The sequence below is a fragment of the Ensifer sp. 22460 genome, assembly GCF_052044935.1.
Taxonomy (GTDB): Bacteria; Pseudomonadota; Alphaproteobacteria; order Rhizobiales; family Rhizobiaceae; genus Ensifer.
Map to the genome: position 1 here is coordinate 110212 of NZ_JBQENZ010000009.1, position 55322 is coordinate 165533.

The 55322-nt window shown below is 63.1% G+C and carries 57 protein-coding genes (1 of these 57 running past the window's edge); 39 read left to right on the top strand and 18 right to left on the bottom strand.

Annotated features, from left to right (window positions below; genetic code table 11):
- Positions 1-126: 126 nt before the first annotated feature.
- Complete coding sequence (locus ACTJKM_RS13680) at positions 127-729, bottom strand: hypothetical protein (RefSeq protein ID WP_058325710.1); 603 nt, start codon at positions 727-729, stop codon at positions 127-129.
- A gap of 156 nt (positions 730-885) precedes the next feature.
- On the opposite strand from ACTJKM_RS13680, the gene ppa reads away from it, so the two are divergent.
- Positions 886-1419 (top strand): inorganic diphosphatase, encoded by a 534-nt coding sequence (gene ppa, locus ACTJKM_RS13685; protein ID WP_057254979.1) that lies wholly within the window; start codon positions 886-888, stop codon positions 1417-1419.
- Positions 1420-1421: 2 nt separating this feature from the next.
- Here the strand turns inward: ppa and ACTJKM_RS13690 are convergent, their stop codons facing one another.
- A complete protein-coding gene (locus tag ACTJKM_RS13690) occupies positions 1422-1739 on the bottom strand; it encodes a DUF167 domain-containing protein (RefSeq protein ID WP_058321715.1) in 318 nt (105 codons plus the stop codon).
- Positions 1740-1741: 2 nt separating this feature from the next.
- On the bottom strand, positions 1742-2035 hold the full coding sequence (locus ACTJKM_RS13695) for a YggT family protein (protein WP_093233116.1): 294 nt from the start codon (positions 2033-2035) through the stop codon (positions 1742-1744).
- A 134-nt stretch (positions 2036-2169) separates the two neighbouring features.
- Between ACTJKM_RS13695 and ACTJKM_RS13700 the strand changes: the two genes are divergently transcribed.
- Positions 2170-3411 (top strand): MFS transporter, encoded by a 1242-nt coding sequence (locus ACTJKM_RS13700; protein ID WP_058325708.1) that lies wholly within the window; start codon positions 2170-2172, stop codon positions 3409-3411.
- A 33-nt stretch (positions 3412-3444) separates the two neighbouring features.
- Here the strand turns inward: ACTJKM_RS13700 and ACTJKM_RS13705 are convergent, their stop codons facing one another.
- From ACTJKM_RS13705 to hemC, 6 genes are all read right to left on the bottom strand, one after another.
- Positions 3445-4185 carry a glutamine amidotransferase gene (locus ACTJKM_RS13705; RefSeq protein WP_058321716.1) on the bottom strand — a complete coding sequence of 247 codons (741 nt, stop codon included), beginning with the start codon at positions 4183-4185 and terminating at the stop codon, positions 3445-3447.
- A 1-nt stretch (position 4186) separates the two neighbouring features.
- Complete coding sequence (locus ACTJKM_RS13710) at positions 4187-4669, bottom strand: TerB family tellurite resistance protein (RefSeq protein WP_440660482.1); 483 nt, start codon at positions 4667-4669, stop codon at positions 4187-4189.
- 26 nt (positions 4670-4695) lie between these two features.
- Positions 4696-6333, bottom strand: a complete 1638-nt coding sequence (locus tag ACTJKM_RS13715; RefSeq protein WP_440660484.1) for a heme biosynthesis protein HemY — start codon at positions 6331-6333, stop codon at positions 4696-4698.
- Positions 6334-6455: 122 nt separating this feature from the next.
- On the bottom strand, positions 6456-7724 hold the full coding sequence (locus tag ACTJKM_RS13720; RefSeq protein WP_440660486.1) for a COG4223 family protein: 1269 nt from the start codon (positions 7722-7724) through the stop codon (positions 6456-6458).
- 156 nt (positions 7725-7880) lie between these two features.
- Positions 7881-8594 carry a uroporphyrinogen-III synthase gene (locus tag ACTJKM_RS13725; protein ID WP_440660488.1) on the bottom strand — a complete coding sequence of 238 codons (714 nt, stop codon included), beginning with the start codon at positions 8592-8594 and terminating at the stop codon, positions 7881-7883.
- A gap of 4 nt (positions 8595-8598) precedes the next feature.
- Complete coding sequence (gene hemC / locus ACTJKM_RS13730; protein ID WP_112995688.1) at positions 8599-9528, bottom strand: hydroxymethylbilane synthase; 930 nt, start codon at positions 9526-9528, stop codon at positions 8599-8601.
- A 74-nt stretch (positions 9529-9602) separates the two neighbouring features.
- Here hemC and tsaD point away from each other — a divergent pair, with 74 nt between their 5' ends.
- The 6 genes from tsaD (at position 9603) to ACTJKM_RS13760 (ending at position 13737) form a co-directional block, all read left to right on the top strand.
- The gene (tsaD, locus tag ACTJKM_RS13735; RefSeq protein ID WP_440660490.1) at positions 9603-10697 is read left to right on the top strand and encodes a tRNA (adenosine(37)-N6)-threonylcarbamoyltransferase complex transferase subunit TsaD; all 1095 of its coding nucleotides are present in this window, start codon (positions 9603-9605) and stop codon (positions 10695-10697) included.
- Between the two features lie 44 nt (positions 10698-10741).
- Entirely contained in the window at positions 10742-11743 is a 1002-nt protein-coding gene (locus tag ACTJKM_RS13740; RefSeq protein WP_058325703.1) for an NAD(P)H-dependent glycerol-3-phosphate dehydrogenase, read from the top strand.
- Positions 11744-11821: 78 nt separating this feature from the next.
- The gene (locus ACTJKM_RS13745; RefSeq protein ID WP_058325702.1) at positions 11822-12115 is read left to right on the top strand and encodes a YciI-like protein; all 294 of its coding nucleotides are present in this window, start codon (positions 11822-11824) and stop codon (positions 12113-12115) included.
- Positions 12116-12121: 6 nt separating this feature from the next.
- Positions 12122-12553, top strand: coding sequence for an EVE domain-containing protein (locus ACTJKM_RS13750; protein WP_058325701.1), 432 nt, complete (start codon positions 12122-12124; stop codon positions 12551-12553).
- Positions 12554-12614: 61 nt separating this feature from the next.
- Positions 12615-13280, top strand: a complete 666-nt coding sequence (locus tag ACTJKM_RS13755) for a class I SAM-dependent methyltransferase (protein WP_057254993.1) — start codon at positions 12615-12617, stop codon at positions 13278-13280.
- A 49-nt stretch (positions 13281-13329) separates the two neighbouring features.
- Positions 13330-13737 carry a DUF1761 domain-containing protein gene (locus ACTJKM_RS13760; protein ID WP_440660492.1) on the top strand — a complete coding sequence of 136 codons (408 nt, stop codon included), beginning with the start codon at positions 13330-13332 and terminating at the stop codon, positions 13735-13737.
- Between the two features lie 29 nt (positions 13738-13766).
- On the opposite strand, the gene ACTJKM_RS13765 is transcribed toward ACTJKM_RS13760, so the two are convergent.
- Positions 13767-14600, bottom strand: coding sequence for a hypothetical protein (locus tag ACTJKM_RS13765; protein ID WP_440660493.1), 834 nt, complete (start codon positions 14598-14600; stop codon positions 13767-13769).
- Between the two features lie 305 nt (positions 14601-14905).
- Between ACTJKM_RS13765 and sdhC the strand changes: the two genes are divergently transcribed.
- The 17 genes from sdhC to lpdA all read left to right on the top strand — a co-directional run bounded on the left by sdhC (position 14906) and on the right by lpdA (position 32528).
- Positions 14906-15298: a succinate dehydrogenase, cytochrome b556 subunit gene (sdhC, locus tag ACTJKM_RS13770; RefSeq protein ID WP_058325697.1), complete on the top strand. Its 393-nt coding sequence runs from the start codon at positions 14906-14908 to the stop codon at positions 15296-15298.
- Positions 15299-15312: 14 nt separating this feature from the next.
- On the top strand, positions 15313-15693 hold the full coding sequence (gene sdhD, locus ACTJKM_RS13775) for a succinate dehydrogenase, hydrophobic membrane anchor protein (RefSeq protein WP_440660495.1): 381 nt from the start codon (positions 15313-15315) through the stop codon (positions 15691-15693).
- Positions 15694-15700: 7 nt separating this feature from the next.
- Complete coding sequence (sdhA, locus tag ACTJKM_RS13780; RefSeq protein WP_057254997.1) at positions 15701-17542, top strand: succinate dehydrogenase flavoprotein subunit; 1842 nt, start codon at positions 15701-15703, stop codon at positions 17540-17542.
- A gap of 18 nt (positions 17543-17560) precedes the next feature.
- A complete protein-coding gene (locus tag ACTJKM_RS13785; RefSeq protein ID WP_057254998.1) occupies positions 17561-18340 on the top strand; it encodes a succinate dehydrogenase iron-sulfur subunit in 780 nt (259 codons plus the stop codon).
- Positions 18341-18644: 304 nt separating this feature from the next.
- Entirely contained in the window at positions 18645-19193 is a 549-nt protein-coding gene (locus ACTJKM_RS13790) for a protease inhibitor Inh/omp19 family protein (RefSeq protein ID WP_057254999.1), read from the top strand.
- A 59-nt stretch (positions 19194-19252) separates the two neighbouring features.
- Positions 19253-20407: a cell division protein ZapE gene (gene zapE, locus ACTJKM_RS13795; protein ID WP_057255000.1), complete on the top strand. Its 1155-nt coding sequence runs from the start codon at positions 19253-19255 to the stop codon at positions 20405-20407.
- 183 nt (positions 20408-20590) lie between these two features.
- On the top strand, positions 20591-21556 hold the full coding sequence (gene mdh / locus ACTJKM_RS13800; protein ID WP_057255001.1) for a malate dehydrogenase: 966 nt from the start codon (positions 20591-20593) through the stop codon (positions 21554-21556).
- Positions 21557-21669: 113 nt separating this feature from the next.
- Positions 21670-22863 (top strand): ADP-forming succinate--CoA ligase subunit beta, encoded by a 1194-nt coding sequence (sucC, locus tag ACTJKM_RS13805; RefSeq protein WP_057255002.1) that lies wholly within the window; start codon positions 21670-21672, stop codon positions 22861-22863.
- A gap of 17 nt (positions 22864-22880) precedes the next feature.
- Positions 22881-23783, top strand: coding sequence for a succinate--CoA ligase subunit alpha (sucD, locus tag ACTJKM_RS13810; RefSeq protein WP_058321727.1), 903 nt, complete (start codon positions 22881-22883; stop codon positions 23781-23783).
- Between the two features lie 244 nt (positions 23784-24027).
- Positions 24028-27024 carry a 2-oxoglutarate dehydrogenase E1 component gene (locus ACTJKM_RS13815; RefSeq protein ID WP_113398397.1) on the top strand — a complete coding sequence of 999 codons (2997 nt, stop codon included), beginning with the start codon at positions 24028-24030 and terminating at the stop codon, positions 27022-27024.
- A gap of 56 nt (positions 27025-27080) precedes the next feature.
- The gene (gene odhB / locus ACTJKM_RS13820) at positions 27081-28313 is read left to right on the top strand and encodes a 2-oxoglutarate dehydrogenase complex dihydrolipoyllysine-residue succinyltransferase (protein ID WP_057255005.1); all 1233 of its coding nucleotides are present in this window, start codon (positions 27081-27083) and stop codon (positions 28311-28313) included.
- Between the two features lie 64 nt (positions 28314-28377).
- Complete coding sequence (locus tag ACTJKM_RS13825; RefSeq protein ID WP_057255006.1) at positions 28378-28767, top strand: MAPEG family protein; 390 nt, start codon at positions 28378-28380, stop codon at positions 28765-28767.
- Positions 28768-28781: 14 nt separating this feature from the next.
- Entirely contained in the window at positions 28782-29207 is a 426-nt protein-coding gene (locus ACTJKM_RS13830) for a VOC family protein (RefSeq protein WP_058321729.1), read from the top strand.
- Positions 29204-29845, top strand: a complete 642-nt coding sequence (locus ACTJKM_RS13835; RefSeq protein WP_093233128.1) for a LysE family translocator — start codon at positions 29204-29206, stop codon at positions 29843-29845. Before ACTJKM_RS13830 ends, ACTJKM_RS13835 begins: the two co-directional genes overlap by 4 nt.
- A 2-nt stretch (positions 29846-29847) precedes the next feature.
- Entirely contained in the window at positions 29848-30348 is a 501-nt protein-coding gene (locus ACTJKM_RS13840) for a hypothetical protein (protein WP_093233129.1), read from the top strand.
- A complete protein-coding gene (locus ACTJKM_RS13845) occupies positions 30345-31097 on the top strand; it encodes an SDR family oxidoreductase (RefSeq protein WP_440660498.1) in 753 nt (250 codons plus the stop codon). The genes ACTJKM_RS13840 and ACTJKM_RS13845 overlap by 4 nt, the downstream gene beginning before the upstream one ends.
- Positions 31098-31121: 24 nt before the next feature.
- A complete protein-coding gene (gene lpdA / locus ACTJKM_RS13850; RefSeq protein ID WP_440660499.1) occupies positions 31122-32528 on the top strand; it encodes a dihydrolipoyl dehydrogenase in 1407 nt (468 codons plus the stop codon).
- Between the two features lie 150 nt (positions 32529-32678).
- Here lpdA and ACTJKM_RS13855 read toward each other — a convergent pair whose 3' ends face one another.
- Complete coding sequence (locus ACTJKM_RS13855) at positions 32679-33173, bottom strand: acyl-CoA thioesterase (RefSeq protein WP_057255010.1); 495 nt, start codon at positions 33171-33173, stop codon at positions 32679-32681.
- A 213-nt stretch (positions 33174-33386) separates the two neighbouring features.
- Between ACTJKM_RS13855 and ACTJKM_RS13860 the strand changes: the two genes are divergently transcribed.
- Entirely contained in the window at positions 33387-33875 is a 489-nt protein-coding gene (locus tag ACTJKM_RS13860) for a DUF2867 domain-containing protein (protein WP_057255011.1), read from the top strand.
- A 27-nt stretch (positions 33876-33902) separates the two neighbouring features.
- Here the strand turns inward: ACTJKM_RS13860 and ACTJKM_RS13865 are convergent, their stop codons facing one another.
- Both ACTJKM_RS13865 and ACTJKM_RS13870 read right to left on the bottom strand, forming a co-directional pair.
- Positions 33903-34991 (bottom strand): TraB/GumN family protein, encoded by a 1089-nt coding sequence (locus ACTJKM_RS13865; protein ID WP_057255012.1) that lies wholly within the window; start codon positions 34989-34991, stop codon positions 33903-33905.
- A 99-nt stretch (positions 34992-35090) separates the two neighbouring features.
- The gene (locus ACTJKM_RS13870; RefSeq protein ID WP_440660500.1) at positions 35091-36026 is read right to left on the bottom strand and encodes a tyrosine recombinase XerC; all 936 of its coding nucleotides are present in this window, start codon (positions 36024-36026) and stop codon (positions 35091-35093) included.
- 134 nt (positions 36027-36160) lie between these two features.
- Here ACTJKM_RS13870 and ACTJKM_RS13875 point away from each other — a divergent pair, with 134 nt between their 5' ends.
- Positions 36161-37084, top strand: a complete 924-nt coding sequence (locus ACTJKM_RS13875; RefSeq protein ID WP_058321735.1) for a GNAT family N-acetyltransferase — start codon at positions 36161-36163, stop codon at positions 37082-37084.
- A 63-nt stretch (positions 37085-37147) separates the two neighbouring features.
- Positions 37148-38281, top strand: a complete 1134-nt coding sequence (locus ACTJKM_RS13880) for an AAA family ATPase (RefSeq protein WP_440660502.1) — start codon at positions 37148-37150, stop codon at positions 38279-38281.
- Between the two features lie 51 nt (positions 38282-38332).
- Here ACTJKM_RS13880 and fsa read toward each other — a convergent pair whose 3' ends face one another.
- Positions 38333-38986 carry a fructose-6-phosphate aldolase gene (gene fsa / locus ACTJKM_RS13885; RefSeq protein ID WP_057255016.1) on the bottom strand — a complete coding sequence of 218 codons (654 nt, stop codon included), beginning with the start codon at positions 38984-38986 and terminating at the stop codon, positions 38333-38335.
- Positions 38987-39163: 177 nt separating this feature from the next.
- Between fsa and ACTJKM_RS13890 the strand changes: the two genes are divergently transcribed.
- From ACTJKM_RS13890 to ACTJKM_RS13925, 8 genes are all read left to right on the top strand, one after another.
- The gene (locus ACTJKM_RS13890; protein ID WP_440660504.1) at positions 39164-41380 is read left to right on the top strand and encodes a primosomal protein N'; all 2217 of its coding nucleotides are present in this window, start codon (positions 39164-39166) and stop codon (positions 41378-41380) included.
- A 138-nt stretch (positions 41381-41518) separates the two neighbouring features.
- On the top strand, positions 41519-41905 hold the full coding sequence (locus ACTJKM_RS13895) for an AGROH133_08824 family phage infection protein (protein WP_057255018.1): 387 nt from the start codon (positions 41519-41521) through the stop codon (positions 41903-41905).
- 262 nt (positions 41906-42167) lie between these two features.
- Positions 42168-42728 (top strand): F0F1 ATP synthase subunit delta, encoded by a 561-nt coding sequence (locus ACTJKM_RS13900; RefSeq protein ID WP_440660505.1) that lies wholly within the window; start codon positions 42168-42170, stop codon positions 42726-42728.
- Entirely contained in the window at positions 42728-44257 is a 1530-nt protein-coding gene (atpA, locus tag ACTJKM_RS13905; RefSeq protein WP_057255020.1) for a F0F1 ATP synthase subunit alpha, read from the top strand. The genes ACTJKM_RS13900 and atpA overlap by 1 nt, the downstream gene beginning before the upstream one ends.
- 27 nt (positions 44258-44284) lie before the next feature.
- Positions 44285-45166 (top strand): F0F1 ATP synthase subunit gamma, encoded by an 882-nt coding sequence (locus ACTJKM_RS13910; protein ID WP_057255021.1) that lies wholly within the window; start codon positions 44285-44287, stop codon positions 45164-45166.
- A gap of 24 nt (positions 45167-45190) precedes the next feature.
- The gene (gene atpD / locus ACTJKM_RS13915) at positions 45191-46708 is read left to right on the top strand and encodes a F0F1 ATP synthase subunit beta (RefSeq protein WP_093233134.1); all 1518 of its coding nucleotides are present in this window, start codon (positions 45191-45193) and stop codon (positions 46706-46708) included.
- A 119-nt stretch (positions 46709-46827) separates the two neighbouring features.
- A complete protein-coding gene (locus ACTJKM_RS13920) occupies positions 46828-47229 on the top strand; it encodes a F0F1 ATP synthase subunit epsilon (RefSeq protein ID WP_057255102.1) in 402 nt (133 codons plus the stop codon).
- Positions 47230-47483: 254 nt separating this feature from the next.
- Positions 47484-48911, top strand: a complete 1428-nt coding sequence (locus ACTJKM_RS13925) for a mannose-1-phosphate guanylyltransferase/mannose-6-phosphate isomerase (RefSeq protein ID WP_440660507.1) — start codon at positions 47484-47486, stop codon at positions 48909-48911.
- 173 nt (positions 48912-49084) lie between these two features.
- Here ACTJKM_RS13925 and ACTJKM_RS13930 read toward each other — a convergent pair whose 3' ends face one another.
- On the bottom strand, positions 49085-50188 hold the full coding sequence (locus ACTJKM_RS13930; RefSeq protein ID WP_057255024.1) for a saccharopine dehydrogenase family protein: 1104 nt from the start codon (positions 50186-50188) through the stop codon (positions 49085-49087).
- A gap of 125 nt (positions 50189-50313) precedes the next feature.
- Here ACTJKM_RS13930 and ACTJKM_RS13935 point away from each other — a divergent pair, with 125 nt between their 5' ends.
- Positions 50314-50745, top strand: coding sequence for an Lrp/AsnC family transcriptional regulator (locus tag ACTJKM_RS13935; RefSeq protein WP_057255025.1), 432 nt, complete (start codon positions 50314-50316; stop codon positions 50743-50745).
- A gap of 36 nt (positions 50746-50781) precedes the next feature.
- Here the strand turns inward: ACTJKM_RS13935 and ACTJKM_RS13940 are convergent, their stop codons facing one another.
- Positions 50782-51708, bottom strand: a complete 927-nt coding sequence (locus ACTJKM_RS13940) for a DUF6030 family protein (protein ID WP_440660509.1) — start codon at positions 51706-51708, stop codon at positions 50782-50784.
- Between the two features lie 277 nt (positions 51709-51985).
- On the opposite strand from ACTJKM_RS13940, the gene ACTJKM_RS13945 reads away from it, so the two are divergent.
- Together ACTJKM_RS13945 and ACTJKM_RS13950 are read left to right on the top strand one after the other, a co-directional pair.
- Positions 51986-52891, top strand: a complete 906-nt coding sequence (locus ACTJKM_RS13945) for an aminoglycoside phosphotransferase family protein (RefSeq protein WP_440660511.1) — start codon at positions 51986-51988, stop codon at positions 52889-52891.
- Between the two features lie 330 nt (positions 52892-53221).
- Positions 53222-53971 carry a F0F1 ATP synthase subunit A gene (locus tag ACTJKM_RS13950; protein WP_110878784.1) on the top strand — a complete coding sequence of 250 codons (750 nt, stop codon included), beginning with the start codon at positions 53222-53224 and terminating at the stop codon, positions 53969-53971.
- A gap of 39 nt (positions 53972-54010) precedes the next feature.
- On the opposite strand, the gene ACTJKM_RS13955 is transcribed toward ACTJKM_RS13950, so the two are convergent.
- A complete protein-coding gene (locus tag ACTJKM_RS13955; RefSeq protein WP_058321744.1) occupies positions 54011-54859 on the bottom strand; it encodes a metal ABC transporter permease in 849 nt (282 codons plus the stop codon).
- Positions 54856-55322, bottom strand: the 3' portion of a protein-coding gene (locus ACTJKM_RS13960) for a metal ABC transporter permease (RefSeq protein WP_057255029.1). Its footprint extends 394 nt past the window's final position; 467 of the gene's 861 nt are visible here — the last part of the coding sequence; the start codon falls outside the window, past its right edge; it ends in the stop codon at positions 54856-54858. Before ACTJKM_RS13960 ends, ACTJKM_RS13955 begins: the two co-directional genes overlap by 4 nt.

Consider the following 55322-nt stretch of genomic DNA (forward strand, 5'->3'; position numbering starts at 1 on the left):
CCCGCTCTCAAGTGGAATCACTGGAGGCGGAAAGATGCTCTAGAATCAAAGTGCTAGAGCATCCTTTGTGCGTTCATTTGAACGAACGGCGCTCTAGGCTTTCCCGCTTCCGGTTGAGATCAGCCGCTATTCCGGCAGTTCGTTGCGTGGTGCGCTTGCCTTGTCGCCTTGCGTGCCATGGTAGACCGCCTTGTCGACGCCACAGCGGAAGGTCGGCGCCACCTCGTCGGCGATCTTGCGCGCGAGTGCGTTGGGATCGGGATTGGTGAGCGCATCGACATAGCCGGCGACGCAGCCCTTGCCGTCGTCCTTCTGGGCTACCGTGGAGACGACGAGAACCTGCCCTTCAAGCGCCGGTGCCGATGCTCCCGTCGCCGGGTCGGGGTTCTCGATGAACCAGCGCAGGATCGTCGCGACCGGGGTGCCGCCTTTGGCGATGCGCCATTCCACCGTGGCGCCGGCGTGGTTGAAGGGGATGAAGGTTTCGAACGCCTCGTTGCGGTAGCGCTCGTTGAGGTGACCGAAGGAGAAGCTCTGGCGGATATCCATCTCCTTGAAATGAGCCGGATAATCGCCATGGCCCGGGCAGGTCATCAGGGAGTACCTGCCCGGCTCCTCTTTAATCGTCTTGCACTTTTCGCGGCTGACGTTGACATAGACGCTCTCATTGGCCACCGCGGGTGCGGCGGACAACAGGACCAGCGACAGGCATGCAACCTTTCCGTTCATCGTGATCTCCCTCGAACGAGATTTTGACGATCATGGGGGTCGTTCGGTGATGACAAAACGACCGGTTGAATCTGCATTTCGGACGAAAGTTATGTTGCATCGCGGCATGTTTCCCTTTATCCGACGGGCAAACTCAACTGACCCTGGAGTAGATCCATGCGCATCGACGCGATTTCCATCGGAAAGAATCCACCAGAAGATGTCAACGTCATCGTTGAAGTTCCCGTCGGCGGCCATCCGATCAAGTACGAGATGGACAAGGAAGCCGGCACGCTGGTCGTCGACCGCTTCCTCTACACGCCGATGACTTATCCGGGCAATTACGGCTTCGTGCCGCACACGCTCTCGGACGACGGCGATCCGATCGACGTTCTAATCTGCAACACCCGCCCGCTCGTTCCGGGCTGCGTCATCAACGTCCGCCCGATCGGCGTGATGATGATGGAAGACAATTCCGGACAGGACGAAAAGATCATCGCGGTTCCGTCGGCTCACCTGACGCAGCGCTACGACAAGGTGCACGAATACACCGACCTGCCGGAAATCACGCTCAAGCAGATCGAGCACTTCTTCGAGCACTACAAGGATCTGGAGCCCGGCAAGTGGGTGAAGATTTTTGGTTGGAAGGATGCTTCCGTCGCAAGGCAGCTGATCAAGGAAGCCGTCGAGCGCGCCAAGGGCGCCAAGTAAGTTTACTTACCGACCAGCTCTGCAAGTCGCTCTATCAAATCCTCCGGGTCGCCATCGATCCGGAGGATTTTTTTGCGCTGCGTTTCGCCTGAGATGAGGGAAAGCTTGCTCTTGGCAAGCCCGAGCTTCTTCGAAAGAAAGGCAATCAGCGCCTGGTTGGCCTTGCCTTTTTCCGGAACCGCGCTGACGCGCACTTTCAAATGTTCTTCCCCGTCGGCAGCCGCTTCCAAGCCATCAATGGCATCGCGGCCGCCGTTCGGCGTCAAGCGTACCGTCAGGCGAACGTGGTCGCCATGCGCGGTGAAGGCCGGGTTGGCCATCGTCAGCCAAGCAGCGCCTGCGCGACCGTCGTGTTCAGGAAGAGCTGGATGAAATAGAGGATCACCAGCACCACCAGCGGCGACAGATCCACGCCGCCCATGTCGGGCAGAACGCGGCGGATCGGGCGATAGAGCGGCTCCGTCAGCTGATAGAGCGAGCGGCCGATCATGTTGATCGCCTGGTTGTTCACGTTGATGACGTTGAACGCGTAGAGCCAGGAAAAGATGGCCGACGCGATAACCAGAAACCACGCGATGTTGATGATGAAGTTCAAGGTGCCGATGACAGCAAGCATGCCGGTCTCCAAATCGTTATTGACAGACATGTAGACATTGAGACCTAAACGAGCAAGTACGCCGGTTTATCGGGCGCGATCATGTTTAACATGGGACCGCACGATAACCGAGCCTCAGCAGGAGCCCCTTCCGCATGTCCGCCGTTCATGCCTCGCATCGTTTTGCCGCCTTTCGGCATGTCGGCTATCGCCGCTATTTCTTCTCGCGCTTCCTGGCGTACTTCGCGATCCAGATCATTTCGGTCGCCGTCGGCTGGCAGATCTATGACCTTACGCGTGACCCGTTCGATCTCGGCCTGATCGGCCTCTTCCAGTTTCTGCCGTCACTGGTGCTGATCCTCGTCACTGGCGCGGCTGCGGACCGCTACAACCGGCGCATGATCATGGGGATCTGCATGGTCATCAGCACGCTCTGCGCGACGGCATTGCTGCTGCTGACGGTATCCGGATTGTTTTCGCCCTGGCCGGTCTATGCAATCCTAGTCGTCTTCGGCATCGAACGCGCCTTCCTGGCGCCCGCGTCCCAGTCACTGGCGCCCAACCTTGTGCCGCCCGAAGACCTACCCAATGCGATCGCCTGGAATTCCACGTCCTGGCAGACGGCGATGATCGTCGGCCCCGTTGCCGGCGGCTTGATCTATGCGCTCGGCGCCGTCGTTCCCTATGCCGTCGGCGTCTGCTTCTTCCTGGCATCCGCGCTCATGGTCTTTGCCATCCCGAGGCCCGCGACCCGCACGCAAGCCTCCGCCCAGAGCTGGGAGACGATCACCGCCGGTTTCCGCTACATCAAGGCCGAAAAGGTGGTTCTGGGCGCGATATCGCTCGATCTCTTCGCGGTCCTGCTCGGCGGTGCGGTGGCGCTGATGCCGGTCTTTGCCCGCGACATCCTCGATCTCGGTCCCTGGGGTCTCGGCCTCTTGCGCGCCGCTCCGGGTATCGGTGCCGTCAGTATGGCGGTCTGGCTCGCGGCGCATCCGATCCGCCACCGTGCCGGTTTCTACATGTTCACCGGTGTCGCACTCTTCGGGCTCGGTACCGTTGTCTTCGGTCTTTCGGCGACGCCCTGGATATCGATCGCCGCGCTCATCGTCATGGGCGCTGCCGATATGATCTCGGTTTATGTGCGCGAAATCCTGATCACGCTCTGGACGCCGGACGAGCTGCGCGGCCGGGTCAACGCCGTCAACATGGTGTTCATCGGCGCGTCGAACGAGCTTGGCGAGTTCCGTGCCGGCATGATGGCATCCGGCTTCGGCGCCGTCTTTGCGGTGGTCTTCGGCGGCATGGGCACGCTGCTCGTGTCCGGGCTCTGGGCGCTCGGCTTCCCGCAACTGCGCAAGATCGACACGCTCGACGTGCCCGACCACCACAAGTAAGGGCGCACGCCCCAGGGGGGCTCCTATGGGGTCTTACGGTCTTCCTGGAATTGCTTCCGGCCGCTCATCGCGCAGGAAGATCAGTTCTAGGAAGTTTTCCATCCAGGTGCGCAGTGGACCGTCATGCTGCATGCGGCCATCGAGATGCGCCTTGCCCACCTGGGCACCGGGCATCTCGAAGCGGTGCGCGCCGTGCACGACCCAGCGGTGCATCATCGCGCGTGTCAGCTCGCCGTGGAACTGAATGCCCCAGGCATTGTCGCCATAGCGGAAGGCTTGGTTGGGGTAGGTGTTACCGGTTGCGAGCAGCTCGGCTCCGGCAGGCAGGTCGAAACCCTCGCGGTGGAAATGGTAAACCATATCAGGCCAATCCATCAGCGCCTTGCCGGCATCGGTTGCGATCAGCGGATACCAGCCGATCTCGGTCATGCCCTCGTGATGCGGCGCCACGGAGCCGCCGAGATTGCGCGCCAGCATCTGCGCGCCGAGGCAGATGCCGAGATAGGGCTTGTTCTCCTTGAGCGGCACGGACAGCCAGTCGATCTCGCGGCGGACAAACTCTTCCTCGTCATTGGCGCTCATCGGACCGCCAAAAATGATCGTGCCGCTATGATGCTCCAGGGTCGGCGGCAGGTCATCGCCAAGGGCCGGCCGGCGGATGTCGAGCCGAAAGCCCTTCTGCTCCAGAATCTGGCCGACACGGCCGGCACTCGACCGCTCCTGATGCAGGATGATCAAGACTGGTTTTCGCGCGCTTGTGTCCGGCATCGGCATTTCAGGTTTCCTGTTGCGGCTCGGCGTCCTCGACGGTGTCGCTTCTCGCTGCGGCCTCCTGCCGCTGCAACACCCGGTCGCGCCCGGAGACGGCGAGCAGATCGGCGATGCGCCAGATCACGTGGTCTTCCATTTCGCTGCGTTTGCCGTCGGCATAGACGATATCCCAGAGCATGCCGACGAGTTCGATGCGCTGTTCCTCCGAGAGGTGGCGCTTGAGCTCGGCGGTGAACTGGTAGTAATCGATCGCCTCGCTTTCGGCAGTCTTGCCCGCTTCGATCAGCGCGGCAAGCGAGGCATCGTCGAGCTTGTAGTGTTGCTTGATGACCGATCGCATCTTGCGCCGTTCGGACGCAAGGATGCGGCCGTCGGCTTCCATGACCTGGAAACAGAGGGCGATGACCGCCACGCGTGGATCTGCGTGCTCTATCCGCGTCGCCGGGCCGGTCAGGCCGTCGAGAAACGTCCGTAAGCGTTCAAACATGTATTCTGCCACAGCCCCTTGAGAGTTCAGAACAGTCGGAAACTAGCCTTTTCCGGCGCCTTCTCGCCGGTAGCTGGATCGCGCACGCCGGGATCATCCGGCGGACGGCCGAAGAAGGGATCAGGCATGTGCTCGCCGTTGGTAACCTCTTCCTTCTCCGTCTTCTTGACCGGAGTCTTGTCGGCGATCGGCTCGGACGGTTTGCGCTCCGTGACCTTGATCGGTTGCGGTTCCCGTTCGGCCTCGAGGATGACGGGCGCTTCGCTGCGGCGGGCTACGGGGGCCGGTTCATGCGCACGCGGCTCCGCGGCCACCGGCGGCAGACTGCGGATCGCTTCGTCGGCATTCGATTGGTCGTGGTCGACGGTCGCCGAAAGCGTATGCGGCGGCGCTTTCCATTCGAACGCATCGAGTCGTCCGCTGACGGGCGAGACCGGCAGCCAGGTCGGCGACGTCACGCCGTCGGCAGTCCAGGCCGGATCCCGTGGGCTGCGCAGGGCCTGCGCCATCCAGTGGCGGATGCGGCCCTCGTCGCCGGTGTCGGCTTCTTCTATGTCGGCGAGCAACAGGAAGACGCTCTCGGTCGGATCGAGCCTGGCGGCGGCTTCCGCCTTGGTGCGGGCCAGAAGCAGTTCGCGCGCTTCGAGCGCGGCCTCGGCGACAGCTGCCATCGCCACGGCATTGTTGGGCCTGAGGGCTTCAAGTTTGCGCGCCCGCTTCAACCGGTCGACGGCGGTGTCGCCGCCGCGGGCACGCACGTAAAGCCGCGCCACGTCCGGGTGAGGCTCGTGCTTCCAGTTTTTCTCCAGGATCGAGGTCCCCTTGCGCAGGTTGTCCTCGCGAAACAGCGCCTTGGCGGCCGTCAGCGCCGCCGGCACCAGATGTTCGTCGAGCTTCAGTGCGGCAAGCGCATCGTCGCGGGCACCCTTCAAGTCGCCGTCGAGCTTTGTGATCGCCCGGGCGGTCAAGAGCACCGCCCTCTTACGGTCGGCCTCCTTGCGTTCGACCACATGGGCGGCGCGGCTCTTGTCGAGAAGACGCAGAGCATCGTCCCACTGTCCGGCCTGGCTCTGGCTGTCGAGCGTCGCGAGAGCCGCCCAGGGCAGATGCGGTGCTTTCTCGGCGGCGCGTTCGGCATATTGCCGGGCCGCCTCGTGGGCACCGAGGCGCTTGGCTTCGAGGTAGAGGCCGCGAAGCCCGAGTTCGCGGGTCTCCGGATCGTCGGCCATCAGCTCGAACTTGCGGCGCGCGTCATCGTACTTGCCTTCGATGAGGGCGGTTTGCGCTTCGAGCAGGTGGATCAGCGGCTCCTGGTCGGCGCTGATCAATCCGCGGGTGCGGGCGGTCATCTTGCGGGCAAGATTGGCATCGCCCGCGCCGGCAGCGATCAGGCCGGTCGAAAGCGCCTGGTAGCCACGGTCGCGCTTGCGGGCGCGGAAATAACGGGTGACGGTGTGAGGCGAGAGCCAGATGGTGCGTACCAGCCAGACGGCGATCAGCACGGCTGCGATCAGCGAGATCAGGAGCGATGCGGCGCGCATCAGGCTCATCTCGATGAGCTGACCTTGCCAGACGAGCGAAAGTTCACCCGGTCGGTCCGCGAGCCACGCGAAGCCGAGGCCGAGACCAAGCACGATCAGGATGAAAATCAGAATGCGGATCATATCTGGTTCCCTCAGATCACGATGATTTTGGGTCGCCGACCCAAAGTCATAAACGTGATCGTTTTCCATAAGTTAGAGCGGGATGCGGGCGGAAAACCGCATACACTTTTCCTCATCCCGCTCTAGCCCTCTGTGCCCGGCTTTGCCATCGTCGCGGCGACGGCGGCATCGATCGCGGCTTCGACACGCAGACGCTGGTCGAGCTTGGCCTTGAAGGCCTCGCCCGCCGGTTTGGCGGCATCCGGCAGGCCATCCCACTCCAGGGCAGCGCCCTTGAGATCGCCATTGTTCAGCTTGTCCTCGATGCGGGCAATGACGGCTTCGGGCGTTTCACCCTCGACGCTGCCGACAGGGCGTACGCGAATGCCGGACATGGCGCTGGACACCAGCCGGTCGAAGATGCCCTCGTTCGGATCGGGTTGATTGAGGGCGTCGAGCATGGCGTCGGCCGTCTTCGGGAACTCGCGCCGCAGATCGGAGCGGGTCGGCACGCCGGCCTGAGCGTCCTGGGCCAGAGCGGCGACGGCCTGTTCGTCCGGTGCGATGCTGCGCAGCGCGTCGAGTTCGGCGAGGAAGGGGCCGCCGCGATCGATTGCCGACTTCAGCGCGGTGACCGCGACCGCCTTGGCCATCTGGATGTCGTTGACCGGCTCGTTGAGCTTCTGCTCGGCGGATTCGATGCGGCTCGTCAGTTCCGCCTTCTCCGTTGTCGCCGTCTGTTGGGCGTCGGCGAGTGTCGTCTTCAGCCCTGCTAGTTCCTTGGTAAGGTTGTCGATCTCCGCCTTCAGCGTTTCGACCTCGGCACTCGGCGCGCCGTTCGTGCCCGGTTGGGCGGCTGATTGTTCGAGGGCGGCGATGCGGCCTTCGAGCGCCGTGTTGTCGACGACTGCGGCGGTCGTGGGCAGTGCTGCGACCTGATCGCGCAGTGCCTGCAGTTCGCTGGAGATGTTCTGCTCGACGCCACGCTCAGGGCCAAGTCCGGGGACGATGCCGGCATATTGCAGGCCGCCAAAGCCTAGCAGCGTCACAAGGCCACCGAGGATACCGGCGGCGAGCGCGCCGGAGTTCGACACCGGTTTCTGTCGAGGGGCCGGTTCCGTCTCCTGTGCCGCGTGCGGCGGTTCTTCGGCGAAGACGGCTGCGGCCGCGTCGGCACGCTGCTCCTCGATCTCTTCTTCCAGGCGCGATCCAGCGGCGCTGTCGTCGCTGCTGTCTGTTGCCGTCTCATCCGCCTTGGCGTCGCTTGCCGGGCTTTCGCTTGCCACGTCCGTCACCGTCTCGCGGGTTGTTTCGGCCTCAGTCGGTTCCGCAACGGTTTTTTCCGCTTCGAGGTCGATCGTCAGCGGTTCCTTCTCGGACTTCGAGCGGCGCGGCGGGTTTTCCGATACCATGGTGACCTCTTACCGTTGGTTCCTGTCGGCTCTTCTCTCAAACCTAGTCAGCCCGAACGGTGAGGGAAAGCCCCTCCGTTTCGATTTTGACTGAATCGGCCCTGGAGTGACGTGGAATGCGGGCGGAAAACCGCCAACATTTTTCTTCATCCCATTTTAGATCAAACTAAAAAGGTTTTCTTCGTCGGGCTTAGCGGCGATCTGCGCCATGACGTTGCTTGGCAGCGCCTCGGCGACGGCAGCGCTCAGGCAGAGATAGCGCGGGCTGAAGGACGCAGCGTCCAAACTGGCCTCCAGCAGCAATGCCGCCAGGCGTCGAGCCGTCTCCCGGGAATAGAGCAGAACGGCGTCGGGCCGATCGGTTCGCGCGAGATCTTTCAGCGCACCGGGCGGCTGCACGGTCGGTTCCATGCGATAGCATTCGACCGTCCTATACTCGACGCCATGTTGCCGGAGCGTGCTTTCGAGGCCGTCGGAGCGCGGAGAGCCGGTCAGGTAGAGGAGGGGCTGTTTCGGCAAAGTGCCGACGGCCGAAACAATCAGCCCGGCCAGCGCTTTGCCGGTGCCATCGCCGATGCGGAGATCGGTGAAGCCAAGTTCTCGTGCTGCCTGCGCAGTCGCCTCGCCGACGCAGAAGCACGGGTTTTTCAGATGCTTTTCCAATTTGCCGCCCAGTGTCGCGAGGACCCGAACCGCTTCGGCGCTGGTCAGGACAATGGCTGCAAACGGTATGTCTAGCGCTGCTTCGGCAACGGCGGCGAGATGCATGGCCTGCATCAACGGCAGGAGGATCGGCTGGTGGCCGGCAGCCTCCAGCCGACGCGCCGTCGCCTCGGCGGCGGGAAGCGGCCGGGTGACGAGCACGCGCATCGGCTCAGGTCCAGCTTGCAAAGAAGCCCGGGCCGGCCTTGGCGCGGATTTCCTCGCCCGCCTTTTTGCCGAGCGCTTCGGCGTCGGTGGCCTTGCCTTCGATCGTGACGCGATGATGGGTCTGGCCATCGGGCGTGAGGATCATGCCGGAAAAACTGAGATGGGTGCCATCCGAGGTGGCGAGGCCGGCGATCGGCGTGCGGCAGGAACCGTCGAGCGTCGCAAGGAAACCGCGCTCGCAGGTAACCGCCTCATGGGTGCGCGGATCGTCGACGGCGGCGAGCAGGTCGTTGATGCGGCTGTCGCCGACCCGGCTTTCGATGCAGATCGCGCCTTGCGCCGGGGCCGGCGGGAAATCGGCCGGGTCCAGCAGTTCGGTTGGAACGTCGGTCATGCCGAGCCGCTTCAGCCCGGCATAGGCGAGCAGCGTTGCATCGACCTGGCCCTCGGCGAGTTTTCTCAGCCGCGTTTCCACCTGGCCGCGATAGGTGATGACGTGGAGATCCGGCCGCAGCCGGCGGATCAGCGCCTGGCGGCGCAGCGACGAGGAACCGACAGTGGCGCCTTCAGGCAGTTCCATCAGTTTCGGTGCCGTGCGGCCGATGAAGGCGTCGCGAATGTCCTCGCGCGGCAGGAAGGCGGAAAGACAGAGCCCGTCCGGCAGCTTCGTCGGCATGTCCTTGGACGAATGCACGGCGAAATCGAGTTCGCCCGACAGCAATTGCTGCTCGATCTCTTCGGTGAACAGACCCTTGCCGCCGATCTCGGCGAGCGAGCGGTCGGTGATCCGGTCGCCCTTGGTCGAGAGAATGACGACCTCGAACATTTCCGGCGCCAGACCATGCGCCGCTGCGAGCCGGTCGCGCGTTTCATGGGCTTGTGCAAGCGCCAGCGGGCTGCCGCGCGTGCCGATCCGGAAAGGTTTTGTTTGCATCAAAGGCTATCCATTGTTACCGGAGTTCCGTGTACCCACCTTTCGGTGCGACCGCAATCTTTGAGTATACTCTGATGTCTCCGCCCCTGCGCATCCTCGGCATAGAAACAAGCTGCGACGAAACCGCCGCTTCCGTTATTTTGCGCGATTCCGACGGCAAGGGCCACATTCTCGGCGACGTCGTTCTGAGCCAGCTGGAAGAGCATAGCGCCTATGGCGGCGTGGTTCCGGAGATCGCCGCGCGCGCCCATGTGGAAGCGCTCGACACGCTGATCGAGGAGGCGCTGCTGCGCGCCGGCGTCACGCTTGCCGACATCGATGCGATCGCTGCGACAAGTGGTCCCGGTCTGATCGGCGGCCTGATCGTCGGGCTGATGACTGGCAAGGCGATCGCGCGCGCGACCGGCAAGCCGCTCTACGCCGTCAACCATCTCGAAGGCCACGCGCTGACGGCGCGGCTGACGGACGGACTTTCCTTTCCCTATCTGATGCTGCTCGTTTCCGGCGGCCATACGCAGCTTATCCTCGTCAAGGGCGTCGGCGAATACGAACGCTGGGGCACGACGATCGACGACGCGCTTGGCGAGGCCTTCGACAAGACGGCAAAGCTGCTCGGTCTTCCCTATCCGGGTGGTCCGGCGGTCGAGCGTGCGGCGCTCGCCGGCAATCCTCAGCGTTTCGATTTTCCGCGGCCGCTCGTCGGTGACGCTCGCCTCGATTTCTCATTTTCGGGGCTGAAAACGGCGGTGCGCCAGGCGGCGCAATCGCTGGAGCCGGTGACGGAGCAGGACATCGCCGATATCTGCGCTTCCTTCCAGCGTGCGATCTCGCGCACGCTCAAGGATCGCGTCGGGCGCGGGCTGAAGCGCTTCAAGGCGGAGCATGCCGGCGTGGTGCGCCCGGCCCTGGTGGTCGCCGGCGGCGTTGCCGCCAACCAGGTGCTGCGTTCGACGCTGCAGACCCTGTGCGCTCAATCCGGTTTCGACTTTATCGCGCCGCCGCTTTCGCTCTGCACTGACAATGCCGCGATGATCGCCTGGGCCGGTGCGGAGCGCCTGGCGGCGGGCATGGTGGCCGATGGCCTCGACGTTGCGCCGCGCTCGCGCTGGCCGCTCGACGCCCAAGCGCAGGCACTGCTCGGCTCCGGCAAACGCGGCGCCAAGGCATGAGGGGCTCAGCCAGGGCCATGATGCCAGAATGTGACGGATAGAGAATGAACGACAAATCCAAGACCGGGCCGAAGATCGTGGTGGTTGGTGCGGGTGCCTTCGGCACCGCGCTCGCCGCAGTTGCGGCGTCCGCCGAGGGCAGCGACGTGACGCTGCTCGCCCGCCGTCAGGAGATTGCTGAAGCTTGCCGCAATACCGGCCGCAACGAGGATGCTCTGCCGGGCATCGATCTGCCGCCGGCGCTGAAACATACGGCGGATGTCTCCGTTCTCGCCGAAGCCGAAGTCGTGCTGTTCGCCATGCCGTCCCAGGCGCACCGTGATGCGGCGCGGCAATATGGCCCGCAGATCAATGCCGCCGCCACGATCGTCACCTGTGCCAAGGGTATGGAGCAAGCGACCGGCCGGTTGCTGACCGACGTTCTGGCGGAGGAATTGCCCGGCCGTTCGATCGGCGTGCTCTCGGGTCCCGGTTTTGCCGCCGATATCGCCAAGGGCCTGCCGACTGCGATGGTAATCGCTGCGGCCGATGCCCAAACGGCGACGATGCTGGCAGAGGTGCTTTCAGGCCCGACCTTCCGGCTCTACCCGTCGCAGGATCGCATCGGGGTGCAGCTCGGCGGCGCGCTCAAGAACGTGCTGGCGATTGCCTGCGGCATCGTCGAGGGCGCGGGTCTCGGCGATTCCGCCCGCGCAGCGCTGATCTCGCGCGGCCTTGCCGAGATGTCGCGCTTCATTGCCGCCGAGGGTGGTGAGGCCGACACGGTGCGCGGCCTCTCGGGTCTCGGCGATCTCGTGTTGACGGCCACCAGCCACCAGTCGCGCAATCTGCGCTTCGGCATCGCGCTCGGCCGAAACGGCCGCGCCGATGGGGGCAAGGGCGAGCTGGTCGAAGGCGCCTTTGCCGCGTCGGTCGCCGCGCGCGTCGCCCATGATCTCGGCGTCGAGATGCCGATCACCGAAGCGGTGGCGGCGATTATCGACGGCAAGCTCGATGTCCGCACCGCACTCGAACAATTGATGACACGCCCGATCACCCAGGAATAATCCGGTAGCGGGGTGCGCAAAAGTGTAAAGCGGTTTTCCGCTCGCATCCCGCGCCAAACGACAACTTCAGGAGGAAGCATGCTCTTCGCACTTCATTGCACCGACAAACCCGGCGCGCTGCAGCTTCGGCTCGATACCCGCCCCGATCATGTCGCCTATCTCAACGATCTCAACGCCAAGGGCATTCTAAAGATCGCGGGCCCGTTCCTGGGTGACGACGGCAAGCCGACCGGCAGCCTGGTGATCGTCAAGGCCGAGACCATCGCAGAAGCCCGCGCCATTGCCGAAGCGGATCCCTATGCCAAGGCGGGCCTCTTCTCCGATGTCGAGATCAAGGCCTTCAACTGGGTCTTCAACAATCCGGAGGCCTGAGACGCGATGGCGCATTGGCTCTACAAATCCGAACCGGTCAAGTGGTCCTGGCAGATGCAGAAGGATGCAGGCGCCAAGGGCACCGAATGGACCGGCGTGCGCAACTATCTGGCGCGCAACAACATGCGGGCGATGCAGATCGGCGACAAAGGCTTCTTCTACCACTCGAACGAGGGTCTGGAGATCGTCGGCATTACCGAGGTCTGCGCGCTTTCGCATCCGGATTCGACTGCCGAGGGTGACGCCCGCTGGGATTGCGTCGATATCCGCGCTGTCACCGACATGCCGCGTCCGGTGACATTGAAAGAGATCAAGGACAATCCGAAGCTCGCCAAGATGTCGCTCGTCACTTCCATGCGCCTGTCGGTGCAGCCGGTGACCGAGGACGAATGGATCGAGGTCTGCCGCATGGGCGGGCTCGACAATCCTCCGCGGTAATCTTGTTTTTCCGCCTATCCTGAAACCGCTTTCGCCTTTCGGATAGGCTCGGAGAGTTTTCGTGAAGACCGATCCGGAAAGTTTCATCCTCGCCAATACCGGCGTGCTTTCGCCGCCTCACGTGCCGGAGGTGCGCCTGCATCTGGCAACCGAGGCGCATGAGCTCTGGCTGAAGACCGAGGAGGAATTGCAGGAAATCGGCCTGCCGCCGCCGTTCTGGGCCTTTGCCTGGGCCGGCGGGCAGGGGCTTGCCCGCTACATCCTTGATCATCCCGAGACGGTGCGCGGCAGGCAGGTCGTCGACTTCGCCTCCGGTTCGGGCTTGGTAGCAATCGCCGCGATGAAGGCGGGGGCGGCATCGGTTCTTGCCGCCGATATCGATCCCTGGGCGAAAACGGCGGTCCGGCTCAATGCCGAACTCAACGGCGTCGCCCTTTCCTATACGGACGAGGACGTGACCGGTCGCGAACTTGGGGCCGATGTCTACCTCGCCGGCGACGTCTTCTACGACAAGGCTTTTGCCGACCGGCTGAAACCGTGGTTTTCGGATCTGACGGCGAAAGGGGCGACAGTGATCGTCGGCGACCCCGGCCGTTCCTATTGCCCGCGCGAGATGATGACGGCCCTTGCCACCTACGAGGTTCCCGTAACCCGCGCGCTGGAGGACAGCGAGGTCAAGTGCACGACGGTCTGGCGCTTCGGGGGCACTGCGAACACGGACAGTTGACAGCTCAAAGGCCTTCGATTCCAATCCCCGCAAAAACGGGGGAACGAACATGGTATTTGCGGGCATGAACTATCTGGCGGTGCTGATCGCCGCCATTGCGGCCTTCGTCATCGGCGCGATCTACTACGGCGTTCTCGGCAAACCCTGGATTAAGGCGGCGCGCATCGATCCCGCGGCTGCGCAAATGTCGCCGGTTCTCTTTGCCATTTCCTTCGTCTCGGAACTGGTGATGGCGACCATGGTCGCCGGCGTCGTCGGCCACCTCGGGCCGGGCGAGGTCACGCTCGTCAACGGCGTCGTCTCGGCCTTCTTCCTTTGGCTCGGCTTCGTCGCGACGACCCTCATCGTCAACCATCGCTACCAGGGCTTCGGTTGGGACCTGTCGCTGATCGACGGCGGACACTGGCTGCTCGTGCTTCTGGCAATGGGCGCGATCATCGGCGCCATGGGTGTGTGACGGCGCTGATCCGACTGGCAGCGCCGTGACTAACGCCGGATCACACAGACGCCGTGTTCATAGGCGCAGGAGCCGTTCATCGTCTGCGGCGTGACATTGATGATCTTGCCGCGTCTGGTCTGCGGCGGCGATTCGGACTGCCCGTCGTCGGCATAACCATAGTCGCCTTCCTGGTTGAAATAGATGCCGTTGCCGAGATCCACATAGGCGGAAATGCCGCCGACATAGGTGCCGATGCCCGGGATGGTGTCTGGATATTCATCGCCGCCATAGTAGCCCTGGCGATAGTCGCGGCCCTGGCCACCGGACGTCCAGATCTCGCGGCCGGCCCTGTCGCGAACCCATCCGCCGCCGCTTCCCCAGTGCTCGGCATAGCGGCCGGGATATGGGCGATACTGCGGGAGGCGAACATGCCGCGTGCGTGTCTCGACTTCCGGCAGTCCATTGGCGATGCGTGGGCGACCATCGTGGCGGCGGCCTCCGGACGTCCAGATGTCGTTGCCTGCCCTGTCACGAACCCATCCGCCGCGATGCTCCCAGCGCCCGGTGTAGGGGCCGGGATAGGGGCGATATCGGGGAAGGCGAACGTGCCGGGTGCGGGTGTTCACGTCCGGCAGACCATTGTTGGCCATCCAGTCGCGACGGTGCATGCGATTGCGGTTCCAGCCGTTCCGGTAGCCCATGCCGCCGAACTCGTAGCGCGGACCGGGGCGACCTTGATACATTCGGACATGGTTGGTTCGCGTCTGAACGCCGCGTGCTCCGCCCCAGTCGCGGGCCTCCAAGGGGATGCAGGTGGTGGCGATGACCAGGCCGGCGAGCGCTAGCACTTTGGTCGCATGGATTGCCTTGAACAGAGTCATTCTGTTCGCCCTCCGGATGACGCTTAACAATTGGTTAAGATCACTCTCGCCCACTTTCGCGGGAAAGTCACGGAATTGCTTGGCTTTTTGCGGCTATCGTTAACGGATGCGCATGTCTCCGGCAGGCTGGAAAATGGCGCAATTCGTCTAATCGATTAAATTGATTTTGCACCGCAAACACACTTGTCGTTAAGCATTATGGTGATTAAAGGTCCGAATGACTGAATTGCGCACAATCAGGTGCGATACCGGACTAAATTCGTCCAGTTTTTTGGGCGAAAATCCGGGCATTCCGTGAGGTTCCGATGACGAATGTCACAAGAAGCCGGCCACTCTCGCCGCATCTTCAAATCTATAAGCCGATCCCGACGATGGTCATGTCCATTGTGCACCGCATCACCGGCGGCGCGCTCTACTTCGGCACCATCCTCGTTGCCTGGTGGCTGATCGCTACCGCGTCGGGTGCGGCCTACTACGACTGGGTCAGCTGGCTGTTCGGCACGCTGATCGGCAAGCTGGTGCTCTTTGGTTACACTTGGGCGCTGGTGCACCATATGCTCGGGGGCTTGCGCCACTTTGCCTGGGATCTCGGGTACGGTTACGAGAAGCACTTCGCCACCAAGATGGCCAAGGCGACGATCATCGGTTCGGTGGCTCTGACGCTGCTGATCTGGGTTGTCGGCTATCTCGTCCGCTAAGAGGAAAGACACCCATGGATATGCGCACACCTCTCGGCAAAGTCCGCGGCCTCGGTTCGGCCAAGGAAGGCACCGATCACTTCTGGCGCCAGCGCCTGACGGCGGTCGCCAACGTTCCGCTGTTGATCTTCTTCGTCCTCTTCCTCGTTCGCTACGCCGGTGCGCCCCACGCGGACGTCGTCGCCGCGCTTGCGAACCCCTTCATCGCCGTCGTCATGGCTCTTGTCGTGCTCTCGGGCCTCATCCACATGCGGCTCGGCATGCAGGTGATCGTCGAAGACTACGTGCATGGCGAAGGCATGAAGATCGTCCTTCTCATGCTCAATACATTTTTCACGATCGCGGTTGGTGGGCTCTGTCTCTTCGCCATCCTGAAGATCGCTTTTGCAGGGTAATTTCGCCATGGCATCGAACAGTTCACCCGCTGCAAACGGCAAGGCCTATGAATATGTCGATCACGCCTTCGACGTCGTCGTCGTCGGCGCCGGCGGCGCCGGTCTGCGTGCCACCCTCGGCATGGCAGAGCAGGGTCTGAAGACCGCCTGCATCACCAAGGTCTTCCCGACCCGCTCGCACACGGTTGCCGCCCAGGGCGGCATCGCTGCCTCGCTGCAGAACATGACGCCGGACAGCTGGCAGTGGCACCTCTACGACACCGTCAAGGGTTCCGATTGGCTCGGCGACGTCGACGCCATGCAGTATCTCGCCATGGAAGCGCCGAAGGCGGTCTATGAGCTCGAGCACTACGGCGTGCCTTTCTCGCGCAATGCCGAAGGCAAGATCTACCAGCGGCCCTTCGGCGGCCACATGCAGAACTACGGCGAAGGCCCGCCGGTTCAGCGCACCTGTGCTGCTGCCGACCGTACCGGCCACGCGATCCTGCACACGCTCTATGGCCAGTCGCTCAAGAACAATGCCGAGTTCTTCATCGAGTATTTCGCGCTCGACCTGATCATGTCGGATGACGGCCGCTGCACCGGCGTCGTCGCCTGGAACCTCGACGACGGTACGATCCATCGCTTTTCCGCCAAGATGGTGGTGCTGGCGACCGGCGGCTACGGCCGCGCCTATTTCTCGGCGACCTCTGCGCACACCTGCACTGGTGACGGCGGTGGTATGATCGCGCGCGCCGGCCTGCCGCTGCAGGACATGGAATTCGTCCAGTTCCACCCGACCGGCATCTACGGCGCGGGCTGCCTGATCACCGAAGGCGCACGCGGCGAAGGCGGTTACCTCGTCAACTCCGAAGGCGAGCGCTTCATGGAGCGCTACGCGCCCTCGGCCAAGGACCTTGCCTCGCGTGACGTCGTATCGCGCTGCATGACGATGGAAATCCGCGAAGGCCGCGGCGTCGGCAAGAACAAGGACCACATCTTCCTGCACCTCGACCACCTGGATCCGGCGGTCCTGCACGAGCGCCTGCCGGGCATCTCGGAATCGGCGAAGATCTTTGCCGGCGTCGATGTGACGCGCGAGCCGATCCCGGTTCTGCCGACGGTGCACTACAACATGGGCGGCGTGCCGACCAACTACTGGGGCGAAGTCCTGAACGCCGATGCCCAAAACCCGGAGCGCATCGCGCCCGGCCTGATGGCCGTCGGCGAAGCCGGCTGCGCCTCGGTGCACGGTGCCAACCGTCTCGGTTCCAACTCGCTGATCGACCTCGTGGTCTTCGGCCGCGCCGCTGCCATCCGCGCCGGCCAGGTGATCGACCGCAACGAGGCGGTGCCGGAGCTCAACAAGGCCGCCTGCGACCGGATCATGGACCGCTTCGACCGCCTGCGTAACGCCAATGGCAGCACGCCGACGGCGGTGCTGCGCGAAAAGATGCAGCGCGCCATGCAGGAAGACGCGGCCGTGTTCCGCACCCAGGAATCGCTGGAATCGGGCTGCAAGCGCATCTCGGCGATCTGGAAGGAGCTGCCTGATATCAAGGTCACCGACCGCTCGATGATCTGGAACTCCGACCTCGTCGAGACGCTGGAACTCGAAAACCTCATGGCCAACGCCATCACGACGATCTACGGCGCCGAAGCGCGCAAGGAGAGCCGTGGGTCGCACGCCCGCGAGGACTTCACCGAAGGCGCTCTCGGCGGCCGCGACGACGTCAACTGGCGCAAGCACACGCTTGCCTGGGTCAACGAAGCCGGCGACGTCAAGCTCGACTACCGCCCCGTTCATACCGACCTGATTGCCGACGGCATCGATCCCAAGAAGATCGAGCCGAAGGCGCGCGTCTACTGATCTTGAGGAATAAGCCACATGGTTGAACTCGCTCTCCCCAAGAACTCGCAGATGACGGAAGGCAAGGTCTGGCCGAAGCCGCAGGGCGCGACCAACGTTCGCGAATACCGCATCTACCGCTGGAACCCGGATGACGGCGCCAATCCGCGCATCGACACCTTCTACATTGATGTCGACGATTGCGGCCCGATGGTGCTCGACGGTCTGCTCTACATCAAGAACAAGATCGACCCGACGCTGACGCTGCGCCGCTCCTGCCGCGAAGGCATCTGCGGCTCCTGCGCCATGAACATCGACGGCACCAACACGCTCGCCTGCACCAAGGGCATGGACGAGGTGAAGGGCACGGTGAAGGTTTATCCGCTGCCGCACATGCCTGTCGTCAAGGACCTTGTGCCGGACCTCACCAACTTCTACGCCCAGCACCGCTCGATCGAGCCCTGGCTGAAGACGGTGTCGCCGACGCCGGCCAAGGAATGGAAGCAGAGCCACGAGGACCGCCTGAAACTCGACGGCCTCTACGAGTGCATTCTGTGCGCCTGCTGCTCGACCTCCTGTCCGAGCTATTGGTGGAACGGCGACCGCTACCTCGGTCCGGCCGTGCTGCTGCAGGCCTATCGCTGGCTGATCGACAGCCGCGACGAAGCGACCGGCGAGCGTCTCGACAATCTCGAGGACCCCTTCCGCCTCTACCGCTGCCACACGATCATGAACTGCGCCCAGGCCTGTCCGAAGGGCCTGAACCCGGCGAAGGCGATCGGCGAAATCAAGAAGATGCTGGTCGAGCGCCGCGTCTGACCGGCCGGATTGGAAACGAAGTTCAGGAGACGGCGAGCCTTGGCTCGCCGTTTTCTTTTTGATGTCATCGGTGAAACGGCGATCGACAATTCGTGATTGTGCCGCGGCGACAGGGGATCGGTGATTGGCAATGTGGCGATAACCGCGCCGAGCATGCGTCTTGCAGCCGGGCTGTCAGGACGTTTCAATCCTGCAACAGGTCGCAAGGAATCGTCGTCGCTTGATTTGTCAGGTGGATTTGCTGTATTTCGGCCTATATTGTCGCGTTGCATCATGGTTCGCGGACACGAACAGGAGTAGGGATATGCGGGTTATTCATGCGGCGGCGGGGCTGGCAGTTGTGCTTGCGCTGACCGGATGCCAAAGAACATCGATGGGCGGTTTCGGTTCCCAGGATGTTTCACCCGCTCCCATCCAGGCCGCACCGGTTCCCTCGGTTTCGTCCAATCAGCTTCCGGCGCCGAGCGGCAACACCTCGCAATTCCCGGCTGCACCGGCGAGCGGCACGGCGATCGCCGGCGGCGGTGTTCAGCAGCCCGGCACGCAGGTCGCCGCGGCTGCAGGAGGCGGGCTCGACGTCACCAAGGAATCGATGGTTGGCAACTGGCGCGTCTCGAGCGCCGGCTCCTCCTGTGACATGTTCCTGACACTCACCAATCTCGGCTCCGGCTCGCGCGGCGGCACCCGTGGCTGCGCCGGTGAGCTGACGACCATGGGCTCCTGGGAAGTGGCCGGCAAGCAGGTGGTTCTGAAGGACCGCAGCGGCAACGCCATCGCCCGTCTCTACAAGACGGCCGACGCCCGGTTCGACGGCTCGACCAATGGCGGCCAGCCGGTCAGCCTCAGCCGCTGACGCTTTTCCAGCCCGGTCTCGCGCCGGGCTTTTGTTTTCCGGCTCCTCTCGGGTGAGACGTGCTCAATCCTGACGACAGTATCTACCGCAAGCTCGAAGCGCTCGTTACGAGTGGCGAGCGTAAGCGCGACCCCGCACAGTTTACGATTGCGCGGCGTTTCGATCATCTTTCCGCAGAGCTGCTCGCCAGCCGCCCGTCGCGCAAGACCAATGCGCTCGGCTGGCTGTTCGCCTCGCGCAAGAAGGACCATCCGCCGGTAAAGGGTCTCTACATCCATGGCGGCGTCGGGCGTGGCAAGACCATGCTGATGGACCTGTTCTTCGATACCGTGCCGATCCAGCGCAAGCGTCGGGCGCATTTCCACGAGTTCATGGCCGATGTGCACGAGCGCATCTACAAGCACCGCCAGAAGCTGAAGAACGGCGAGACGAAACAGGCCGATCCGATCCCGCCCGTCGCCTCGGAGCTTTTCGGCGAGGCCCGGCTGCTCTGCTTCGATGAGTTTTCGGTGACCGATATTGCCGACGCGATGATCCTTGGGCGGCTCTTCGGCGAGCTTTTCGCAAAGGGCTGCGTGCTGATCGCGACGTCGAACGTGGCGCCTGACGATCTCTATCGTGACGGCCTCAATCGCGGCCTGTTCCTGCCCTTCATCGATCTGCTCAAGGCGAATGCCGAGGTCATTTCCTTGGACACGGATACCGACTATCGCCTCACGAAGACGGACGGAAGTCCGGTGTGGCTTTCGCCGCTCGGCCCGGAGGCGGATGCGGCGATGGCGCGCGCCTGGATGCGGGAAACCCGCAACGAGGCTGTTGCTCCGGCCGAAGTGCCGCGCAAGGGCCGCAAGATCCATGTGCCGGCTGCCGCCGGGCAGAGCGCCCGCTTTGCGTTCGCCGATCTCTGCCAGCAGCCACTGGGTGCTGCCGATTATCTGGCAATCCTCGAGCGTTACTCGACGATCTTCGTCGACCACGTGCCGCATCTGGGACCCCATATGCGCAACGAGACCAAGCGCTTCATCCTTCTGGTCGACACGCTCTACGACAATGGCGCCCGATTGTTCGCGTCGGCCGCGGCCGAGCCACAGGATCTCCTGACCCAGAAGAAGGGTACGGAAGGCTTCGAGTTCGACCGCACGGTTTCGCGTCTGATCGAGATGCAAAGCGAGGAATATGCCGCCGAACACCCCGCCAATCGGACCGTTTCGTGACGCGGTTGTGACGGAAAGTCTTACGTTTACGTAAGACTTTTATGATCTAACCGATTGAAATTGCTTCATCCAAAAGTATCGTTTGATATTTTACCATTTGCCGTTTAATGGCTTTCGGCGAAGGTTTGGCGTTTGCCGCGTTTCAGGCCTTGATCATATTGGGATCACAAAGGAAGCACTTTCATGGCTCGCAACAAGATCGCACTTATCGGTTCAGGGATGATTGGTGGCACGCTGGCGCATCTCGCCGGCCTGAAGGAACTGGGCGACATCGTCCTCTTCGACATTGCCGACGGCATCCCCCAGGGCAAGGGTCTCGACATCGGCCAGTCCTCCCCGGTCGAAGGTTTCGACGCGAACCTGACGGGTGCCAGCGACTACGCCGCCATCGAAGGCGCCGATGTCTGCATCGTCACCGCCGGCGTTGCCCGCAAGCCCGGCATGAGCCGCGACGATCTGCTCGGCATCAACCTCAAGGTCATGGAACAGGTCGGCGCCGGCATCAAAAAGTACGCTCCGAACGCCTTCGTCATCTGCATCACTAACCCGCTCGACGCCATGGTCTGGGCGCTGCAGAAGTTCTCGGGCCTGCCGAAGAACAAGGTCGTCGGCATGGCCGGCGTTCTCGACAGCGCGCGCTTCCGCCTGTTCCTTTCCCAGGAATTCAACGTTTCGGTCCAGGACGTCACCGCCTTCGTTCTCGGCGGCCACGGCGACACCATGGTGCCGCTCGCCCGCTACTCGACCGTTGCCGGCATCCCGCTGACCGACCTCGTGCAGATGGGCTGGCTCACCAAGGAGCGCCTCGAAGAAATCGTCCAGCGCACCCGTGACGGCGGCGCTGAAATCGTCGGCCTGCTCAAGACCGGCTCGGCCTACTACGCTCCGGCCGCTTCGGCGATCGAGATGGCGGAAGCCTACCTCAAGGACAAGAAGCGCGTGCTGCCCTGCGCCGCGCATCTGACCGGCCAGTACGGCGTCAAGGACATGTATGTCGGCGTTCCGACGGTCATCGGCGCCGGCGGCGTCGAGCGCATCATCGAGATCGATCTCAACAAGGCCGAGAAGGAAGCGTTCGACAAGTCGGTCGCTTCGGTCGCTGGCCTTTGCGAAGCCTGCATCGGCATTGCGCCGAGCCTGAAGCAGTAATCGCGTCCCGTTGAGCGGATGCTGGCATCCGCTCAACCTCTTTGTTTTTGCCGCATTTGTGCGACGGCAGGTGTTTCACCTGTCTGCAGAATGCTCCAGACAGGAAAAACACCATGAACATTCATGAATATCAGGCCAAGGCTCTCCTGAAGAGCTATGGCGCGCCGGTCGCGGAAGGTGTCGCGATCTTCTCCGCAGAAGAGGCAGAAGCCGCTGCCAAGAAGCTCCCGGGCCCGCTCTACGTGGTCAAGAGCCAGATCCATGCTGGCGGCCGCGGCAAGGGCAAGTTCAAGGAACTTTCCGCCGACGCCAAGGGCGGCGTTCGTCTTGCCTTCTCGATCGATGAAGCCAAGGCTCATGCCAAGGACATGCTCGGCAACACGCTCGTCACTGCGCAGACCGGCCCTGCCGGCAAGCAGGTGAACCGCCTCTATATCGAGGATGGCGCCGACATCGACCGCGAACTCTATCTGTCGCTGCTCGTCGACCGCTCGGTCGGCCAGGTTGCCTTCGTCGTTTCGACCGAAGGCGGCATGGACATCGAGGCTGTTGCGCACGACACGCCGGAAAAGATCGTCAACGTCGCGATCAACCCGGAAGCCGGCGTCACCGCCGCTGATCTCGCCAAGCTCACCTCGGCCCTGAAGCTCGAAGGCGAAGCCAAGGCTGATGCCGAAAAGCTCTTCCCGATCCTCTACAAGGCCTTTGTCGAGAAGGACATGAGCCTGCTCGAGATCAACCCGCTGATCGTCATGAAGAACGGCCGCGTGCGCGTTCTCGACGCCAAGGTCTCGTTCGACGGCAACGCGCTCTTCCGCCACGACGACATCAAGGCACTGCGCGACGAAACCGAAGAAGACGCCAAGGAAATCGAGGCCTCCAAGTGGGACCTCGCCTATGTCGCGCTCGACGGCAACATCGGCTGCATGGTCAACGGCGCCGGCCTTGCGATGGCGACGATGGACATCATCAAGCTCTACGGCAAGGAGCCGGCGAACTTCTGTGACGTCGGCGGCGGCGCCGGCAAGGAGAAGGTTGCGGCAGCCTTCAAGATCATCACCGCCGACCCGAAGGTCGAGGGTATCCTCGTCAACATCTTCGGCGGCATCATGAAGTGCGATGTCATCGCTGAAGGTGTCGTTGCGGCCGTGCAGGAAGTCGGCCTCAAGGTTCCGCTGGTCGTTCGTCTCGAAGGCACGAATGTCGAGCTTGGCAAGAAGATCCTGAACGAATCCGGCCTGGCGATCACCGCCGCCGACGATCTGGATGACGCTGCCAAGAAGATCGTCGCCGCGATCAACGGCTAACTGAAGGACCAGACCTCATGTCGATTCTCGTCAATAAGAACACCAAGGTCCTCGTTCAGGGCCTGACCGGCAAGACCGGCACCTTCCATACCGAACAGGCGCTTGCCTATTACGGCACGCAGATGGTCGGCGGCATTCACCCGAAGAAGGGTGGCGAAACCTGGACCGGCTCCAAGGGCGAAACCCTGCCGATCTTCGCGTCGGTTGCCGAAGGCCGTGAAAAGACCGGTGCGGACGCATCCGTGATCTATGTTCCGCCGGCAGGCGCCGCGGACGCGATCATCGAGGCGATCGATGCGGAAATCCCGTTCATCACCTGCATTACCGAAGGCATCCCGGTTGCCGACATGGTGCGCGTCAAGGCTCGTCTCGACCGCTCCAAGTCGCGCCTGCTCGGCCCGAACTGCCCCGGTATCCTGACGCCGGAAGAATGCAAGATCGGCATCATGCCGGGCTCGATCTTCCGCAAGGGTTCGGTCGGCATCGTTTCGCGCTCCGGTACGTTGACCTATGAAGCCGTGTTCCAGACCTCCAACGAAGGCCTCGGCCAGACGACGGCCGTCGGCATCGGCGGCGACCCGGTCAAGGGCACCGAGTTCATCGACGTGCTGGAGATGTTCCTGGCGGACGAGGCCACGACCTCGATCATCATGATCGGCGAAATCGGCGGCTCGGCCGAAGAGGATGCGGCGCAGTTCCTCATCGACGAAGCCAAGAAGGGCCGCAAGAAGCCGATGGCCGGCTTCATCGCGGGCCGTACCGCGCCGAAGGGCCGCACCATGGGTCACGCCGGCGCCGTCGTTTCCGGCGGCAAGGGCGATGCGGAATCCAAGATCGCTGCGATGGAGCAGGCAGGCATCCGCGTGTCGCCGTCGCCGGCCCGTCTCGGCAAGACGCTCGTCGAAGTCCTCAAGGGCTGATCGCAAGACTTCTGTCCGGGCCGGACCATTCCGGTCCGGACAGCGTGCCTGCCGCGTGTTTCCTTGGCTGATTGAAGATCAGGACATGCGGCAATCTACTGCCACGGCGATCCCGGCGCGTCCCTTTGATGCGCGGCGCCGTAGGAAAGGCCAGGCGCCAACCGCGCCGAACGAACATGAACGACCGGGATACCCGGCAACCCAACTTCAGTCAGGAGGCGGACAGAACAGTCCGCGTGAGACCATGACAAGGCAAGAGGCCAACGAGCAATTCCAGCTCACTTCGTTTCTGGACGGCGCCAACGCCGCCTATATCGAGCAGCTCCAAGCACGCTATGAAACGGACCCGGCGTCCGTCTCGGCCGAATGGCAGGCCTTCTTCAAGGCGCTCGCCGACCGGCCGGAAGATGTGGTGAAGGCAGCCAAGGGCGCCTCCTGGAAAAAGAACAACTGGCCGATCCCGGCCAACGGCGAACTCGTCTCCGCGCTGGACGGCGATTGGGGCACGGTCGAAAAGGTCATCGAGAAGAAGGTCAAGGCGAAGGCTGAGGAAGCAGCCGTCGCCACCGGCACTGCCGTGAGCGAGGCAGATATCCTTCAGGCGACGCGCGATTCCGTCCGCGCCATCATGATGATCCGCGCCTATCGCGCCCGTGGCCACCTGCATGCCAAGCTCGATCCGCTCGGCCTTGCTGCCCCGGTTGAGGACTACAACGAGCTTTCGCCCTCGAACTACGGGTTTGAGGAGAAGGATCTCGACCGCAAGATCTTCATCGACAACGTGCTCGGCCTCGAATACGCGAGCATTCGCGAAATGGTCGAAATCCTCGAGCGCACCTACTGCTCGACGATCGGCGTCGAATTCATGCACATGTCCAACCCGGAAGAGAAGGCCTGGATCCAGGAGCGCATCGAAGGACCGGACAAGGGCGTCGAGTTCACGCCCGAGGGCAAGAAGGCGATCCTCCAGAAGCTGATCGAGTCGGAAGGCTTCGAGCAGTTCATCGACGTCAAGTACAAGGGCACCAAGCGCTTTGGTCTCGACGGTGGCGAATCGCTGATCCCGGCACTCGAGCAGATCATCAAGCGCGGCGGCCAGGAAGGCCTCAAGGAAATCGTGCTCGGCATGGCCCACCGCGGCCGCTTGAACGTGCTGTCTCAGGTGATGGCCAAGCCGCATCGCGCCATCTTCCACGAGTTCAAGGGCGGCTCCTACGCGCCTGACGACGTCGAAGGTTCGGGCGACGTGAAGTACCACCTCGGCGCTTCCTCGGACCGCGAATTCGATGGCAACAAGGTTCACCTGTCGCTGACGGCGAACCCCTCGCACCTCGAAATCGTCAACCCTGTCGTCATGGGCAAGGCCCGTGCCAAGCAGGACCAGATGGCGACCGTGTTTGAAGGCGACATCATTCCGTTGCGCGAACGCTCGAAGGTCATGCCGCTCTTGCTGCATGGCGACGCCGCCTTTGCCGGCCAGGGCGTGATTGCTGAAATCCTCGGCCTTTCCGGCCTGCGCGGCCACCGCGTTGCCGGTACCGTCCATTTCATCATCAACAACCAGATTGGCTTCACCACCAATCCGGCCTTCTCGCGTTCGTCGCCCTATCCGTCCGACGTCGCCAAGATGATCGAGGCGCCGATCTTCCACGTCAACGGCGACGATCCGGAAGCGGTCGTCTACGCGGCCAAGATCGCCACCGAATTCCGGATGAAGTTCCACAAGCCTGTCGTCATCGACATGTTCTGCTACCGCCGCTTCGGCCACAACGAAGGCGACGAGCCTGCGTTCACGCAGCCGAAGATGTACAAGGTCATCCGCGCCCATAAGACCGTCGTCCAGCTCTACTCCGACCGTCTGGTCGCCGAGGGCCTGATGTCCGAAGGCGAAGTCGAGAAGATGAAGGCCGACTGGCGCGCTCACCTCGAGCAGGAGTTCGAGGCTGGCCAGTCCTACAAGCCGAACAAGGCCGACTGGCTGGATGGTGTCTGGTCGGGCTTGCGCTCGGCCGACAACCAGGACGAACAGCGCCGCGGCAAGACCTCGGTGCCGATGAAGCAGCTCAAGGAAGTCGGTCGCAAGATCTCGGAGATCCCGGCCGGTTTCAATGCACACCGCACGATCCAGCGCTTCATGGAAAACCGCGCTCAGATGATCCAGACCGGCGAAGGCGTCGACTGGGCCATGGCCGAGGCACTCGCCTTCGGCACGCTCGTCACCGAAGGCACCAAGATCCGCCTTTCGGGCCAGGATTGCGAACGCGGCACCTTCTCGCAGCGTCATTCCGTGCTCTACGATCAGCAGAGCGAAGAGCGCTACATTCCGCTTGCGAACCTGTCGCCGACCCAGGCCCGCTACGAAGTCATCAACTCGATGCTCTCGGAAGAAGCGGTCCTCGGCTTCGAATACGGTTACTCGCTCGCCCGTCCGAACGCGTTGACGCTTTGGGAAGCCCAGTTCGGCGACTTCGCCAACGGTGCACAGGTCGTCTTCGACCAGTTCATCTCGTCGGGCGAACGCAAGTGGCTGCGCATGTCTGGTCTCGTCTGCCTGCTGCCGCACGGTTATGAGGGCCAGGGTCCGGAGCACTCGTCCGCCCGCCTCGAACGCTTCCTGCAGCTCTGCGCCGAAGACAACATGCAGGTCGCCAACGTCACGACGCCGGCGAACTACTTCCACATCCTGCGCCGGCAGGTGAAGCGCGACTTCCGCAAGCCGCTGGTCCTGATGACGCCGAAGTCGCTGCTGCGCCACAAGCGGGCGGTTTCGAGTCTGTCGGAAATGGCCGGCGAGAGCTCGTTCCACCGCCTGCTGTGGGACGATGCCGAGGTGATCAAGGATGGTCCGATCAAGCTGCAGAAGGACTCGAAGATCCGTCGCGTCGTGCTCTGCTCGGGCAAGGTCTACTACGACCTGCTCGAAGAGCGCGAGAAGCGCGGCATCGACGACGTCTACCTGCTGCGCGTCGAACAGCTCTATCCGTTCCCGGCCAAGGCGCTGATCAACGAGCTCAGCCGCTTCCGCAACGCGGAGATGGTCTGGTGCCAGGAAGAGCCGAAGAACATGGGCGCCTGGTCGTTCATCGACCCCTATCTCGAATGGGTTCTCGCCCATATCGACGCCAAGTATCAGCGCGTGCGCTACACCGGCCGTCCGGCTGCCGCCTCGCCGGCAACGGGCCTGATGTCGAAGCACCAGGCGCAGCTTGCCGCCTTCCTCGAGGACGCGCTGGGGGGCTGACGCTCCCCACGCTCTGAGCCAATAGAAACAGATATCTGATCAACGGAACAAAAATCATGGCAACAGAAATCCGCGTTCCCACCCTCGGCGAATCCGTCAGCGAAGCGACCGTCGGCACCTGGTTCAAGAAGGTCGGCGATGCCATCAAGGCCGATGAGCCCCTGCTCGAACTTGAAACCGACAAGGTGACGATCGAAGTGCCGGCGCCAGCCGCTGGCACGCTTTCCGAAATCGTTGCGCAGGCCGGCGAGACCGTCGGTCTCGGCGCGCTGCTCGGCCAGATCGCTGCCGGCGCTGCTGCTGCCGCTCCGGCGGCTGCTGCCGAAAAGAAGGCCGAGCCGGCCGCTGCCGCTCCGGCTGCCCCGGCTGCCGCTGCAGCACCCGCTGCCTCGTCGATGCCGCCGGCACCGGCTGCCGCGAAGCTGCTCGCCGAAAACAACCTGTCGGCCGATCAGCTCGATGGCTCCGGCAAGCGTGGCCAGGTGCTGAAGGGTGACGTGCTTGCAGCCGTCGCCAAGGGCATCTCGACCCCTGCTGTCGCAGAGCCCGCAAAGGTCCAGGCCCGTGCGCCGTCGACGGCAGAAGATGTCGTGCGCGAAGAGCGCGTCAAGATGACCCGCCTGCGCCAGACGATCGCCAAGCGCCTCAAGGATGCGCAGAACACCGCCGCCATGCTCACCACCTACAACGAGGTGGACATGAGCGCCGTCATGTCGCTGCGCAACAAGTACAAGGACATCTTCGAGAAGAAGCATGGCGTGAAGCTCGGCTTCATGGGCTTTTTCACCAAGGCCGTGACCCACGCGCTGAAGGAAATCCCGGCTGTTAACGCCGAGATCGACGGCACCGACATCATCTACAAGAACTACTGCCACATCGGCGTCGCCGTCGGCACCGACAAGGGCCTTGTCGTTCCGATCGTGCGCGATGCCGACCAGATGTCGATCGCCGAGATCGAGAAGGACATCGGCCGTCTCGGCAAGGCTGCGCGTGATGGCGCGCTGTCGATGGCCGACATGCAGGGCGGTACCTTCACCATCTCCAACGGCGGCGTCTACGGTTCGCTGATGTCCTCGCCGATCCTCAACGCGCCGCAGTCGGGCATTCTCGGCATGCACAAGATCCAGGACCGTCCGGTCGCCATCGGCGGCCAGGTCGTCATCCGCCCGATGATGTACCTCGCGCTCTCGTACGATCACCGCATCGTCGACGGCAAGGAAGCCGTGACCTTCCTCGTCCGCGTCAAGGAAAGCCTCGAGGATCCGGAGCGTCTGGTTCTCGATCTCTAAGAGTTGGGCGGGGGCGATTGCAGCCCCCGCTTCTTTCTGCGCCGCGCTTCTCCGGATCGCATCGATGTCGTTCGAACTGACCTACCTGCTCTGGAGTGCCGTTCTCGCCTTCGCCTATATGATGGCGCAGGCGGGCGCCTATCGCCTGCAGCACGGCGTCATCGAAGCTGATACCAATCGCGACGTCGTGCCGGAGCCCAATGTCTTTACCGGGCGGGCGGGACGGGCGCTGCGCAATTTTCACGAGACCTATCCGGTCTTCATCGCCCTTGCGGTCGTGATAGAATTCTCCGGACGGAGCGGACCGCTCACCCAATGGGGCGTGGGGATCTGGTTCTGGGCAAGAGCCGCCTACCTGCCGATTTATATTGGCGGCCTCGGATTGGTTCGCTCCGCCGTCTGGACCGTTTCGGCGGTCGGGCTCCTGCTGATGATTGCGGGTATTCTGATCTGAACGGAGGAACTCGCATGGCATCCGAACCAAACGTTCCGCCGATCCAGGTGCATCTCTGCGTCAAGGACGGCATGGCGGCGATCGCCTTTTACGAGAAGGCCTTTGGTGCCCAACACACCTTTTGCCAGCTGGCGGAGGATCGCAAGCGCGTGATGCATTCCAATCTCGCGCTCTTCGGCGGCGAGATCATGCTGCACGACGAATTTCCCGAATTCGGCTCGAACGTTCTTTCGCCGAAGACGGTCGGTGGTGCGAGCGTCGCCATCAACATCAATCTGCCTGATGCCGCCGACGTCGATGCAGCCTATGACCGGGCGATCGCCGCCGGGGCATCGACAGTTCTGGAGCCGCAGGATACCTTCTGGCACGCACGTTACGCGCGCATCCAGGATCCCTTCGGCCACGTCTGGGCCTTCAACGCACCGGTCGCACAACCATGAGCCAATATCTCCTAGAACTCGCATCGCTGATGGCGATCTTCGCCTTTGCGATCGTCTCTCCCGGCGCCGATCTGGCCATGGTCATGCGCCAGTCGATCGTGCATGGCCGGCGCCCGGCCATCATCACGTCCTTCGGCATCGGCACCTCGCTGATGTTCCATGTGACTTACACGATCCTCGGTCTGGGGCTGATCATTTCGCAGTCGATCTACCTCTTCAACATCGTCAAATGGTGCGGCGTCGCTTACCTGATCTATATCGGCATCAAGGCGCTCCGTGCCGGCCAGACGGAGATCAAGGTCGAGCGCGCGGAAGGCAATGAGCCGGCCAAGGGCCAGTCGACCGCCAAGGCTTTCGGCCTCGGCTTTGCCGCCAATGCGCTCAATCCGAAGCCGGTATTCTTCTTCCTGTCGATCTTCTCGACCGTCGTCAGCGCCCACACGCCGATCCTCGTCAAGTTCGGCTATGGGCTGGTCATGGCCACCTGCCTGATCCTCTGGTTCGTCGGCGTCAGCCTGTTCATGACGACGCCGCGGATGCGCGCCGCCTTCACCCGCGCCAGCAAGTGGATCGACCGCGCCAGCGGCGTCGTTTTCATTGCGCTCGGCCTCAAGCTCGCGACGGAGAAGGTCGCCTGATCATGGTTTTTGGTCGCCTCGCCTTGATGCTGTTCTACACTGCGCTTACCGCACCGGCGATCGCTGCCGACTGCAAGCAGTCGCACGCGATCTACGCCGATCGTGACGGCGGCTATGAGCTGCGCTTCGAGCCGGTCGGCTCGGCAAGTGCGGCGACCAGCAACCACTTCAAGGTGGCGGTGCTCAAACCCGGGCTTCTGCTCGACGGCGTCGTGATGCCGGCGGGAGAGCCGGAACGCGCCACGGGGCTGATCATGCACAATTGCCCGGAGGGTGACGCGACCGGCGAGGAACTGCGCGCCTGCACGGTATGGCAGGGCGTCGTCTATGCGCTCGACAAGGCCGGTGCGATCAGCGAGATCCCTGGTGAAGCCGAACAGGCGGCCGAGCAGTTGCTGCTTCCCGATTTCGGGCCTTCTCTCAGAGCATCGAGCGCCTGGGGCAAAGGCAAGGCCGAGGCCGACAGCTGGGATTCTTTCACCCTCAAGGGATGCGCCGCATGAGCGCAGGCCCCGTTCTTCTCGTGACAGGCGGTAGCCGCGGTATCGGCGCGGCGGTTTGTGTCGCCGCGGCGAAAGCCGGCTGGCGTGTCGCAGTCAACTTTGCCACGAACCGTGATGCGGCAGATACGGTTGTCGGCGCGATCGAAGCGGCCGGCGGCTCGGCGATTGCGGTTCAGGGCGATGTCGGCTCTGAGGCGGATATCCAGGCGATCTTTGCCGCGGTCGATGCGGCCTTCGGCCGGCTGGATGGCCTCGTCAACAATGCCGGCATCGTCGGACCGACCGCACGGATCGACGAGATGTCGGTCGATCGGCTGGAACGGATGTTCCGCATCAACATCACCGGCTCCATTCGCTGTGCGGCGGAAGCGGTTCGGCGCATGTCCACGCGCTACGGCGGCAAGGGTGGCGCCATCGTCAACATCTCCTCGGCCGCAGCCGTGCTCGGCTCGCCGGCGCAATATGTCGACTACGCCGCCTCGAAGGGTGCGATCGACACCTTCACCATCGGCCTTGCGCGCGAGGTTGCGACCGAGGGCATTCGCGTCAATGCGATCCGTCCCGGCGTCATCGATACCGAGATCCATGCCTCCGGCGGCCTGCCGGACCGGGCGCGCGATCTTGCTCCCACCATTCCCGTTCAGCGACCCGGCACCGCCGAGGAAGTCGCTGACGCGGTTCTCTACCTCCTGTCAGACAAGGCGACTTATGTGACGGGGGCAATTCTCAATGTCAGCGGCGGGCGGTAACCGCCCTGAAGGAAGGATATTTTAATGGCATATGATCTCATCGTTATCGGCAGCGGCCCCGGCGGCTATGTCTGCGCCATCAAGGCGGCTCAGCTTGGCCTGAAGGTGGCCGTCGTCGAGAAGCGCGCCACCTATGGCGGCACCTGCCTCAACATCGGCTGCATCCCGTCCAAGGCGCTGCTGCATGCATCCGAGATGTTCCATCAGGTCGCCCATGGCGTCGATGCGCTCGGCGTCGAAGTCGCAGCACCGAAGCTGAACCTCGAAAAGATGATGGCCCACAAGGACGCGACCGTTAAGTCCAACGTCGAGGGCGTCTCGTTCCTGTTCAAGAAGAACAAGATCGACGGCATCCAGGGCACCGGCAAGGTGCTCGGCCAGGGCAAGGTCTCGGTCACCAACGACAAGGGCGAGGAGCAGATCCTCGAAACCAAGAACATCGTGATCGCCACCGGCTCCGACGTCGCGGGCATTCCGGGCGTTCAGGTCGACATCGACGAGAAGGTGATCATCTCGTCGACCGGCGGCATCGCGCTCGAAAAGGTCCCGGCCAACATGATCGTCGTCGGTGGCGGCGTCATCGGCCTCGAGCTCGGCTCGGTCTGGGCGCGCCTCGGCGCCAAGGTCACGGTCGTCGAATATCTCGATACCATCCTCGGCGGCATGGACGGCGAAGTTGCCAAGCAGTTCCAGCGCATGCTCGCGAAGCAAGGCATGGACTTCAAGCTCGGCGCCAAGGTGACGGGTGTCGTCAAGGACGGCAAGGGCGCCAAGGTGACCTTTGAGCCGGTCAAGGGTGGCGATGCGGTGACGCTCGATGCCGACGTGGTGCTGATCGCGACCGGCCGCAAGCCCTACACCGATGGTCTTGGCCTCGATAAGGCCGGCGTCGTCATGGACCAGCGCGGCCGCGTCGAGATCGACCATCACTACCAGACGAGCGTTACCGGCATCTACGCGATCGGCGACGTCGTGCGCGGCGCGATGCTCGCCCACAAGGCCGAGGACGAAGGCGTTGCCGTTGCTGAAATCCTCGCCGGTCAGGCCGGGCATGTGAATTACGACGTCATCCCGAGCGTCGTCTACACCCAGCCGGAAATCGCCTCCGTCGGCAAGACCGAGGAAGAGCTGAAGGCTGCAGGCGTTGCCTACAAGGTCGGCAAGTTCCCCTTCACAGCCAATGGCCGCGCGCGCGCCATGCTTGCCACCGACGGCTTCGTGAAGATCCTCGCCGACAAGGAAACCGACCGGGTTCTCGGCGGCCACATCGTCGGCTTCGGCGCCGGCGAGATGATCCACGAAATCGCCGTGCTGATGGAGTTCGGCGGTTCGTCGGAAGATCTCGGCCGCACCTGCCACGCGCATCCGACCATGTCGGAAGCGGTCAAGGAAGCGGCTCTTTCGACCTTCTTCAAGCCGATCCACATGTAATGATCCAGCGAGGGGGCTGCAGCAAGCGGCCCCCTTGTTCCAGCCGCGCGCTTTCAACATGCCGGCTGTTGTTGCGGTGCTTTCGCCAGTGCCGCGTCAGCGTTCGCTGACATCCCCCCCGGATATTTCGTGGCGGATGGCGATTATCTCTCACTCTTCAGAAGCAGATCGGAGCGCGTGGAAGCGCTCCTCGAACTCCCGCCTGAGGCTGCGTCGTGCTTCGGCCGCGCGCTGCCGGCGCTTGCGGTCAGCGGTGTCAGTGTTCAGCGGAGGTACGGGCGTCGGCGCGCCGTCGGCGTCGACCGCGACCATCGTGAAGTAACAGGAGTTGGTGTGTCGCCGCTCGCCACTCCTGATGTTCTCGGCCTCGACGCGGATGCCGATTTCCATCGAGGTTCGGCCGGCATTGTTGACCGCGGCACGGAAGGTGACGAGCTCGCCGACATGGATCGGCTGGCGGAAGGTCACCTGGTCGACCGAAAGCGTCACCGCATATTGCTGCGAATAGCGCGAGGCGCATGAGAAAGCCACGCGATCCAGGAGATTGAGCAGCGCGCCGCCATGGACCTTGCCGCTGAAATTGGCCATGTCCGGCGTCATCAGCACGACCATTTCGAGTTCGCGTGTGTCGTGGCTGGTTTCCATTGTCCATCTCCAGAATTTGCAACGTTCAGCTTGAGTTATGCAGCTTGTCGGCGCGAAGGGAAGGCCCCACCGCATCGGCGTAGGACGGCCTCGGCGGCAGACTGGGTGTGACGATTGGACCGAGGGCTGCGACAAGCGGTCTCCTGTCCAGGCACGACGGAGGGCGCAATCATGTTTCAAAGGACAAACGACGCCGTGGCGTCAGGAGGAAACATGAAACCGAGAGCCGTGGCCACCTCGTTGCCGAACCGGCATCTACCGCACGCCGATTGGGCCGACCGTTTCGAGCTCGCCCTCGACGGCAAGGGCGTGACCGCCGCGGAAGCGGCCGAACGTTCGCTTGGCCGTTCGCCGCGATGGATTCGCGAACTGCTGCGCCTGCGCAACCGCGTGGTCTCGCTCATTGGCCTGAAATCGGCGGCGCCGAAACCGGGTCGCTTCGGGCTGGTCGGGGCGTTTCCGGTGCTGTCGAAAAGCGATGACGAAGTGGTGCTCGGTTTTGACGACAAGCATCTCGATTTTCGCATCGTCGTCGATGTCAGGGCGGGATCCGCGGTCAACCAGATCGTCGGCGTCACCACGCTCGTCCGGCGGCACAATGCGCTCGGGCGGGTTTACCTCGCGGCGGTCACGCCGTTTCACAAGGTGATCGTGCCGACGCTTCTGGCCCGGGTGGCGGGTCCGGGCGGTCAGATTGGCTGATCAGTCTCCGGCTTGAACGCCCGCCAGTCAGTTGGCGCGCGTGACCGTGAAGCCCTGGGCGCGGAGCAGTTCGACCAGGCCTTCCTTGCCCGGAAGGTGCAGCGCTCCGACGGCCATGAAAGCGCCGCCGTCCTTCAGGATCGGTTCGGCACGTGTCGCCATCGTCTTGTTGCGGTCGACGATGATGCGCTGCTCGAAATCGGCATAGCCGAAATCCTCCGCTGTGCCCTTGTCGGAAACGGATCTCATCATCGGCATGATCATGCCGGTGTCGCCGGAAAGGTAGAGGTCGGTCATTGTCGCGAAGACGTCGTCGATCGTCTTGCCGAGCGCCAGCGTCTCGATGAGCGCGCGCAGGTGCAGTTCGGTCGGAAGCGAATCCATCGCTGCGAGCTGTTCGATCAGCGTCTCCAGGCCCTTGAGCGTCTTGCCCTGGCTGACCGCATCCTCGGCAATCTTCTTGTCGAGGAAGGAGGCGCCGGTCGCCTTGCGGCTGATCTCGCAGGCGGGCAATGCGACGAAGCTCGCGATCATCCAGGGTTTCATGCGCGCAACGAGCGTCAGCGGAATGCCGCGGGCTTTGAGGCCCGCTTCGAGCTGTTCGCGATCGCCGGGCTTCAGGAAATCGGCGATCGTCTTGTTATCCGGGAACATGGTGAGGTCGGGCCGCATCAGGATCGCGGCGGCCGATTTCTTCTCGTCGACGATCTCGTCCGATTCGACGATGACGGTTGAGGCTGCTTCGAAAGCGGCCGGCGCCTCGGCAGGCAATGCCAGTACGCGCGGATCGGTCACGTGCATGGTGCCGAGCAGCCAGGAGGCCGCGATGCCTTCCTTCTCGATCTTCCAGAAGATGCCTTTGCCGTTCGGCACGGCGGCGGCTTCCGCTTCAAGTGCGGCGAATTTGGTCGGATCCGACTGGGCAAGGGCGGTAAGCACATTCGAACCGCCGCATTCGGCTTCCTGTGCATCGGCTTCCGCGACGAAGAAGAGTGCAACGACGAGGCTGGCGGCAAGAACGACATGCAAGAGGGCAATGAGCCAAAGTGTACCGTCGGCGACCAACGCAAGCAGGTCGCGGGGCAGATTTCGATCAGGTCTCGCAAAGGCGGTCATCGTTGTTCCCCGACGGTCGGACGGTCGTTGCTGAACCCTAGGGCCGGGCCGGTCACGGCTTCCTTAAAGGGCATGGTTAATCCATCGTTTCGCCGAAAATCAGGCGCGCGGATGGGCGCGATCGTAGATTTCCAGAAGCCGCGCGGAATCGACACCGGTATAGACCTGCGTGGTCGACAGGCTGGCGTGGCCGAGCAGTTCCTGGATGGTCCTGAGATCGCCGCCGCCGGCCAGCAGATGGGTGGCGAAGGAGTGTCGCAGCGCATGCGGCGTTGCCGTGTCCGGCAGGCCGAGGGCGCCGCGCAGCTTTTGCATTTCCCGCTGGATGATTGCCGGCTGCAGCTTGGCGCCACGGGCACCCCGAAACAACGGTTCATCAGCAGGCGGCTGATAGGGGCAGAGTTTGATATAGGCTGCGACGGCTTCACGTGCGGCCTGTATCAGCGGCACGAGCCGCGTCTTGCCGCCTTTGCCGATGATGCGCAGCGACGAGGGCGTGCCGGCGAAATCGCCCGATGTCAGCCCGAGCGCTTCGGAAATGCGCAGGCCGCAGCCATAGAGCAGGGTCAGCACCGCGGCATTGCGCGCGGCGATCCAGGGCTCCTCGGCAAGCTGCGCCTCCGAGGTCACGACGTTCAGCGCCTCTCGGTCGGTCAGCGGCTTCGGAAGCGATTTCGGCTGCTTCGGCGAGCGCACGGCGGCGGCACCTGCAGCATTGGCAAGGCCGTTGCGTTCGAGAAAGCGCAGGAAGGAGCGCAAGCCGGCGAGGCCACGGCCGAGCGTGCGTGCGCCGGCGCCACCCTTGCGGCGCTGGGCGAGGAAGCCGCGCAGATCCGCCGGCCGCAGCGTCCGGATGTCGGAAAGGCGCGGCGGTCCGGCCAGATGGCCGGTCAGGAATGTCAGGAATTGACGGGTGTCGCGCTCATAGGCCTCGATGGTGTTGTCGGAGAGGCGCCGCTCCCGCATGAGCCCATCGAGCCAACGTTGGCGTTCGGCAAGGAGTTCCGGATGGCCGATGACGAGGAGCTCGTTCATTGTCGCTTCCCAAGTTGGTCCATCGGCGACAATGCCCTGACGCATCTTATGTTTTTGCTAATGCGCCCTTGGAATCTGTCATTCTTCGATCATATAGAATTGCGATGGTCAGCCGGAAAGAATCGGATCGGACTATGGCGGGACGGGATTCGGTGAACGGATTCGCGCATTTTGCTGAAGTAATCGCCCTGGTCTCACAGGGAAAACCTGGTCACATCGTCGACACCCTGATTGCCGAGCGCGGGCAGCGCATCGTCAAGAGCCCGATGTGGCCGTTGATGCGACCTTTTCTCTACGCATTGCTGAACTACCGCAAGGCGCACGAGTTCGCCGATGCGGTCGCCAACATGCCCGGCTTCCAGGCCTTCGAACATCTGAGTTCGCTTCTCTCGCTGGAGGTGCGGGTTGACCGGGCCGAGCGCATTCCGGCCAAGGGCGGCTTCCTGCTCGTCAGCAACCATCCGACCGGCATAGCCGACGGTATCGCTGTTTTCGACCTGCTCAAGACACGGCGGCCGGACATGATGTTCTTTGCCAATCGCGACGCCATCCGCGTCAATCCACGCTTTGTCGAGATGGTCATCCCCGTCGAATGGCGTGAGGAGCACAAGAGCAAGCTGAAGGCCCGCGAGACGCTGCAGGTGACCAACCGGGCGATCGGCGAGGGCAAGGCGACGGTGCTCTTCCCTTCCGGGCGCATCGCCTACTGGGCGGACGGCTGCCTCAACGAGCGGCCGTGGAAGACGTCTGCGGTGGGCTTTGCGCGCAAATACGGCCTGCCGATCCTGCCGGTGCACATGAGCGCCCGCAATTCCGGCCTGTTCTACTGGTTCGCCAAATGGTCAACGGAACTGCGCGACATGACCGTGTTCCACGAGCTGCTCAACAAGAAGGGCGACTTCTTCGATTTCCGCATCGGCAACCTGATCCCGCCGGAGGCGCTGGAAGGCGAGCCTGGCGAGGTGACGAAGGCGCTCGAGCGGCACACGGTGTTCGATCTGGCCATGGACGCGGACGTGGCGTTCCAGCCCCGGTTGCAAGCAGCGGCCGCGCTCTAGCGATCAGCCGCGCCATGCCTGCCAGGCTTCACGCCGGGCTGCGGATCGGCTAGGTCTTGAGCCATGCAGCTTCAATCCATGTTTGCCGAAAACTACCGTTCGTTGAAGTCGATCCGCATGGATCTGACGGGCGTCAACCTGTTCATCGGCGAGAACGGCGTCGGCAAGTCCAATCTCTATCGCGCGCTTCAACTCGTGCAGTCGGCGACGCGCGGCACTCTGGCACGCGAGATCGCGGAGGAGGGCGGCATGTCGTCGGCGCTCTGGAGTGGCCGCCGCCGCGCCGACAAACCGGCGCGCATCCGGCTCGAAACCGAGCTATTGGACGAGGAACGTGCGATCACCTTCCGCTACCGCATCGAGGCGGGATTGCGCCCGCCCACCGCTGCCGCTGGCTTTGCCTATGAGCCTCAGGTCAAGGAAGAGGAGTTGACCGTCGAAACCGGCCGCCGGCCGGTGACGATGATGAAGCGGTCCGGCCCCGGCATCTTCGTGCGCGGCGACCGCGGGCGGATGGAGGACTATCCGGAAACGGCTCTGACCTCGGAAACGGCGATCTCGCTGCTCGGCGATGCCGGTCACTATCCGGAGGTCGGCACCTTTCGCCGCGCGGTCGACCAATGGCGGTTCTTTCATGGTTTCCGCACCGATCGCGACTCGCCGTTGCGATTGCCTTGCCTCGCCGTCACGGCGCCGATGCTCGACGAGACGGGCGTCAACATGGCTGCGGTGTTTGCCACGCTCAGGCACACACGCGAGGATACGGTCGATCTCGACCGCGCTATTGCCGACGCCTTCGGCGGCGCCTATCTTGACGTTCCCGAGCCGGGACAGTTTGCCGAATTCTCATTGGTCTTTCCGGATTTTCCCAACCGGCCGTTTTCGCCGCGCGAGCTTTCCGATGGGCAAGTGCGTTTCCTGGCACTGGCGGCGGCGCTGCTTTCCTATCGCCGGCCCCGCTTCATCGCGCTGAACGAGCCGGAGACGAGCCTGCATCCGGACATGCTACCGGCGCTTGCCGACATGATCGCCAGCGCCTCGCGCGAAAGCCAGATCTGGATCGTCACCCATTCGGAGCGGCTGGCGGAGGAAGTGCGTCAGCGCTGCGGCATCCGTCCGCGCCGGGTGATCCGCAAGGACAGCGCCACCTGGATCGATGGCATGCGGCTGACGGGGCTGATGGACGACGACGAGTAGGCAACAAAAAACCCCGCATCGCTGCGGGGTTTTCATTCATTCCTGAAGCAATCAGGCGATCTTCTGGCCGGTCTTGGCCCAGTCGGCCAGGAACATTTCGAGGCCCTTGTCGGTCAGCGGGTGCTTGACCAGAGCCTTCAGCGTTGCCGGCGGCGCGGTGATGACGTCGGCGCCGATGAGGGCGGCTTCCTTGACGTGGTTCACGGTGCGGATCGAGGCGGCAAGGATCTCGGTCTCATAGCCGTAGTTGTCGAAGATGTGGCGGATCTCGCGGATCAGGTCCATGCCATCGAAGGCGATGTCGTCGAGGCGGCCGACGAAGGGCGAAACGAAGGTCGCGCCGGCCTTGGCGGCGAGCAGGGCCTGGTTGGCCGAGAAGCACAGCGTCACGTTGGTCTGGTGGCCGTCCGAGGTCAGCGCCTTGCAGGCCTTGAGACCGTCGAGCGTCAGCGGCAGCTTGATGCAGATGTTGTCGGCGATCTTCGAAAGAACGGCCGCTTCCTTCATCATCTCGGCGTATTCGGTGGCGGTCACTTCAGCCGAAACCGGGCCTTCGACGATCGAGCAGATTTCCTTGGTGACTTCCGTGATGTCGCGGCCCGACTTCAGGATCAGCGAGGGGTTGGTGGTGACGCCATCGAGAAGGCCGAGATCGTTCAGCTCGCGGATTTCCTTGACGTCGGCGGTATCAACGAAAAATTTCATGGAGTCACTCCTTGGGCACGATTGCCGCTCGGGCGCATCTCTACCGGGGAGGAATTCCGTTGGCAGAGATCGCGCGCGTTGAAACTCTGGTGGAACCGTGACAAACCCTGCGCCGGCAAGGCTGCGGTTCGCAGCGCAGTTTTCTTTAACCGAAACACGTGGCAAGGTCACGGCAAAATGACTCGCGATTCAACCGATTTATTCGGCGATTTGCTCGGGCCGATTTCTGCCCGTCGCGTCGTGCCGGTCCTGGTGCCCATGCCGGCGCCGAAAGCCTATTCCTATGCGGTTCCCGACGGCATGGCGGTCGAGCCGGGCTCGATTGTGCAGGTGCCGCTCGGCCCCCGTCTCGTCGTCGGCGTGGTCTGGGATGGAGACGATGACGGCAATGTCGATCCGAAGAAACTCAAGACAATCGAGAAGGTTTTTGACTGCCCGCCGCTGACGAGGGACATGCGAACTTTTCTTGACTGGGTTGCTGCCTACACTGTGACGCCGCCGGGGCTCGTCGCGCGCATGGCGCTCCGGGCACCGGCGGCCTTCGATCCGGAGCCGATGGTGGAAGCGCTGCGCCTCACGGACATGCGGCCGGAGCGCATGACGGCGGCGCGCGAGCGCGTGATCGCGACCGCCAGCGATGGCGTCTCCTGGACGCGCTCCGGGCTTGCGCATGCGGCCGGAACTTCGTCGAGCGTGATCGAGGGACTGACGCAGCAAGGCGTCTTCGAAACCGTATTCATGGCGCCGCCGCCGGTGGTTGCCTTGCCTGATCCCGATTTTGTCGCGCCCCGGCTCGAAGGGCCCCAGAAGGATGCGGCAGCCGATCTCCTGGCGGCGGTGGAGGAGGGCGGCTTCTCTGTGTCGCTGATCGACGGCATCACCGGCTCCGGCAAGACCGAGGTCTATTTCGAGGCGATCGCCGCGACGCTTCGGGCCGGCAAGCAGGTGCTGATCCTTTTGCCGGAGATTGCGCTGACGTCGAGTTTCCTCGAACGCTTCCAGGATCGCTTCGGGTCGAAACCGGCCGAGTGGCATTCGGACCTGGCACCGCGCACCCGCGAAAAGGTCTGGCGCCAGGTGACGACCGGCACGGTGCGCGTCGTTGCCGGCGCCCGCTCGGCGTTGTTCCTGCCGTTCGAAGAGCTTGGTCTCATCATCGTCGATGAAGAGCACGACCCGGCCTACAAGCAGGAGGACCGCGTCTTCTACAATGCGCGCGATATGGCGGTCGTGCGCGGCCGGATCACCGGCTTTCCGGTCGTGCTCGTCTCGGCGACGCCATCGGTCGAAAGCCGGGTCAATGGCGAGGTCGGCCGTTACAAGCCGATCCACCTGCCGACGCGTTTCGGCGATGCGGCGCTGCCGCGGCTCGGCGTTGTCGACATGCGCCAGCATCCACCGGCGCGCGGCGGGTTCCTTTCGCCGGTTCTCATCAACCAGATCGGCAAGGCCGTCGAGCGCGGCGAGCAGGCGCTGCTTTTCCTCAATCGCCGCGGCTATGCGCCGCTGACGCTCTGCCGCGTCTGCGGCCATCGCTTCCAGTGCCCGGACTGTTCAAGCTGGCTCGTCGAACATCGGTTCCGCGGGCAGATCCAGTGCCACCATTGCGGCTATACGGAGAAGACGCCGGAGGCCTGCCCCGAATGCGGCACGCTCGATCACCTGGTTGCCTGCGGCCCCGGCGTCGAGCGCATTGCCGAGGAGGTGGAGCGGCATTTCCCAGAAGCGCGCACCATCGTGCTCTCCTCGGACCTCATGGGCGTCAAGCGGCTGCGGCTGGAACTCGACGCCATTGCGCGCGGCGAAGCGGACATCGTCATCGGCACGCAGCTCGTCGCCAAGGGACACAACTTTCCGCTGATGACGCTGGTCGGCATCGTCGATGCCGATCTCGGCTTGGCCAATGGCGATCCGCGGGCAGCCGAGCGAACCTTCCAACTGCTCTCGCAGGTGACCGGCCGCGCCGGGCGAACCGGCCTCAAGAGTCTCGGCCTGTTGCAGACCTACCAGCCGCAGCATCCCGTCATGCAGGCGATCGTCTCCGGCGATGCCGATGCCTTCTACGACCGCGAGATTGCCGAGCGCGAAAAGGCCTTGCTGCCGCCCTTCGGCCGGCTCGCCTCGCTGATCGTCTCGGCCGACACACGCCAGGATGCCGAGGGCCATGCGCGGGGCTTGCGCATGGCCGCCCCCCGGACCGACGGCATCACCATTCTCGGCCCGGCGGAGGCGCCGCTGGCGCTGATCCGCGGCCGGCATCGCTTCCGCCTGCTGGTGCATGGCCGGCGCAACAGCGACATGCAGGCTTTCGTCAAGGCGATGATCGCCGCCGGCCCCAAGGAGCGCGGCTCGATCAGCGTCCAGCTCGACATCGATCCCCAAAGCTTCCTGTAAATTCAAGTTTCCTGTGATCGTCGCGTTGAAGAGGCTGCTGGCGATTCACAACCGGGGCGACATGCGCTAGAGGTCAAGGACGCGCCGCTTCGACCGAAGACGAAACGGCATGACAAGGGCTCATCTGCGGGAACGGGCATGGAATTCTACATTCCGACGGAAACCGGCGAATTCCTCGCCTTCTGCGCGGCCGTGGCTGCGGCGCTGATCGGGGTCGTCATGCTGTTTGCGCCGCGGCTTACCTTTCGTGCGGCTGGCATCGGCATTGCCGAGGGGCGGCGCGGCGGTTATGCCGAGGCTCGCTCCACCATGGGCGGCATGCATGTGGGGCTCGGCCTTGCCGCGATCCTCCTGGCGCAGCCGATGGTCTATCTTGCCGTCGGAGCGGCGTTCGCGCTTGCCGCCTTCGGCCGAATCCTCTCGATGATGAGCGACAACGGCGGCACGGTCTACAACTGGCTGGCGCTCTTCGTTCAGGCGGCACTCGCCATCCTTCCGCTCGCATACGTCTTCGGCATGATCTGATCGTGCCGCGGGCCGTTCCGCGATTCACAACGCAGGAAACGAATTTACGGCAAAATTCGGCCAAGGTGGCCGACTTATGCCGCATTCCTGCCGTTCGCGTGTTGCGAGTCCAAACATCCTATGCTAGACGAACCGCGAATTGCGGGGGAAGTGGGTCGCCAGGCCTCGATATCCTGCAAATTATTGCAGCAAATTCAAGAATTTAAGTTGACGGCCCACCGCCAGCTCGGTTCTTGGATGAAAATGAGAGAAGCTTGTGCCCGTGGCAGACACATCCCAGCTTATTTCCGGTGTTGCAGAAAGATACGCGTCCTCGCTTTTTGAACTCGCGCTCGGCGCCGGTTCCGTCGAGGCAGTCGGCGCGGATCTGACCCGCGTCCAGGCCCTGATCGACGGCAGCGATGATCTGAAGCGGCTGATCGTAAGCCCGGTCTTTTCTGCAGACGACCAGTTCAAGGCCATTTCGGCAGTTGCCGAGAAGGCTGGTATCTCCGGGCTCGTCGGCAACTTCCTCAAGGTCGTTGCCCGCAATCGCCGCCTCTTCGCGCTGCCGGGCATGATCAAGGCGTTCCGCCTGATCGCCGCACGCCATCGTGGCGAAGTCTCCGCCGACGTCACGTCGGCCCATGCGCTCTCTGCAGCGCAGGAAAACGAATTGAAGGCGACGCTGAAAAGCGTCACCGGCAAAGACGTGGCGGTCAACGTCACCGTCGACCCGTCTATTCTTGGAGGTCTGATCGTCAAGGTCGGGTCCCGCCAGATTGACACCTCCCTTCGCACCAAACTCTCTACCCTTAAGCTTGCACTGAAAGAGGTCGGCTGATGGATATCCGCGCCGCGGAAATTTCCGCAATTCTCAAAGATCAGATCAAAAATTTCGGCCAGGAAGCAGAAGTCTCCGAAGTCGGTCAGGTGCTTTCCGTCGGTGACGGTATTGCCCGCGTCTACGGCCTCGACAATGTTCAGGCAGGCGAGATGGTCGAATTCCCGGGTGGAATTCGCGGCATGGCGCTGAACCTCGAAGCCGACAACGTCGGTGTCGTTATTTTCGGTTCCGACCGTGACATCAAGGAAGGCGACACCGTCAAGCGGACCGGCGCCATCGTGGACGTTCCTGTTGGTCCGGAACTGCTCGGCCGCGTCGTCGACGCGCTCGGCAACCCGATCGACGGCAAGGGCCCGATCAACGCCAAGCAGCGCTCGCGCGTTGACGTCAAGGCTCCGGGTATCATTCCGCGCAAGTCGGTTCATGAGCCGATGTCGACCGGCCTCAAGGCCATCGACGCTCTGATCCCGGTTGGTCGTGGCCAGCGCGAGCTCGTCATCGGCGACCGCCAGACCGGCAAGACCGCGATCATCCTCGACACGATCCTCAACCAGAAGGCCATTCACGACAATGGTCCGGAAGGTGACAAGCTGTATTGCGTCTACGTCGCAATCGGCCAGAAGCGTTCGACGGTTGCCCAGTTCGTGAAGGTTCTGGAAGAGCGTGGCGCTCTGCAGTACTCGATCATCGTTGCTGCGACCGCGTCCGACCCGGCTCCGATGCAGTACCTCGCACCGTTCGCCGGTTGCGCGATGGGCGAATACTTCCGTGACAACGGCAAGCATGCCCTCATCGGCTACGACGACCTGTCGAAGCAGGCTGTTTCCTACCGTCAGATGTCGCTCCTGCTGCGCCGCCCGCCGGGCCGCGAAGCTTACCCGGGCGACGTTTTCTACCTGCACTCCCGCCTGCTCGAGCGCGCTGCAAAGCTCTCGGACGACAACGGCGCCGGTTCGCTGACGGCTCTGCCGGTCATCGAAACGCAGGGCAACGACGTTTCGGCGTTCATCCCGACCAACGTGATCTCGATCACCGACGGCCAGATCTTCCTTGAAACCGACCTATTCTACCAGGGCATCCGTCCGGCCGTTAACGTCGGTCTGTCGGTTTCGCGCGTCGGCTCCGCCGCGCAGATCAAGGCGATGAAGCAGGTTGCCGGCTCGATCAAGGGCGAACTCGCTCAGTATCGTGAAATGGCCGCCTTCGCGCAGTTCGGCTCGGACCTCGATGCCGCTACGCAGCGCCTGCTGAACCGCGGTGCGCGCCTGACCGAACTCCTGAAGCAGCCGCAGTTCTCGCCGCTGAAGACGGAAGAGCAGGTCGCTGTCATCTTCGCAGGTGTCAACGGTTACCTCGACAAGCTGCCGGTCAACCAGGTTGGCAAGTTCGAGCAGGGCCTGCTTTCGTACATGCGTTCGGAAGGCAAGGACATCCTGGAAACCATCCGCAAGGACAAGGCGATCTCCGACGACGTCAAGGGCAAGCTGAAGGCTGCAATCGACAGCTTCGCCAAGTCTTTCGCCTGAGCGGATTTCATTTAGGACGGATAACGGATGCCTTCACTTAAGGATCTGAAGAACCGGATCGCCTCCGTCAAGGCGACGCAGAAGATCACCAAGGCGATGAAAATGGTCGCCGCGGCGAAGCTTCGGCGTGCGCAGGAGGCGGCCGAGGCCGCCCGGCCTTACTCGCAGCGCATGGCTACCGTTCTCGCCAACATCGCCCAGGCGGTTGGTGCGGACGACAGCGCGCCTGCCCTGATGACCGGAACCGGCAAGGACGATACGCACCTTCTGGTCGTCTGCACGGCTGAACGCGGCCTTTGCGGCGGCTTCAACTCGCAGATCGCCCGTCACGCCCGCGACCACGTTCGCAAGCTGCTCGCAGCCGGCAAGACGGTCAAGATCATCTGCGTGGGCAAGAAGGGCTTCGATATTCTGCGTCGCGAATTCGCGTCGCTGATCATCGATCGTGTCGACCTGCGTGAAGTCAAGAAGATCGGCTTCGAAAACGCCGACCAGATTGGCCACAAGGTCATCGCGCTCTTCGAAAAGGGCGAGTTCGATGTCTGCACGCTGTTCTACTCCGAGTTCAAGTCCGTTATCGCCCAGATTCCGACGGCTCAGCAGCTGATCCCCGCTTCGGCCGGCCCGGTCGCAGCGCAAGCATCGGATGCTTCGGCCGTCTATGAATATGAGCCGGACGCGGGCGCGATCCTGAGCGACCTCATTCCGCGCAACATTTCCGTGCAGATCTTCCGGGCCCTGCTCGAGAACGTCGCCGGCGAAATGGGCGCGAAGATGAGCGCGATGGACAATGCGACGCGCAATGCTGGTGAGATGATCAACAAGTTGACGCTGAACTATAACCGTCAGCGCCAGGCTCAGATCACCAAGGAACTCATTGAAATCATCTCGGGCGCGGAAGCGCTCTAAGGTTACGGAAAGAGGGTAAGGATTATGGCTAAGGCAGCTACCCCGAAAGAAACCGCAGTGGAGAAGAAGCCCGCTGCACCGAGGAAGGCAGCTTCCGCCAAGACCGCAGCAGTTGCCGCAACCGGCGCTGTCGGTCGCGTAACGCAGGTCATCGGCGCCGTCGTTGACGTCGTGTTCGAAGAAGGCCAGCTTCCGCAGATCCTGAACGCGCTGGAGACCGACAACCACGGTAACCGCCTCGTTCTCGAAGTCGCTCAGCACCTCGGCGAAAACTCCGTCCGCACGATCGCCATGGACTCGACCGAAGGTCTCGTGCGCGGCCAGCCGGTCACCGACACCGGTGCGCCGATCACGGTTCCGGTTGGCGACGAAACGCTCGGCCGCATCATGAACGTCATCGGCGAGCCGGTCGACGAAGCCGGTCCGCTCGTTACCTCGGGCAAGCGCGCGATCCACCAGGATGCGCCGTCCTACGTCGAGCAGTCGACGGAAGCACAGATCCTTGTCACCGGCATCAAGGTCGTCGACCTTCTCGCGCCTTACGCAAAGGGCGGCAAGATCGGCCTCTTCGGTGGTGCAGGCGTCGGCAAGACCGTTCTCATCATGGAACTGATCAACAACGTCGCCAAGGCGCACGGTGGTTACTCGGTGTTTGCAGGCGTGGGGGAACGCACCCGCGAAGGCAACGACCTCTACCACGAAATGATCGAGTCCGGCGTTAACAAGCATGGCGGCGGCGCAGGCTCCAAGGCTGCGCTCGTTTACGGCCAGATGAACGAACCGCCGGGCGCCCGCGCTCGCGTCGCTCTGACGGGCCTCACGATCGCTGAAGACTTCCGCGACAAGGGCCAGGACGTTCTGTTCTTCGTCGACAACATCTTCCGCTTCACCCAGGCAGGTTCCGAAGTGTCGGCTCTGCTCGGCCGTATTCCTTCGGCCGTGGGTTACCAGCCGACGCTGGCGACCGACATGGGTCAGATGCAGGAACGCATCACCACGACGACCAAGGGTTCGATCACCTCGGTTCAGGCCATTTACGTTCCGGCCGACGACTTGACCGACCCGGCGCCGGCTACCTCGTTCGCCCACCTGGACGCAACGACGGTTCTGTCGCGCTCGATCGCCGAAAAGGGCATCTACCCGGCCGTTGACCCGCTCGACTCCACGTCGCGCATGCTGGACCCGATGATCGTCGGCGAGGAGCACTACGAAGTGTCGCGTAAGGTGCAGACGACCCTGCAGCGCTACAAGTCGCTCCAGGACATCATCGCCATCCTCGGCATGGACGAACTGTCTGAAGAAGACAAGATCGCCGTTGCCCGCGCTCGTAAGATCGAACGCTTCCTGTCGCAGCCGTTCTTCGTCGCCGAAGTCTTCACGGGTTCGCCGGGCAAGCTCGTCGCTCTCGAAGACACGATCAAGGGCTTCAAGGGCCTGGTCAACGGCGAATACGACCACCTGCCGGAAGCTGCCTTCTACATGGTCGGCTCGATCGAAGAAGCGGTCGAAAAGGCCAAGAAGCTGGCTGCTGAAGCCGCTTGATTGCACTGTTAAGCCTCGGCGCGATCCAAGCGCCGAGGCTTTCATCCTGCCTTATCAGAAGGCAGGGAAGACATGCACAGCCGCCTTTTAGGTGGCGCGCCCACGAGAAGTGAATGGTCATGGCCGATTTCAACTTTGAGCTTGTTTCCCCCGAGCGCCTGCTCCTCTCCGAAAAGGTGACGGAAGTCGTCATTCCGGCGACCGAGGGCGAGATGACCGTGATGGCCAATCACGCTCCGACGATGACGACGGTCAAGCCCGGCGTGGTCACGGTGAAGACGGCTGACGGCAAGACCGAGCGCTTTGCTGTGTTCGGCGGCTTTGCCGACATCCTGCCGACCGGCTGCACGCTTTTGGCCGAGTCCGCCGTCCACGTCGACGAACTCGACCGTACGGTTCTTGAAAACCGCATCGATGCGGTTCGTGCCGAGCTGGAAGGCGCCGGCGACGAGAAGAAGACCCGTCTCGAGCAGTTCGTCGCCGAACTGACGAAGCTCGGCGAGATCGTGATCCCGGCCTGAAAGGGACACCCGGAAGGGTAATGCAAATCCGAAAGCCCCGCCTTCGTGCGGGGTTTTTTGTTGATCGCGAGTTCTTTGCCGTGACGCTTCGCTTAAGTGGAGCGGGATGCGGGCGGACAACCGTATACCCTTCCTCATCAGTATTAGCCTTCGCGTCGGTGAATGGCTTGCCCGGATCGGCGCTTTAGCTATTCTTCATCAGAAGCCCTTTATTGGTCCCTGAAAGTTCAGCTCAAAGAAGAAGAGGCGCCGGCATGACGTCAAAGATTGTTCCGGTGATCATGGCGGGCGGGCGCGGCACCCGTTTGTGGCCGCTCTCTCGCGCCGCCGCTCCGAAGCAATTCCTGCAGATCCTTTCCGATCGTTCACTGTTCCAGCAGACGCTGGAGCGCGTGCGCGACGCCGGCCAGTTCGAGCCGGCCATCATCGTCACCAACAGCGACTTTCGCTTCATCGTCGCGGAGCAGGCGCGGGCGATCGACGTACATCTGGGCGACATCCTCCTTGAGCCGGTTGCACGCAACACAGCGCCGGCGCTGACTGCCGCGGCTATCCAGGTACTCAGCCGTTACGGCAAGGGTGCGGTCATGCAGGTGCTTGCTTCTGACCATGAGATCGATGCCGGCGAGGTCTACAGGGATTGCATACTCAGGGCGCACCAGGCCGCCCGCCACGGAGAACTGGTGACCTTCGGCATCACGCCGACGGAACCGGCGACCGGCTACGGCTACATCGAGCGCGGCGAAGAACTGACGGCTGGCACGAACCGTGTGGCGCGGTTCGTCGAGAAGCCGGACCGCGCCAAAGCCGAGGCAATGCTCGAGACCGGGCGCTACCTCTGGAACTCCGGCATGTTCATGCTGCCGGTAAAGCACTTTCTTGATGAGATGAAGCGCCACGCGCCCCAGGTCTGGGAAGCGACGAAGCTCGCGGTGGAAGGGGCTCAGAAGGATCTCGACTTCACCCGGCTGCACGCGGCGAGCTTTGCCGCTGCGCCTGATATCTCCGTCGATTATGCGGTCTTTGAAAAGACTGAGCGGGCGGCCGTGGTGCCGTCTTCCTTCCTCTGGTCCGATCTCGGCAGCTGGGACGCGGTCTGGAAGACGGGAGAAAAGGACGGCGACGGCAATGTCGTCACCGACAAGGCCACGGTGTCGAACACGCGCAATTCGCTGGTCCTGTCGCGCGACATTCACCTTGCAGTTCAAGGGCTGGACGATGTCGCCGTCATTGCCGGCGAGGATGCCGTCTATGTCGGACGGCTGGCCGACAGCCAGAGCGTCGGTTCCATCGTCAAGACGCTGGCGAAGTCGCCACAGACGGCGGTGCTGACCGAGATCCACCCGACGTCCTATCGCCCCTGGGGGGCGGTCGCGGCCATTTCGGACGGAGAACGCTTTGCCGTCAAACGTCTGCGCGTGAACCCCGGCAAGAAGATCTCACTGCAGAAGCATCATCATCGGGCGGAACATTGGATCGTGGTGCGCGGCACTGCGGAGATCACGATGTCCGGGGAAACGCGAATGCTGCACGAGAATGAGTCGGTCTATATTCCGCCGGGGATCGTGCACCGGCTTCACAACCCGGGCAAAATCCCGCTGGAACTGATCGAGGTGCGCACCGGCTCCTATCTCGGCGAAGATGACATCATCCGTATCGAGGACGAATTCGGCCGAAGCTAAGGGGTATCCGTCAAAGTGCTACGGCGACCTTTGTGCGCGTCTGATACGACGCGGCGCCGCAGGCCCGAATGATCGGACGACACGAAAAAAGCCCGGGCCAAGACCCGGGCTTTGCGTAGGTGAGAGCGGGACGTCTGTCCCGCTCCAAATTCGGCACGCTTATAGCTGAAGGATCAGCCGGCGACGCGCTCGGTTTCGCCCTTCTGAGCGTAGTAGTGGCCGAAGCGGTTTGCGAGGAAGGTGTCGAGGCTGATGTCTTCCTGGCGAACGAAGCCCTTGGAGGCGATCTTGCCTTCGGCGAGCAGGTCGAGCACGGCGCAGATGCTGCCTGCCGTGGTGATCTGGATACCGCTCTGCATGCGGCCGGCAACGACGCCGCTATAGACCTTGTTGGCGTAGGTTTCCTGGATCAGGCGGCCGCTGCGGAAGCCCGAAACCGTAACGAAGATCACGACGACGTCCTGGGTGGTGGTCGGCAGGGCGTTCTCGAAGATGTCCTTGAGGACTTCGCGGCGGTGGCGCAGGCCGAGGTCGTTGAGGAGCGCCTTCATGATGGCGGCATGGCCCGGATAGCGGATCGTCTTGTAGTTAAGCGTGCGAACCTTGCCCTTCAGCGTTTCGCAGAGGGTGCCGAGACCGCCCGAGGTGTTGAAGGCTTCATAGGTGACGCCGTCGAGCGAGAATTCTTCGCGCTCTTCCATGGCCGGCACTTCGATGAGGTTGTTTTCGACGATCGCTTCGCAGGGCTCGATATATTCGTTGATAACGCCGTCGGTGCTCCAGGTGAGATTGTAGTTGAGCGCGTTCGACGGGTACTGCGGCAGGGCGCCAACGCGCATGCGCACGCTTTCCAGCGTCTCAAAGTGGCTGGCGAGATCGTTGGCGACGATCGAGATGAAGCCCGGTGCGAGGCCGCACTGCGGGATGAAGGCGGTGTTGGCCTTGGCGGCGATCGCCTTGACCTGGCGGGTGGATTCGACGTCTTCGGTCAGGTCCAGGTAGTGGATGCCGGCTTCAGCAGCGGCTTCGGCGATTGCGACCGTCAGGTGGAACGGAGCGGCGCTGAGGACGGCGAACTTGCCCGAGAGAAGAGCGACGAGCTGCTTCTTGTCGGCGATATCGACCGTCGCGGTCGTGATGGCAGCGTGCTTTTCCACCTGCTCCAGCTGTTCGGCGCTGCGGTCGGCGACGCAGACGCTGTAGTCGCCGGTATGGGCGAGCATGCGAGCGATGGTGGAGCCGATCTTGCCTGCTCCGATGACGACGATATTCTTCATTCTTTCCCCCAGGGCATGAGAACTGTGTGTGCCCCTATTGTCGTGGGAGGGGTGGTTGATTTGAAGCGCCGAAACGACTAAATCGCCTATAGATATTCGGCAGATTGCCCAACAGGACCGACGAAATGCAAATCACGGACAAGGATCGAGAGCTCCTCGCCGTCCTCAGCGAAAATGCCCGCATGCCGACGGCGACGATCGCGCGCCGGCTCGGCCTGTCGCGCACGACAGTGCAGGCGAGGATCGAGCGGTTGGAGCGCGAGGGAATCATCGCCGGCTACGGCGTGCGCCTGTCGGAGAGCTACGAGAAGGGGCTGGTCAAGGCGCATGTGCTGATCACCATCGCGCCGCGGGCGCTGAGCCGCGTGACCCCTGAACTCAGTGCCATCCGTGAAATCCAGACGCTGCATTCTGTCAGCGGCAGTTTCGATCTTATCGCCGTGGTCGCGGCGACGTCGATCAGCGAACTTGATCTTCTGATCGACCGCATCGGCGAGATCGACGGCGTCGACCGGACGCTTTCTTCGATTATCCTTTCGACCCGGATCGATCGGTAGGCCGTTGCTTTCCTAAGTCAGCGAGCGACGGAATCGTCACGGCGCATGACCCGCGGAGGGCTTCTCGCCGAGCGTGGCGTCCGTCGCTGGCTCCTTCCCATTCGGCACTTTTGCCGGCACGTTCCAGTCTGTCGGGCCCTTGACGAAGCTACGCAGTCCGGCATCGCCATAGGCGAGCCATTTGCTCCGGTCGAAGTAAAGCTCGGCAATGCTCTTCGGCCGCGCGCGCGGCGGCTGGTTGGCAAGGAAGTTAAAGCGCGGCGTCACCTCGTCGGACTCGCGCTTGAACTGGATGCGGCTGCCGAAACGCTTGAGATCGAATTCCTTCAGCGCCTGGATTTGCAGGGTGACGCTTGCGGCATCGGCCCAGCGCACGTGGTCGAGGAACACCGCCGCTGCCCGCGCCGCTGCCGTGGTCACGGCCTGGCGGTCCTCCGGTCGCTCGATGTTGAGCTTGACGCGGAAGGAGGTGATTTCCTCCTCGCCGCTGCCTTTGACGAAGATGAAGATCGATGAGGGCTTGTCCTCGCCCGGACGCGGGAAGGAGACGAGTGACGAACATTCCCATTGGGCACGCTCACCGGCACCGGCTTTCCATTCGAGTTCGCGAAAGCCGGCGTCGCGCAACTCGTCGCAGAGCGCCTTGGGATCGCTGCGGATGACGCGCAGGAACTGCTGCTCCGGCGTCTGCAGATCCTGGAAGGTCCAGGCGGGCAGGGCGATGCGTGGCGGTTCGCGCCTTGCCGGCTTCTCGGCCGTCGATTCGGAGGGCTTGCTCTTCGCCAGGAAGGTCGTCGGCAGACCCAATGCCACGAGAACTTTCTTGAGGTTGCGCTGTTCGTTGGCAAGCAGGGCCGTCGCGAGAATGGCGGTGACGATCAGGATGAGAGCGACGAGAAAGAAGCGCAGTCCCGTCCGACCGGCAGGCTTTGGAGCCGGCGTCTTGCCACGGGGCGTGCTCATGCGGTCCCGCCTGCCCGGCGGGGTGCGATGAGGCGCGGGACCTCCAGCAAAAGATGATCGGTCGGCCGGGCTTCCATGATCTCAAGCTATCAACGGGTCTAGGCCTTCTTCATCCTCGAAATCCGTCGCGGCGGCAATATGCAACCGCCGATATCGGCAAGCGACTGTCACGTCTCAACACAACGCGCCGCTGAGCGAGTGTTACGGTGAACTAGGAAGTTGAAATTCGGGGACGATCCCATAGCTTGCTGGACGCAAACATCGAATGGAATACGTCATGGCAAACCCGAATTCAGCCGAGCTTGCGATCGATGCGTCGCTGGTACGGCGGCTGATCGCGACACAGTTTCCGCGATGGTCGGATCTTGCGGTGCGCCCGATCGAGCCCGGCGGCTGGGACAACAGAAGCTTCCGGCTCGGCGAGCAGATGACCGTGCGCCTTCCAAGCGCCGAGCGCTATGTGCTGCAAGTGGAAAAGGAGCACCGCTGGCTGCCGCGGCTGGCTCCCCAATTGCCGCTGCCCATTCCCGTGCCGCTTGCCAAGGGCACGCCGGGAGAAGGCTTTCCCTGGCCCTGGTCTGTCTACCGCTGGCTTCAGGGGGAAACATTGGTGGTGGAACGGGTCGCAGATCTCGGGCAAGTGGCGAAGGATCTCACGCGGTTTCTGCGCGCCTTGCGGCAGGCGGATGCTGCGAGTGGGCCTTTGCCCGGCGACCATAACTTCCACCGCGGCGGTCCGCCTGCCTTCTATGACGAGCAGACACGTCAGGCGCTCCCACTGCTTGAGGGACAGGTCGACACGGCGGCGGCCAGAGAGGTCTGGGAAGCGGCCCTTGCTGCGCCATTCGAGGGGACGCCCGTCTGGTTTCACGGCGATATCGCCTGGGGCAACCTGTTGGTCGCGCAGGGTCGCTTGAGCGCGGTCATCGATTTCGGCACTTCGGGTGTCGGCGACCCCGCCTGCGATCTGGCGATCGCCTGGACGTTCTTCCATGGCGAGAGCCGCGAGGTCTTCCGTCATGGCATGGCACTCGATCGCGGTGCCTGGGCCCGCGGGCGTGGCTGGACCCTGTGGAAGGCGCTGATCGTGCTTGCCGGCATGACCGGCGCACCTGCAAGCGAGAAGGCAAAGCAGCGCACGGTGATCGAAGACGTGCTTGCGGATCATCGCCGCTTCGGCTAGCGCCCAAGCCACGATCGGGGGCAAGCCAGCTTGACCCCGCTGCAAATTGCCTCTAGGTCAGGCGCACGCGGGACGACCCGCGTCGGTGCTTCGCCTGGGGACGGCCCCAGTATCTCGACCGAGATACTTGGAGTCGATCGCATCATGCAGCCCCAAAGCTCGCGGCACGTCCGCGCGACCTTTCCCTTTATTGAACAGCCTAGTCATTCCATCGGAAGCAATCGCTTCGTGGAACGATCTCGGCCGCCGATCGCTTGTCCAACACATTGACGCGCCGGCGGCCGCCGACGCGCGCCGCCGATGCGTCTCCGCCAACACATGAGGTTGATGATGGCCGGACCCATCGAACAATTTGAGATCAAGTCACTCCTACCGATCGCCGAGATCGGCGGTCACCAGATCAGCTTTACCAACTCGGCCGCCTATATGGTGCTGACGGTGGCGATCGCCAGTCTGTTCCTGATCCTGTCAACGGGAAGACGCGGCCTCGTGCCGAACCGGGCGCAGTCGGCGGCCGAGATCCTCTATGAGTTTGCGGCAAAGACGCTGCGCGACAATGCCGGCGAGAAGGGCATGCGCTTCTTCCCGCTGGTCTTCTCGCTTTTCGTGTTCATCCTCACCGCCAACCTGATCGGCATGTTCCCCTATGCCTTCACGGTGACGAGCCATATCGCGGTTACCTTCGCGCTGGCCATGCTGGTGTTCCTGACGGTCACGCTCTATGGCCTTTACCGGCACGGCTTCGGCTTCCTCAGGCTGTTCATGCCGGCGGGCGTGCCGTTGATTCTGGCGCCGATCATCATCCCGATCGAGGTGGTCTCCTACCTCTCGCGTCCCGTCAGCCACTCGGTTCGTCTATTCGCGGTCATGCTGGCCGGCCACATCACGCTCAAGGTTTTCGCCGGTTTCGTCGTGGGCCTCAGCGGCTTTGGGGCGCTCGGGATCCTGGCCGCGGTCATGCCGCTGCTGATGACGGTGGCGCTGACCGGGCTCGAACTGCTGATGGCGCTCATCCAGGCCTATATCTTCACCATGCTGACCTGCATGTATCTCAACGACGCGCTCCATCCGAGCCACTGAGAACAGGCGATGAGGCTCCCTGCAACGGGAGCCTCTTTGTCATTCGATCGCCCGCCGCGCTTCGTTCCGGTAGGTCCGCCAGGAGGTCCAGGCAAAGGCGATCAGGAACATGACGGTCATCAGGAGCACGATGGTCGGCGCCGGCGCGCTGTCGATGAAGAAGGAGAGATAGACGCCGCAGAAGGAGGCCGTCATCGCGATGAGCACGGCGACGATGAGCATGGCGCCCATGGTGCGGGTGACCAGGAAGGCGATGGCGCCGGGTGCGATCAGCATGGCGATGGCAAGGATCAGCCCCACCGCCTTCAGCGCGCCGACGATCGTCAGCGACAGGATCGCGAGCAGCCCATAGTGCAACCAGTTAACCGGAAGACCGACGGCTTTGGCCTGGGCGGGATCGAAGGCGTGCAGCAGGAAATCGCGCCATTTGACGGCGAGAATACCGGTGGCGACCAAGGCGATCACGCCGGTCTCGGCGATGTCGCGCCAGCCGATGCCGAGCATGTCGCCGAAGAGGATGTGGTCGAGGTGCACGTCGCTCTGGATCTTGGTGTAGAGCACCAGCCCGAAGCCGAACATGCCGGAGAAGACCACGCCCATCACCGTATCCTGCTTGATGCGGCTGTTTTCCTTGAGATAGCCGGTCAAAAGCGCGCAGGACATGCCGGCGGCAAAGGCGCCGACGGCAAGCGGCAGGCCGACGATGTAGGAGATGACGATGCCGGGGAAGACCGCATGCGAGATCGCGTCGCCCATCAGCGACCAGCCCTTCAGCACCAGGAAACAGGAGAGCATGGCGGTCGGGATTGCCACCAGCACCGAGATCAGAAGCGCGTTGCGCATGAACTCGAATTCGAAGACCGCAAGCAGCATGTCGAGCGAGATCATCGGGCAGCCTCCATCGGTTCGGCGCTGCGCCTGCGCGCGGCGAGCAGCCCGTGCTTCGGGGCCAAGACGAAGGCCGTCAGGAAGATGAGTGTCTGCAGCACGATGATGATGCCGCCGGTGGCACCGTCGAGGAAGTAGCTGAAATAGGCGCCGAAGAAGCTCGTCAGCGCACCGATGGCGACGCTGATCAGGATCAGCCGCGGAAAGCGATCCGTGAGCAGGTAAGCGGTCGCGCCAGGCGTCACCACCATGGCGATGACAAGGAAAGCGCCGACGGTCTGCAGTGCTGCGACCGTACAGGCCGAGAGCAGGGTGAAGAACAGCACCTTGAGGAAGGTGGTGGGAATGCCGATCGAGCGGGCGTGGCTCTCATCGAAGAAGGTCACCATCAGGTCCTTCCACTTCGCTGTCAGAATGACCAGCGAGACGATGCCGATGATCGCGAGCTGCAGTGTGTCGGCGG

Bases quoted from the DNA above. Each gene is read 5' to 3' on its own strand.
- ACTJKM_RS13680 (WP_058325710.1), bottom strand. From the start codon at position 729: ATGAACGGAAAGGTTGCATGCCTGTCGCTGGTCCTGTTGTCCGCCGCA.
- ppa (WP_057254979.1), top strand. From the start codon at position 886: ATGCGCATCGACGCGATTTCCATCGGAAAGAATCCACCAGAAGATGTC.
- ACTJKM_RS13690 (WP_058321715.1), bottom strand. From the start codon at position 1,739: ATGGCCAACCCGGCCTTCACCGCGCATGGCGACCACGTTCGCCTGACG.
- ACTJKM_RS13695 (WP_093233116.1), bottom strand. From the start codon at position 2,035: ATGCTTGCTGTCATCGGCACCTTGAACTTCATCATCAACATCGCGTGG.
- ACTJKM_RS13700 (WP_058325708.1), top strand. From the start codon at position 2,170: ATGTCCGCCGTTCATGCCTCGCATCGTTTTGCCGCCTTTCGGCATGTC.
- ACTJKM_RS13705 (WP_058321716.1), bottom strand. From the start codon at position 4,185: ATGCCGATGCCGGACACAAGCGCGCGAAAACCAGTCTTGATCATCCTG.
- ACTJKM_RS13710 (WP_440660482.1), bottom strand. From the start codon at position 4,669: ATGTTTGAACGCTTACGGACGTTTCTCGACGGCCTGACCGGCCCGGCG.
- ACTJKM_RS13715 (WP_440660484.1), bottom strand. From the start codon at position 6,333: ATGATCCGCATTCTGATTTTCATCCTGATCGTGCTTGGTCTCGGCCTC.
- ACTJKM_RS13720 (WP_440660486.1), bottom strand. From the start codon at position 7,724: ATGGTATCGGAAAACCCGCCGCGCCGCTCGAAGTCCGAGAAGGAACCG.
- ACTJKM_RS13725 (WP_440660488.1), bottom strand. From the start codon at position 8,594: ATGCGCGTGCTCGTCACCCGGCCGCTTCCCGCCGCCGAGGCGACGGCG.
- hemC (WP_112995688.1), bottom strand. From the start codon at position 9,528: ATGCAAACAAAACCTTTCCGGATCGGCACGCGCGGCAGCCCGCTGGCG.
- tsaD (WP_440660490.1), top strand. From the start codon at position 9,603: ATGTCTCCGCCCCTGCGCATCCTCGGCATAGAAACAAGCTGCGACGAA.
- ACTJKM_RS13740 (WP_058325703.1), top strand. From the start codon at position 10,742: ATGAACGACAAATCCAAGACCGGGCCGAAGATCGTGGTGGTTGGTGCG.
- ACTJKM_RS13745 (WP_058325702.1), top strand. From the start codon at position 11,822: ATGCTCTTCGCACTTCATTGCACCGACAAACCCGGCGCGCTGCAGCTT.
- ACTJKM_RS13750 (WP_058325701.1), top strand. From the start codon at position 12,122: ATGGCGCATTGGCTCTACAAATCCGAACCGGTCAAGTGGTCCTGGCAG.
- ACTJKM_RS13760 (WP_440660492.1), top strand. From the start codon at position 13,330: ATGGTATTTGCGGGCATGAACTATCTGGCGGTGCTGATCGCCGCCATT.
- ACTJKM_RS13765 (WP_440660493.1), bottom strand. From the start codon at position 14,600: ATGACTCTGTTCAAGGCAATCCATGCGACCAAAGTGCTAGCGCTCGCC.
- sdhC (WP_058325697.1), top strand. From the start codon at position 14,906: ATGACGAATGTCACAAGAAGCCGGCCACTCTCGCCGCATCTTCAAATC.
- sdhD (WP_440660495.1), top strand. From the start codon at position 15,313: ATGGATATGCGCACACCTCTCGGCAAAGTCCGCGGCCTCGGTTCGGCC.
- sdhA (WP_057254997.1), top strand. From the start codon at position 15,701: ATGGCATCGAACAGTTCACCCGCTGCAAACGGCAAGGCCTATGAATAT.
- ACTJKM_RS13785 (WP_057254998.1), top strand. From the start codon at position 17,561: ATGGTTGAACTCGCTCTCCCCAAGAACTCGCAGATGACGGAAGGCAAG.
- ACTJKM_RS13790 (WP_057254999.1), top strand. From the start codon at position 18,645: ATGCGGGTTATTCATGCGGCGGCGGGGCTGGCAGTTGTGCTTGCGCTG.
- mdh (WP_057255001.1), top strand. From the start codon at position 20,591: ATGGCTCGCAACAAGATCGCACTTATCGGTTCAGGGATGATTGGTGGC.
- sucC (WP_057255002.1), top strand. From the start codon at position 21,670: ATGAACATTCATGAATATCAGGCCAAGGCTCTCCTGAAGAGCTATGGC.
- sucD (WP_058321727.1), top strand. From the start codon at position 22,881: ATGTCGATTCTCGTCAATAAGAACACCAAGGTCCTCGTTCAGGGCCTG.
- ACTJKM_RS13815 (WP_113398397.1), top strand. From the start codon at position 24,028: ATGACAAGGCAAGAGGCCAACGAGCAATTCCAGCTCACTTCGTTTCTG.
- odhB (WP_057255005.1), top strand. From the start codon at position 27,081: ATGGCAACAGAAATCCGCGTTCCCACCCTCGGCGAATCCGTCAGCGAA.
- ACTJKM_RS13825 (WP_057255006.1), top strand. From the start codon at position 28,378: ATGTCGTTCGAACTGACCTACCTGCTCTGGAGTGCCGTTCTCGCCTTC.
- ACTJKM_RS13830 (WP_058321729.1), top strand. From the start codon at position 28,782: ATGGCATCCGAACCAAACGTTCCGCCGATCCAGGTGCATCTCTGCGTC.
- ACTJKM_RS13835 (WP_093233128.1), top strand. From the start codon at position 29,204: ATGAGCCAATATCTCCTAGAACTCGCATCGCTGATGGCGATCTTCGCC.
- ACTJKM_RS13840 (WP_093233129.1), top strand. From the start codon at position 29,848: ATGGTTTTTGGTCGCCTCGCCTTGATGCTGTTCTACACTGCGCTTACC.
- ACTJKM_RS13845 (WP_440660498.1), top strand. From the start codon at position 30,345: ATGAGCGCAGGCCCCGTTCTTCTCGTGACAGGCGGTAGCCGCGGTATC.
- lpdA (WP_440660499.1), top strand. From the start codon at position 31,122: ATGGCATATGATCTCATCGTTATCGGCAGCGGCCCCGGCGGCTATGTC.
- ACTJKM_RS13855 (WP_057255010.1), bottom strand. From the start codon at position 33,173: ATGGAAACCAGCCACGACACACGCGAACTCGAAATGGTCGTGCTGATG.
- ACTJKM_RS13860 (WP_057255011.1), top strand. From the start codon at position 33,387: ATGAAACCGAGAGCCGTGGCCACCTCGTTGCCGAACCGGCATCTACCG.
- ACTJKM_RS13865 (WP_057255012.1), bottom strand. From the start codon at position 34,991: ATGACCGCCTTTGCGAGACCTGATCGAAATCTGCCCCGCGACCTGCTT.
- ACTJKM_RS13870 (WP_440660500.1), bottom strand. From the start codon at position 36,026: ATGAACGAGCTCCTCGTCATCGGCCATCCGGAACTCCTTGCCGAACGC.
- ACTJKM_RS13875 (WP_058321735.1), top strand. From the start codon at position 36,161: ATGGCGGGACGGGATTCGGTGAACGGATTCGCGCATTTTGCTGAAGTA.
- ACTJKM_RS13880 (WP_440660502.1), top strand. From the start codon at position 37,148: ATGCAGCTTCAATCCATGTTTGCCGAAAACTACCGTTCGTTGAAGTCG.
- fsa (WP_057255016.1), bottom strand. From the start codon at position 38,986: ATGAAATTTTTCGTTGATACCGCCGACGTCAAGGAAATCCGCGAGCTG.
- ACTJKM_RS13890 (WP_440660504.1), top strand. From the start codon at position 39,164: ATGACTCGCGATTCAACCGATTTATTCGGCGATTTGCTCGGGCCGATT.
- ACTJKM_RS13895 (WP_057255018.1), top strand. From the start codon at position 41,519: ATGGAATTCTACATTCCGACGGAAACCGGCGAATTCCTCGCCTTCTGC.
- atpA (WP_057255020.1), top strand. From the start codon at position 42,728: ATGGATATCCGCGCCGCGGAAATTTCCGCAATTCTCAAAGATCAGATC.
- ACTJKM_RS13910 (WP_057255021.1), top strand. From the start codon at position 44,285: ATGCCTTCACTTAAGGATCTGAAGAACCGGATCGCCTCCGTCAAGGCG.
- atpD (WP_093233134.1), top strand. From the start codon at position 45,191: ATGGCTAAGGCAGCTACCCCGAAAGAAACCGCAGTGGAGAAGAAGCCC.
- ACTJKM_RS13920 (WP_057255102.1), top strand. From the start codon at position 46,828: ATGGCCGATTTCAACTTTGAGCTTGTTTCCCCCGAGCGCCTGCTCCTC.
- ACTJKM_RS13925 (WP_440660507.1), top strand. From the start codon at position 47,484: ATGACGTCAAAGATTGTTCCGGTGATCATGGCGGGCGGGCGCGGCACC.
- ACTJKM_RS13930 (WP_057255024.1), bottom strand. From the start codon at position 50,188: ATGAAGAATATCGTCGTCATCGGAGCAGGCAAGATCGGCTCCACCATC.
- ACTJKM_RS13935 (WP_057255025.1), top strand. From the start codon at position 50,314: ATGCAAATCACGGACAAGGATCGAGAGCTCCTCGCCGTCCTCAGCGAA.
- ACTJKM_RS13940 (WP_440660509.1), bottom strand. From the start codon at position 51,708: ATGAGCACGCCCCGTGGCAAGACGCCGGCTCCAAAGCCTGCCGGTCGG.
- ACTJKM_RS13945 (WP_440660511.1), top strand. From the start codon at position 51,986: ATGGCAAACCCGAATTCAGCCGAGCTTGCGATCGATGCGTCGCTGGTA.
- ACTJKM_RS13950 (WP_110878784.1), top strand. From the start codon at position 53,222: ATGGCCGGACCCATCGAACAATTTGAGATCAAGTCACTCCTACCGATC.
- ACTJKM_RS13955 (WP_058321744.1), bottom strand. From the start codon at position 54,859: ATGATCTCGCTCGACATGCTGCTTGCGGTCTTCGAATTCGAGTTCATG.